This is a genomic window from Flavobacterium sp. (assembly GCF_046153165.1).
Taxonomy (GTDB): domain Bacteria; phylum Bacteroidota; class Bacteroidia; order Flavobacteriales; family Flavobacteriaceae; genus Flavobacterium.
The window spans coordinates 1-43131 of the sequence record NZ_JBJXEN010000028.1; the positions used below are offsets into that span (position 1 = coordinate 1).

Sequence of the window (43131 nt, forward strand, 5' to 3'; positions counted from 1 at the left end):
GATGATAAAATAAAAGGAATTTCAATTCTAAATAATACTTTAGCACTTGGTGTTGCACAAACTAAAGCCTTAAGGAATCAGTTAGAAGATTTTAAAAAATCAGGAAAATTTGTTATGGCTTATGGGAATGCATATTCACAAAAAGATTATTACCTGAATTCAGTTGCGAATACTGTTTACTTAAATCCTGTTGGAGAATTAGATTTTAAAGGACTTTCGACCGAAGTGATGTATTATAAAGATTTTCAAGACAAAACAGGATTGAAAATGGAAGTGATTCGTCATGGAAAATATAAAAGTGCAGTAGAGCCATTTTTGCTAAACGAAATGAGTCCTGAAAATAGAGATCAAATTACTACTTTCTTAACTTCTATTTGGAATGCTATGGCTGCTGATATTTCGAAATCTAGAAATATTCCAGTTAGACAATTAAATGTCATTGCAACAGGATTACTAGCTAGAACTCCAGAGATGGCTTTGCAAAATAAATTAATTGATAAAATAGCTTACGAAGATGTGTACCATGATGATATTAGAAAAGCGCTAAAAGCAACTTCTGATGATGATTATAATACGGTTAATATTATGGATTATGCCCAAGATGTTGCCACATCAACTTCTGATTTTGAAAGAAAAGACAAAATTGCAGTTATTTATGCTCAAGGAGAAATAGGATCAGGTGAAGGTGATATAAATACTGTTGGAGAAGGTTCTATGCGTCGCTCGTTGCAAGAAGCTAGGAAAGATGATGATATAAAAGCTATTGTGTTAAGAATAAATAGTCCAGGTGGAAGTGCTTTAACTTCCGATTTGATTTGGAGAGAAATCGAAATCACTAAAAAAGTAAAACCTGTTGTTGTATCTATGGGGAATTTGGCAGCTTCTGGAGGTTATTATATTGCATGTAATGCTAATGAAATATTTGCAGAAGCCAGTACAATAACTGGATCTATTGGCGTTTTTGGGACTTTACCAAATCTATCTGAAGTGACAAAAAAATATGGTATTAATACTGAGTTGGTAGAAACTCATGAAAATGCGTCAGGTTATAGTTTGTTTAAACCACTAGATGACAATTTTAGAAAAATCACACAAGAAGGAGTAGAGCATATTTATAATACTTTTGTAACTCGTGTTGCTACAGGAAGAAAAATGACTTTTGTACAAGTAGATGCCATCGCACAAGGTAGGGTTTGGGCTGGTTCTGATGCTTTGCGATTGGGATTGGTTGACAAGATAGGTGGCTTAGATGCAGCTTTGGCTTATGCTTCTAATTTGGTTAAAGTGAAAGAATACTCGACTGTCGATTATCCTAAATATGAGAAAAACTTTAAAGATTTGTTTGGTGGACATGGTTTCCCGTTTATGAAATCTCGTGAGAACTTAATTAAGGAAGAAATAGGTCTCGAAAATTATAAAATTATCGAGCAAATTAGAAAAATGAATTCTCAAAAAGGTATTCAGGCAATGTTGCCATTTGAGGTCAATGTTAAGTAGATATTTTCTATAAATAAAACTAAAAAAGCACAATATAAAATTGTGCTTTTTTAGTTTTATTATTGAGTTACAATTAGAAATTTTTGTTATTAATCTGTTTGCTTTTAGTTTTGAATCTCTAATTTTTTTACAATACTTTTAATGTCTTGTTCTTTGTTTTTTGGATAAATTAATAAAACATCCTCTTTATCTACTATGATATAATCATGTAATCCATCAATAACTATTATTTTTTTTGCATCGGAACGTATAATGTTATTTGATGAATTTTCAAGTAAAACTTTAGCGTTAACTACAGCATTATTATTCTCATCTTTGTCTAATTTCTCATGAAGCGAACCCCAAGTGCCTAGGTCATTCCAATCGAAAGTAGCAGGAAGAACAAAAACATTTTTTGCATTTTCCATGATGGCATAATCAATAGACACATTTTCGGCTAATGGATAATTTTCAGTTATAAATTTTTTTTCATCTTTGGTATTGTATAAATCATAACCTTTCATAAAATGTAAAAACATTTCAGGTTGATACTCTTCAAAAGCTTTTAGTATAGATTGTACACTCCACAAGAAAATTCCTGCATTCCACAAATAATTCCTGCTTTGAATAAACTTTCTCGCTGTTGCATAATTCGGTTTTTCTCTAAATTGAACTACTTTTTTTATGGGGCGACTATCTAATTTGTCGAACTCGATATATCCGTAACCTGTGTTAGGAAAAGTTGGCAAAATACCTAAAGTCATTAGGGTTTCTTCTCTTTCACACACATCAAATGATCTTTGCAAATTAGCAACAAATTGCATTTCGTCTTCAATCCAATGATCGCTTGGGGCAACAACCATAATTGCATTTGGGTTTTGCTTTTTTATTTTTAATGACGCATACAAAATACATGGTGCCGTATTTCGCATTGCCGGTTCTAGTATGATTTGCTCTTGATTTACTGAAGGTAATTGTTCTAAAACAATATCATTATAACTCTCATGAGTTAGAATTAAGATATTTTCTTTAGGAATAATTTGAGACAAACGACTGAATGTTTTTTGAATTAAAGTTTCTCCAGTTCCTAACATATCGTGAAACTGTTTTGGAAATTCTACGGTGCTTACTGGCCAAAATCGAGACCCAACACCACCAGCCATTAATATTGCGTAATAATTTTTATTCATTTTTTTAAGTTACAAAGGTTCAAAGTTATAGAACTGCTAAGGCTTTTTTACAATTTAAATCAATTTGGTAATAATTCTACTTCGGCATTTGGATTAAATAAATAGGTTCTACCAGAACTTATTTCTAAGCATTCAAATCTTTTTAATCGTAATGCTACTTTTTTAAAAATTTTACCGTTATGAATGCGAAACATACTTCCGTAGGGAATCTCAAAGATATAGTTTTTATCGTTCTCTGGGTCAAATTGTTTTAATGCTAAGGATAAAGTAGCATCTGTATCGCTACTTGCTTTTGGATTTATGAAATGTCTAGCCAACAATGGTAATAATTGACTTGGAAATATTTCGGGACGAATAAACGGAACCATCAATCGTTGAAAAGTTAGTTTCCATTCGTCTCCGTGTGGTTTTATGTTTCGACCGTATTTTTCGAAAGCAACTAAATGAGAAATTTCATGAATTAATGTCATCAGAAATCGATACTTATTCAAACTGGTATTGACAGTAATTTCATGTTTTCCAGACAATCCTTTTCTGTAATCTCCATGACGAGTTACTCGCTCGTTTACGATTTTTAGATGAACCTGATTGATTTTTATTAATTCAAAAACTGGCTCTACCGAGTGTTCTGGTATATATTTCTCTAAAACGGTTTTCATTTACGGTGTTGTTGTCGAAACTTGTAAAACTCTTCCATTATAATATTTATTACCAGTTAAAGCAAAATTATAAATATAATCAGCCATTTCTGTTGCTGAAAGTGGTGCTTGATAACCTGGAAAAGCTTCTTGTAGCATTTCGGTATTTACAGATCCTAATGCTAAAACATTAAATGAAATGCCACGTTCTTTATATTCTTCGGCCAATAATTCTGATAACGTAATCACTGCTCCTTTGCTAGAGCTATAAGCAGATAATCCTGCAAACTTCATACTTCCCTGAATTCCGCCCATAGAACTTATGGTTACCACATGACTTCCTTTTTGAAGATAAGGCAAAGAAATACGTGTTAGATTAGCTACTCCAAAGACGTTAACTTTATAAATATTTTCAAATTCTTCGGAAGTAGTTTCTCCAAATGACTTTAATAATAAAGAACCAGCATTATGAATAATAATATCCACTTTTTTCCATGATTGTGAAAGAAAATTTTCTACTTGTTCTAAATCTTTTTCGACAGCTAAATCAATAGAAATACAAGTAATGTTAGCATTCCCAATTAGTCCTTGTGGAATTTTTCTAGAAATAGCTAAGACATTATGTCCTGCTTTTGCGAATAGCAAGGCTAATTCGTAACCAATTCCTCTAGAAGTTCCTGTGATAATAATATTTTTCATGAAAAATGAATTTAAGCTAAAATAAAAAAAATCTCATCATGATTGAATCAAGATGAGATTAAATATTAAATAAATATTGACAATTATGCCAACATCGTTACTGGATTTTCAACAAATTGTTTTAATGTTTGTAAGAATTGCGCTCCTGTTGCTCCATCGACCGTTCTGTGATCGCAAGCAAGTGTTACTTTCATCGTATTTCCAACTACGATTTGACCATTTCTAACTACTGGTTTTTCGACAATAGCTCCTACGGATAAAATTGCAGAATTAGGTTGGTTTATGATTGACGTAAATTCTGTAATGCCAAACATTCCAAGATTAGAAACTGTAAATGTACTTCCTTCCATTTCAGCAGGCGTTAATTTTTTAGTTTTAGCTTTTCCTGCTAAATCTCTAACTGCCGAACCTATTTGAGTTAAACTCATTTGATCTGTAAAGTTTAAAACTGGAACTACCAATCCGTCTTCAACAGCTACGGCAACACCAATATTTACATGGTGATTGATGATCATTGCATCTGCTGTCCATTGAGAATTTACCTGTGGATGTTTCTTTAAGGCCATCGCACAAGCTTTGACAACCATATCATTAAACGATACTTTAGTGTCAGGAATAGTGTTTATTGTTGCACGAGATTTCATAGCTTCGTCCATTGCAATTTCGATAGTCAAATAGAAATGAGGTGCTGTAAATATAGATTCTGATAATCGTTTCGCAATGGTTTTACGCATTTGCGAATTCTTAATTTCTTCCGAGAATTTTTCTCCAGCAGGAACAAATGGTTTAACAACAGAAGCAGCAGAACTAATTTCTACAGGCGAAGTAGAAACTGTTTGTTGAACTGCAGCTTGAGGTGTAAATCCTTCTACATCTCCTTTTACAATTCTACCATTTTCTCCAGAACCTTTTACTTGAGATAAGTTGATTCCTTTATCTAGCGCCATTTTTTTAGCTAAAGGCGAAGCAAAAATCCTTTCATTTGAATTTGATTCTTGTTTTTGAGTTGTATTTGGTGTTGAATTAGAAACTTCGATAGCTTTTTCAGCAACTGGAGCAGTAATATTTCCGCCTTTTTTATAATTTTCAGCAATTCCTGTAATGTCCGTTCCTTCTGGTCCTATAATCGCTAAAACGCTATCAACTGGAGCTGTTTGACCTTCCTGAACACCAATGAATAATAAAGTTCCAGCATTGAAAGATTCAAATTCCATTGTTGCTTTATCAGTTTCAATTTCGGCAAGAATATCACCTTCGGCAATTTTATCTCCTACTTTTTTTAACCAAGTTGCCACAGTTCCGTCAGTCATTGTATCTGAAAGTCTTGGCATTGTAACAACTACAACTCCTTTTGGAAGACTAACTGATTTAGATTGCTCTTTTTCCGAAGCTTCGGGACTTTTTGGAGCAACAACTTCTGGGGTAACTTCTGATTTTGCAGCTACTGGACTTCCATTTAATAAAGCAGAAATATCTTCTCCTTCTTGTCCAATAATAGCTAAAAGCGAATCTACTGGAGCTGATTCTCCTTCTGGAATTCCAATATATAAAAGCGTTCCAGAATTGAATGATTCAAATTCCATAGTTGCTTTGTCGGTTTCAATTTCGGCAAGAATATCGCCTTCTGAAATTTTATCGCCTACTTTTTTTAACCAAGTTGCTACCGTTCCTTCTGTCATAGTATCGCTTAGACGAGGCATTGTGATTACTGTTGCCATAATTATAGTCTATGAGGAATAAATGGATAATTTTCTTGGTCGTAAACCACATCATATAATTGTTGCACTTCTGGAAAAGGAGATTCTTCGGCAAATGTTACACATTCTTCTACTAAATCTTTTACTTTTTCGTCTATCGCTTCAATTTCTGCTTCGGTTGCATATTTTTTCTCCATAATTACATCAAGAACTTGAGTAATTGGATCTATTTTTTTATATTCTTCTACTTCTTCCTTAGAACGATACAATTGTGCGTCAGACATCGAGTGACCTCTAAAACGGTAAGTTTTCATTTCTAAAAAAGTAGGGCCATCGCCACGACGTGCTCTATCAATAGCTTCGTGCATTGCTTCTGCTACTTTTACGGGATTCATTCCGTCTACTGGTCCGCAAGGCATTTCGTATCCTAAACCAAGTTTCCAAATATCTGTGTGATTTGCAGTTCTCTCTACCGAAGTTCCCATGGCATAACCATTATTCTCAACAATAAAAACAACTGGAAGCTTCCATAACATAGCCATATTAAAAGCTTCATGTAATGAACCTTGACGTGCTGCACCATCACCAAAATAGGTTAATGTTACACCATCACGACCGAAGTATTTATCTGCAAAAGCCATTCCAGCTCCAACAGGTATTTGTGCTCCTACGATTCCGTGACCTCCAAAAAAACCTTTTTCTTTCGAAAAAATGTGCATTGATCCTCCCATTCCTTTAGATGTCCCGGTTACTTTTCCAAGTAATTCGGCCATAACGGCTTTTGGATCGACACCCATTCCTATTGGCTGAACGTGATTACGATAAGCAGTAATCATTTTGTCTTTTCCTAGTTCCATTGCATGTAAAGCACCTGCAAGAACTGCTTCCTGACCATTATATAGGTGAAGAAATCCTCTTACTTTTTGTTGAATATAAAGTGCCGCTAGTTTGTCTTCAAATTTTCTCCAAAGTAGCATGTCTTCATACCACTTTAAATAAACTTCTTTTGTAATTTCTTTCATCTAATTTTCTTTTGCTAAAGTATTTTGTGCCTGTAAACTATTTTATGAAACGCAAAATATTGACCTCACACAAATTTGCGAAAGGCAAAAATAAGACTTTCCAGTTAAGATGTGAAATTTAAAACGTACTTTTTAAATAATTTTACAAGAAGTTTTTATCAAATGTTAATGGAAGTAAATTTTGAATTGAATTTGATTTATAAATTTCGCCTGATTCTCCCATAAAATAAATTTCGATAGGAGTGTCTTGTTTAAATTCATATTCAAAAATTGATTGACGGCAAGCACCACATGGTGGGATTGGTTTTGTTGTTATTGATGTAGTAGAACCTGCTGTAATAGCCATTTTTATAATTTTTGCATGAGGATAAATAGCTCCTGCGTGAAAAATCGCTACTCGCTCTGCGCATAATCCCGAAGGGTAGGCAGCGTTTTCTTGGTTTGAACCCAAAGCAATTTCGCCATTGTCTAACAAAATAGCTGCTCCTACATTAAATTTAGAATAAGGAGCATAAGCATTTTTTCGAACTTCAATGGCTTTTTCCATTAAGTGATTTACATCGTTAGGTAATTCTTGCATCGATTCAAAAACCGACAATCGAGTATTTATATTAATCTCTTTCATATTTATTAAGGGAAAAAAAATCCAAATTTCAATTACTGAAATTTGGATTAATTATTTATTATTTATTGATTTTAATTCTGATCATAATCATCGCCGAAATTGAATGTTAGAGAAAAACGTAGAGTATTCTCTAAAGGATTTGGTACTTTTGAAGCTGAAAATAAATAAGAAACGTCTAAGGTTACTACATTATATTTGAAGCCTGCTCCCAAAGTAAAGTATTTTCTTTTTCCTTTTTGTTCACTTTCGTGAAAATATCCTAAACGAAAAGCAAATGAATCTTGGTACCAATATTCTGCTCCAGCTGCATAAGTAAATTCTTTTAATTCCTCACTAAAACCGTCTGGGGCATCGCCAAAAGATTTAAAAATTCCAGAAGTCCAGCTAATTGCTTTATAATCTGCATTGGCTTGTGCTACGCCATTTTCTCCAGGATCTAAAGTATCTCCATCACCATTTAAATCTGTAGGAACTGGAATTTGAGGTGTTGGAACTAATAATTTTGCAAATTCTACATTTGCACTTACTTTGTTGTAATCATCTAAAATAAAATCGAAGCCTCCTCCAATACGTAGATTTGAGGGAAGAAAGTTGGCGTTTTTTTCAGCTCCAGTAGCTCCATCATAATTTAATTTAGGACCTAAATTTTGAAAATTAAAACCACCTCTCCAACGACCATTAAAATCTGAATATGCGATTTCTTCCGATTGGTAATATCCAGCAACATCGACTGCAAAACTACTAGCTGCCGAAGCGTCTAATGTTGCTGAAGCTACTTTTAAATTTGATCTAATGTAACGTCCAGCTACAGCCATAGAAAACTTTTCGCTTAACTGTAATGAATAAGATAAATCTAATGCTAATTCGTTTGGTTTAACCACATTTAATGCATTACCAGAATCATCAGTTAGCTGAATCTCACCCAAACTAAAATAACGCAAACTTGTTCCTATAGCACTTCGTTCATTAATTCTATTGAAATAATTAAGTTGTCCTAATGAAATATCATTTACAAGTGCTGTAAGATAAGGTGTGTAACTTACTGCAAAACCTTGTTTTCGTACTGAAAATGCGTATTTTGCTGGATTGTATTGTTGCGAATAAGCATCAGGAGAACTCGCTACTCCATTATCTCCCATACCTGCGGCACGAGCATCGGCAGCAATTAACAAAAATGGAACACCAGTCGTTATAGGTCTTTCAGTCTGAGCATTACTACTTAATCCTAAAAGTAATCCTGTTAGTATAAAAACAATTTTCTTCATTTTATTTTTTTGATATAATAATTAACAAATATATATTCTTTTATTAAAGAATTACTAATTTCTCTATTTTTTCGGTTTTTTTATTGGTAAGATTAGATTTTACAGTCAGTTTGTAGACATAAACTCCTTTTCCTATTTTGTCTCCAAAATCATCTCTACCGTCCCAAGTAATGTCGCGTGAGGTAAACCCTTCATTACTTACTATTTGATTTTTTGTCCAAACTATTTTTCCTGTTATGGTAAATACTTGCACTTGAACTTCAAGTTGCTCGAATGGTTTGTTGTGTGTAAACCAAAACTCGGTATGATTTACAAATGGGTTTGGATAATTTAGAACATTTGTTAAGGTTAATGTTTCGTCACCTACAACTATAAATTGCAAATCTGCGGTTACAATATTATTATAAACATCCCATGCTTTGAATGTTAAAGTATGTAAGCCAATTGCTAAATTTCTGAAAGGATATTTCAGTTTTCCTTTTGTGTAATTATTTAATTCCGTTTCGTAAAAATCATTTAAAATGTATGGTTTTGTTTCATCTCCATCTAAATAAGCAACAATGTCATGACCTATTCCACTAGCTGTATTTATACCATGTTCGTCTTCTAGAAAAGCAAGAAATAAAGGTGATTGATTTGTTGTTCCGCCAGACACGAAAGACTCGTCATTCATATAAATTCTTATTCTAGGCGGTGCAACATCGGCAACGGCATTTGTATTTAATCCGCCAATTTTTATAGAGAAATCATAACCTGTTTGATCTTCTAATGGATTATTGTTTTTTGCATAAAAACTTACTTTCCCGTTTCCTACGGGAATTTTTATGTCCCGTGGGACTACAAATCCAAATTCGAACTGACCATTTGTGACGGAAGCATTTCCTCTAAAAATAGTTTCTCCTAATGTGGTAAAATTCATTATGACTAATACACCACCCGCAACAGTACCGTCATTTCCTAAAGTTGATCTGTTTATTTCTTTGTCAAATACATTAATTGCTAATTCTCCGTTGTAATTAGTCAATGGATTGTCAAACTCATCAGTAACTTCTCCAGAAAGTGTAACATATCCTAAAGCTTGAAGTATGTCTGGGGTGCCTGTTATAGAGACTCCGTTTATTTTTGTTAATTTTATTTTTGGTTTTGGAATGGCAAGTTTTAGTGCAGGATCGCCTATATAAGAAACTACATTGTTTCCTGAATTAGAAGATGCCACTTTAGTTAATCTCACAGCTTCAGCAATAGAGGTGTAGCTATTTGAACCATATGAAAACAACTTCTTTCCTAAATCAATATTAAATTGTTCTCCTGTTGACTGTCCAATTTGTCTAGTTGTAGTTATCATCGAAATTGCTCCTCCTAAAGGATTCCAGTACGTTTGTTCGCCTGCAGTGGGTCTGAAAGGATTATCAAAACGAGTAAACTCACAAGTAACTGTAATAAATAAAGGGTATTTGTATCTGTTGCTTAAATTCATAGCGTCTTTTGTTTCAAACAATCTTTCTCCTGCTAGTCCATCTTCTCCTCCATGTCCAAGATAATTAAATACTAAAGCTCCTTGTCCGAAAGAGTTTATAAAATCTTCTTTGGCTTTAGGGTATTTTTGACCTCCTGATGTTGTTTCTTGTATGTATGAATCAGAATGAATTTTTTTAGAATTAAAAAATGGTTTCTGAGTTGTTATCGTGTTAGATAAATTATCTAAATTAGTTTGCAAAGAAGCATCGCTCGTTTGACCTACATCATCAGACAAAAAAACTAAATTATTACGCCATCTTCCGTAAGATTTTTTGTCATGATAATCTATAATTTTTGTGACCATTTGATCAGCTTGTTCTAAACTAGAAACCAACATTCTTCCTACGGCAATGTCTAAACCTAAAGGGCTGGACATACTTCCTTCATTAGCATCCATCAAACCAAAATAATCATCAGTGATAAATGAGGCTGAAAGTGAGAAGCTTTCTAATGACTGGAATATTGGAACAATATTAGTGTTATTTGAAATTCTATTTTTAAAATCATAAGAAGCATCTCCAAAAAGGCACAAATATTTCACCCTTTTACTTGGTGTCGATGCATTGTCATAAACGTATTTTACAAAATTTCTAATAGCTCCAATATCTTGTTTTCCTGAAGAAAATTCTTCATATAGTCCTTCAAGATTTACGACTTTTACATTAAGATTAGAATATGTTCTGTGAAAATTAGCTAATCTTTCGGCTTGACTATTTAAAGAATATGGCGTCACAATTATGTAATCTACATTCGTAAAAACTCCTTGATTGTTTAAAAATATTTGACCTTTAATATCTTGATTATAGACTAAATAATTTGAATCCTTCATAGGAGAATAAACATCTAAATTATCTACAGCTATAAACTTTCTTTCTTGCCCCATAAATGTTTTGAAAGAAATCTGAGCTTGTCCGTTATTTTGTTTTGAACTTACATTATATATATCGGTAATATCCCAAACTTGAACTATTGCTGAAGCATTACTTATTTTGTATTCGCATGTTCCAATAGATGAAGCTGCAGCATCAACTTTAAATCTAAATTGTTTGCCATATCCATTTAGACTTGATTTTGCTTTAAGGCTTATGTAATCCAAATAACCTATTGCGCTCGGTACTCCATTATTATTGTAGCTTAAATCGATAGAAATATTTGAGTTTGTAATTGTTAATGAAGATAATATGCTTCCTGATGTAGCTAGAGTGCTACTGTTATTTGCTGGCAGACTAATATTTCCAATATTTATGCTGTTAGCTTTTACGGTCATAGAAGTTGCTGAAACTCCAATGGCTGCAGCTTTAACCGTCAATGATACGGGACTTGTAGTAACGATGTTTGGAAAAGAAAAAGAAAAAGTTTGATCATTCACCACATTAAATTGTTCTCCATACCATCTTCTTCCTAAACGCGCTAGGTTTACTCGGTCTATTTCATGAAATTGATATTCATCATAAGTTGTGAATGTTATATCTGGAGGTTGTGGGGACTCTATCATTGGAGAAATCCTTTTTCCGTTAGATGCAGATGATGTTACGTAATAATAAGTTTTATCAGCATACAAATTAACATGAGTCTCACTATCGGTATTGTAGTTGTCAACACCTTCGGCATAAAATAAAATATAATCACTGTCGTTAAAAACGCCGTCATTTTCGCCAACAAATTGAATGGCATTTTCGGCTAAATCTGTTGGGTAAGGATCTGAGTTTGTAAGCGGAATCATTCGTCCGCCATTACCATATATTTTTATCGTACGAGGATCTACATTTACATCAAAACCTAAGTCTAGTAAGAATGCTTTTGAGATTGCATAAACACCGGATTTTTCAACATAAAATTTCCTCCATAGCCCAGTTTTTAAAACAGAATTGCTTATTGCGGAAATGTTTTTTTGAGTTATCTCATTGCTAATTTTATCAGAATAGGTAAATGATAACGATTTAACTCGTTTGTAAATATTTCCCTCTTTTATTATAGGTAAAAAAGTTAGTAATGCATAACTTATATCTCTTGCCTTTGCGTTTTGAATTGTTGCATTAAGTATTTTTGGAATTTGAAATTTATCTAAGTCGCCTAATTTTTCTTCAGAGATAGTCTCAAAAACAATATTTGATATTTTTATGCTGCTTTCATCAACCGAGAAAGGTATTTCAATTTTTTTAGAAAAAGAGATGCTTTTTTTAACTTCATTATATATAAATGACTCGGCTGAAAAATGAGGAATATTTACATTGTAATTTTCAGCAACATTATATTGACCATCAACCCAATCAAGATTAACTATGTTATTGTCTTGAGAAAATGATGTTTGAAAAACAAACAGTATAATTATGAGTACAATTTTTTTCATATTCAAAGATAACGCTATAAAGGTATTTTTATTTCAGCGAGTAAAAATAAATTTTTTAGTACAATAAAAAAATATATAATTCGTTTAACATATAAATGTCAAAAAATATTTTTTTGACTTTTTTTTAAATATTTCTAAAAAAGGTGTTGCGGTTTAATGGTTAATTGTTATATTGCGCCACAAAATAATTACCTACGAAAGTATGAAAGTAAACAAAATTGTGACTGTAAGAGTACTATTTTCATTAATAGTGCTGTTTGGATTTACTAGTTGTAGTAAAAAGTCTAGTTCGAAAAACACTTCGTCCGCTACAGGATGGAAGATTAACGACCCAAGTGGTGGTTTTCAATACAACAATAATTTTACTAAACAAGAGACTGCTCCTGGATTAGTATTAGTTGAGGGAGGAACATTTACAATGGGTAAAGTACAAGATGACGTTATGCATGATTGGAATAACACTCCAAATCAACAACACGTGCAATCTTTTTACATGGATGAAACAGAGGTTACAAACCTTATGTACATGGAATATTTAGATTGGACAAAGAGAGTTTTTCCTCCGTCTGATGAAAACTATAAAAACATATATGAAGGAGCACTTCCTGATACATTGGTATGGAGAAATAGATTAGGTTATAATGAAACTATGACTAATAACTATTTGAGACATCCTGCTTACTCTCAATACCCAGTTGTAGGAGTAAATTGGATACAAGCTAGTGAATTTGCAAAATGGAGAACTGATCGTGTAAATGAGTCAGTACTTGAAAGAGAAGGCTACATGAAAAAAGGAGCAAAAGTTGTTGATGTAGATGCAAACAACACTTTTAGTACCGAAGCATATTTAGCTACTCCATCAACATCGTTTAGTGGAAATGAAGAAATTATTTTAAAGAAAACAGGTCGTAAAGGCGGAAAGAGTGCTAAAAAATCGAAAGCAGCTTCATCAGATACTACTGCAACTGCAGCAGGAGAAGATGGTCCTAAAAACGTATATGCACAAAAAACTTCTGGTATACTTTTACCAGAATACAGACTTCCAACTGAGGCAGAATGGGAATACGCTTCTGCTGCTGATGTAGGTAATAGAGAATATAATCTTTATAGAGGTCAGAAAAAATATCCTTGGAAAGGTTCGTACACACGTTCTGGAAGTAGAGGTACTAGAGGTGACCAATTGGCAAATTTCAAACAAGGTAAAGGTGACTATGGAGGAATAGCTGGATGGTCTGATGACGGTGCGGATATTACTGCTCCTGTAAAATCATACAAACCAAATGATTTCGGTTTATACGACATGGCAGGTAACGTTGCGGAATGGGTACAAGATGTTTATAGACCAATAGTTGATGATGAAGCTAATGATTTTAACTATGTTCGTGGAAACGTTTATACTAAAAATAAAATTGGTGATGATGGTAAAGTAGAACTAATAACTTCTGAGAATATTAAATATGACACATTAAGTAATGGTAAAGTCATAGCAAGAAATAAGCCTGGCGATATTGCTCAAGTTCCTGTTGATGAAAAAGAAACTTATTTAAGACAAAATTTTGATAAGAGTGATGAGATTAACTACAGAGATGGAGATAAACAATCTACTCGTTTGTTTAAACTTAGTGGTTCTGAAGAGGGAGAAGTAAAAGGAAGTGATAAAAACAGAATGTATGATTCTCCTATTCATAAAGTATCTGCTGATAGTACAGGTAAAATGGATAGAAAATTTGACAAATCTGCAAAAAGAACAACACTTATTGGAGATGACGTAAGAGTTTACAAAGGAGGTTCTTGGAAAGATAGAGCATATTGGTTAGATCCTGCGCAAAGAAGATATTGTCAACAAGATATTGCTTCTGATTATATTGGATTTAGATGTGCAATGTCTAGAGTTGGACCTAAATCTGACTTCCCAAAAAGAGCAAGAAACTAATAACTTTCTTATATAATATTTTAAAAGCCCTATATTTTTAGGGCTTTTATATTTTTACTACTTTCGTATTATGAAAATCGAAGAAATTTACCAATGTTATTTACAGTGTACGTCTGTAAATACCGACACACGAAAAATAGAAGCCAATTCACTTTTTATAGCACTAAAAGGTGAAAATTTTGATGCCAATACATTTGCAGAAGAAGCACTTGCAAAAGGAGCTTTATTTGTAATAATAGATGATAAAAAATATTTTACGGATAAGGATAAAATGATTTTGGTTTCGGATAGCCTAAAAACTTTACAAGAATTAGCTAAGTTTCATCGTGAACAATTAGGTCTTCCTATTATTGCCTTAACTGGTAGCAACGGAAAAACGACAACGAAAGAACTTATTAATGTAGTTCTTTCTAAAAAATACAATGTTAAAGCAACTATAGGAAACTTAAATAACCACATTGGAGTTCCATTAACACTATTGTCATTTGATGAAAATACAGATATTGGAATTATAGAAATGGGTGCTAATCATCAAAAAGAAATCGAATTTTTATGTTCAATTGCATTACCAGATTATGGTTATGTTACAAATTTCGGAAAGGCTCACTTAGAAGGTTTTGGTGGTATAGAAGGTGTAATAAAAGGGAAAAGTGAGCTGTATCATTATTTAAAAGAAAACAAGAAAGTTGTTTTTGTTAATTTGGATGATGATATTCAGAAACTTAAAACTTTACAAATTGCACGATATACTTTTTCACAAATAGGAAAAAGCGACGTTAGTATAACTTCAGTTTCAGCAAATCCTATGGTAAAAATTCAATTTAATAATATTGAAATTCAATCAAATCTAATAGGATTATATAATGCAAACAATATTAATGCAGCAATCGCTATTGGAAAGTATTTTAATATTGAAGACCATTTTATTAAGGACGCAATTGAAGGATATATACCAACAAATAATCGTTCGCAATTAATCGAAAAGAATAGTAATAAAATTATTTTGGATGCTTACAATGCAAATCCAAGTAGTATGAGTGCTGCAATAATAAATTTCATTCAACTAAAAGAAAAGGGAAAAATTGCAATATTAGGTGATATGTTCGAGCTTGGAAGCGAAAGCTTAATCGAGCATAAAAAAATAATTGAATTACTTTTGGATCAATCAGAAATTGAAATCTATTTTGTTGGAAAATATTTTTATGCAAACAAAATAGAAATCAGTAATATGTACTTCTTTAGTAGTTATGAAGATTTTGTAAAAAAAATTAAGATGAATATTCCAACAAAAAAAATAATTTTAATAAAAGGTTCCCGTGGCATGTCACTAGAGAGATTTTTAGAGATTATATAGAAATAACCATTATAAATTTAACATTATTTTATGACTAACAACACAATGATTAACAAATATATACGTTGTATATTATATAAAGTTAGTTAGAAGTTAAGTTTTGTTTTTGGTGTTTAGAAAGAAGGGCGTTCAGGAAAATATTTCTTGAACGCCCTTCGGATTTTTATTTCATGAATTATAGCAAGAAATATTTAGAATCTCATTTTTTGCAGTGAAAGAAGAAGCGTTTCTTAATAAAAATTTAGTTGTACTTTTGCTTTATTAAAAAATGCAAATATGTTTGAAATTAGCTTTAAAGAAATTGTAACAGTAAGTATGGTATTGTTTGCCGTAATTGATATCATTGGAAGTATTCCTGTTATTGTCGATTTACGTAGTAAAGTAGGTCATATTCATTCTGAAAAAGCATCTATCGTTGCGATGTTTATTATGATTACGTTTCTTTTTGTAGGTGAAGAGTTGTTACATTTAATTGGGATCGATGTTAATTCGTTTGCAGTTGCAGGATCATTTGTCTTGTTTTTTCTTGCGCTAGAAATGATTTTAGGTATTAGATTGTATCGTGATGAGGAAGCTAAAACAGCTTCAATCGTTCCTATTGCTTTTCCTCTAATTGCTGGGGCAGGTACGATGACAACTTTACTGTCATTGAAATCTCAGTTTCATACTATAAATATTATTATTGCCATTTTACTAAATATTATTTTGGTTTATGCAGTTTTAAAATCCTCATCAAAAATTGAGAAAATGTTAGGAATAACAGGTTTGGGAATCATAAGAAAAGTGTTTGGAGTAGTTTTATTAGCTATTGCTGTTAAATTATTTGCTGCTAATGTTAAAGGTTTATTTGTTTAACCTAATTTTTTAGTAATTTTGACCTATAAATAATTTGAGATGAAAATATTTTCTTATATCATAATCGCGTTTGCTGTAGTTTTTATTGGGATTAATGTCTCAATGTTAAATTTTAAAAACCTGTTTGAAGGGGAAAGCTTAATTGCATTAATTGGTATTTTGGCTGTTTTATGTGCTGTAGTTATTTTGTTGATTTTCAGATTGTCTAAATCGATAGAAGAAAAGTTAAAAAAACAATCTTAATGTTTGATGTTCTTATTATTGGCGGAGGCGTTTCTAGTGTTTCCTGTGCTTTGGTTTTAGGATCTGCTCAAAAAAAAGCTTTTGCTCAGGATAAAAATATAGCAATCATCACACATCAAAAAGCATCCTCACTTCAAGATGCTATTTTTTATAACGCTTACGGTGTGAAATCCGGAAAATTGGGGTCGGAAATTCTAACAGAAAGCACAGCTCAATTACAAGAAAATTACCCTCATATTACTCAAATAGAAAATGAAAAAGTAATTTCAGTTTCTGGTGAATCAGGAAATTTTATCGTTACTACAAATAAAAATAGTTATAAAACTAGAATTATTGTAATTGGAATTGGTTCTTCAAACTTATTTTTAATAAGCGGATTAGAACAATATCTAGAGCCTCACAAAAAATCATTGGCAGAAAAAAATAGAATTCAGTTAAAGAATAATGATCAAAAAGTTGCTGAAGGAATTTATGTTGTAGGAACACTTGCTGGACACCGAAGTCAGTTTTCTATTGCTGCAGGAAGTGGTGCCGCAGTTGCTACCGATATTCTTACTTTATGGAATAATGGTATTGAAACACATATTCACGATAGTATAAGATAATATTCATTAAGTAAAGTATACGACTATTTATTTTTATCACTTTTAGGCTAATTTTGCGATTTATAATTTTCTTTCAAATGATTTACATACTTAATATAGAAACTGCTACAAGAAATTGCTCCGTTGCTTTATCTCAAAATGGTAATGTTATTGCCTGCAAAGAAATTGCTGAAGCAGGTTATTCTCATGCAGAAAAATTGCATATTTTTATTGATGAAATATTAAAAGAAAACAGACTCGTTTTCAAAGATTTATCAGCCATTGCGATTAGCCAAGGTCCGGGTTCTTATACAGGTTTGAGAATAGGAGTTTCGGCGGCAAAAGGATTGTGTTACTCGTTAGATATTCCACTAATTGCAATAGATACTTTAGAGATTTTGGCTAGAAAACTTATTGTACAAAATGGAATAATTATTCCCATGATTGATGCCCGAAGAATGGAATGTTATACAGCCATTTTTAATAACAAACACGAAAAGATAAGAGAAGTAAAGGCTGAAATTATTGGTGAAAATTCTTTTCAAGAAATAACTAAAACTATTCATTTTGTGGGTGATGGAGCTGTTAAATGCAAAGATGTTTTAATTGACGAAAAGTTTATTTACCATGACAATATAGAATTTCCGTCGGCAAATGAAATGTGTAAAATTGCTTATGATAAATACAAAAAAAACGACATCGTTGATGTCGCTTATTTTGAACCTTTTTATCTAAAAGATTTTATGATGACTGTTTCGTCAAAGTAATTAGTCTGCAACTTCGTCTGCTGCTTTTTCTGAAGTCTCTGAAGTGAAATTGTTTGCTTTTTCCTTTACAGTTTCTACTGCGTCATGAGCTATTACTTCAGCTTTATCAATTAAATCACCAGCTTTTTCTTTGATAGAATCAACAGCATTCTCGATAGCTTCTTCAGCTTGAGGAACATATTCTGTTACTTTTGCTTTTGCTTGTTCTGCAAAATCTTCTACTTTGTCCATTAGTGGTGCTGCACTTTCTTTTGCTTTTGCAATCGCATCATCAGCAAAATCTCCTGCTTGGTCAATTATTTCTTCTACTTTTTTTGAACCAAATAGGTTCTTAAAAAAACTTGCTACTCCCATTTTGTTTTAATTTTTAGTTATTCATGTAAAACTACATAAATTTGTTTAAATTATATTTTTAAATTGTTAAAAATTTCTTCAATTCTAGTATTTGGAAGCGAACACGCTTTGTTTTGACAAATATAAAATAAGTTTTCATTTTCGATAAATCTATTCTCTAAAAATGGTAGTTCTGAATTTTTTGCTGTTCCTGCGGTAATAATATGTGGCAAATATTCGGCATTAATTTTTTGTGTATTTTTTACAGATTCTAATCCACATACGGCTAATTCCTTGTTGTCTTCAGACAAGTTTATCCATAAATTTAACCAGTTCGAATATGCTGAAGCATAATCTATACTAGGAATCATGTGATGCAACATTTGGAGGGCTATTTTTTCATAATAACTGTTATTAAATAAAATGCTTAAAATGTATAAATTATTTGCCATAACTGAGTTAGAAGAAGGCATTACATTGTCTTCGGTTTCGAAATGTTGCGCAATAAGTTGCGATGAATTTCTAGAATTGAAAGCAAAAAATTGCTGTTTTTCGTCATAGAAATTATCAAAACAATAATTAGTTAATTCTTTGGCTTGATGCAAATAGGTTTCTTCTAAAGTTGCTTGGTATAAGTTAATAAACGCATCAATTGTAAATGCGTAATCTTCCAGAAATCCTTCAATAGTATTTTTGTTGTTTTTGTATGAACGATATAGAAAACCTTCTGGAGACCATTTTTTTCCTATTATAAATTGTGCGTTTTTTTTGGCAATAGTCAAATAATTTTCATTCCCTAAAGCATTATAAGCGTCAATATATCCTTTTAGCATGATGGCATTCCAGGAAGTAAGTGATTTATTGTCTAGTCTTGGTTTGGGACGTTTTTCTCTTTCGATAAAAAGTAGCTGTTCCCAGTTTTTCTTTTTATTTTGCAATTCATTTTCGGTCAAGCCAAATTGTGAAGCGATACTTTCTAACATTTGACTTTGTATTAAAACATAATTATCATGTTCCCAAAAACCAAAATCGTTTACATTATATAAATGACTGAAAATTTCAAAATCATTTTGCAATATTTCTTGTAATTGATCTTTTGTCCAAACATAAAAAGCTCCTTCTTCGAGTTTGTTATTTTGGTTTAAACTATCGGCATCGAGCGCAGAATAAAAACCGTTATCTGAATTTAAAAATTCTCTTTCAACGAAAGTTAACGTTTTTTCTATTAGTTCTTTATACAACTGGTTTTTAGTCCTTTTGTAAGCCTGAGCATATAAAGAAACAAGTTGTCCGTTGTCATACAACATTTTTTCAAAATGCGGAACATGCCAACGCATATCAACAGAATAACGTGAAAATCCGCCATCGATAGTGTCAAAAAGTCCTCCGTGAGCCATTTTCGTTAATGTTAAATCGACAAAATTAAGTAAATCTTGGGATTGAGTTTGAAAACCATATCGTTGCAAGAACAAATAATTGTTGGGCATCATAAATTTAGGAGCACGAGCGTAACCACCATATTCCCAATCGAAACTTTTAGACCATTTTTCGACTAATGGTTTGATATTATTAGTATGATTTTGTTCCTGAGAAGTATTGTGTTCTACAATGCCTAAAACCTGAATTCCTTGGTGCAATTTCTCAGCGTATTCGATGATTTTTTCGGGATTGGAAATGTACATTTCATGAAGTTGTTGGAGCGTATTTGTCCATTCTTCTTTTCGGAAATAGGTGCCACCCCAAACTGGTCGTCCGTCGGGAAGGCAAACGACATTAAGTGGCCAACCGCCACGATTGGTCATCATTTGAACAGCTTTCATATATATAGCATCAACATCTGGTCGTTCTTCTCGATCTACCTTTATCGAAATAAAGTTAGGATTCATTACTGATGCTACTTCTTCGTTTTCGAAACTTTCGTGTTCCATCACGTGACACCAGTGGCAAGCCGAATAGCCGATGCTTATAATAAGTAACTTATTTTCTTTTTTGGCTATTGCCAATGTGTTTTTATTCCAGGCTTTCCAATGAATTGGATTATTGGCGTGTTGTAACAAGTAAGGACTGGTTTCTAAATTTAGTTGATTCATACTGGTTTGTTTAGCCCCGATAGAAGTGGAAATCCTCGCCATTTTTCTTGGCGAGATTGCAACGGATAGCGGGAAATAGCTTAAAAAAAAAGCGTTTCAAATATTGAAACGCTAATTTATGATTTTAATGATGATTTATTCTAGTTCGAATGTGATTTTTAGATTTACTCTAAATTCAGCTACTTTTCCGTCTTTGACCGATGCGCTTTGCTCCTGAACATATACTGAACGAATGTGCTTTACCGATTTTGATGCTTTTTCGACTGCTTTTTTTGTCGCATCTTCCCATGAAGTTTCAGAACTTGATAACACTTCTATTACTTTTAATACTGCCATGATTATAGTTTTAGTTGTTAATACATTAAAATTACAACATTAATATTAAAAATAAAACTATTACGCGTTTAAAGCTTCAACTTTTAATTCTGGCTCGTTTAGCATGTCTTTTAGCATACTTTCAATTCCATTTTTTAGAGTAAATGTTGATGACGGACAACCGCTACAAGCTCCTTGTAAAATTACTTTTACTTGTTTTGTTTCGTCAGAATAAGAATCAAAAAGAATATTTCCGCCATCGGCAGCAACGGCTGGTCTTATGTATTCTTCGATTATATTGATGATTTTTTGTGAGGTGGTGTCGAGATTGTCAAAATTTGTAATTTGTTGTTTCTCTTCATGTTTAGTTGCTACAACTTTTGTTTCGTCGACTACAATATTACCATTTTCTATAAATTCTTTGATAAAACCACGAACTTCTGTAGTGATTTCTTGCCATTCTGCCACAGCGTATTTAGTTACTGAGATGTAGTTTTCATCGATAAATACTTCTTTAACAAAAGGGAATTTAAATAATTCTTTAGCTAATGGAGAAGATTGAGTTTCGTCAATATTTTTGCATTCGACAATGGTTTTGGTAAGTCTTTTGCTTGCTACAAATTTCATTACGGCTGGATTTGGCGTGCTTTCTGCATAAACGGTAACAGGAGATTTTTTTTGTGTTTCAGTTTGTTTTACGATTTCTCCTCCATTACTTACAAAAGCTTCCATTTGTGCAGCTACCTCATGCTTTACATCTTCCCATTCTACAATATTGTATTTTTCGATAGCAATAAAATTTCCTGAAATGTAAACTGTTTTTACAAAAGGCAAATAAAATAGTTGTTGTGCAAGTGGAGATTCGCCGGCTTCATCAATGTTTTTGTATTCAAAACTTTGATTAGGTGTTATAAAATAAGAAAATTCGAATTTTTGAATATTCGGGTTATTGGTATCTTTTATGGTTATAAGTTTCATGTGTAGATAATATTTATTTTTTATTTGAATGTGTTATATTTATGAGAAAATCTTCGTTTGTATTCAATTTGTGTGCAAAATTAAGAAACCAAATTGGTTTAAAGTAAATTACTTTTTTAATTATAGATTAATTTAACTTTTCCAAAATTGTTAATTTATATCTTTAAGAACATAAAAAAGTTACATAACTTGAAAAACTTTCACAAAAAATTATATCTTTGAGCGTTTTGAAAAACATGTCGTTTTATCTATTGTTTTTTTAAATTATTTGAGTCATTTGTACTAAAAAAATATTAAAATGAATTTTAAGAAAATTATATTAGCTATAGCTTTTATTTCAACTCAATTTGCTTTTTCGCAAGAAGGTATAGCTGTTTATTCAGACTATTTATCTGATAACTATTATTTGATTCACCCATCGATGGCGGGTGCTTCTAGTTGTAATAAAATTAGACTTACAGAACGTAAACAATGGTTTGGTAATAGTGATGCACCGTCATTATTTACATTAAGTTACAATGGTGCTCTTGGAGAAAGTGGAAAATCTGGTATTGGAGCGATACTTTTTAATGATAAAAATGGTTATCATTCTCAAAAAGGGGCAAAAATAACTTATGCACATCACATAATGTTTTCTAGAAGTACTGCGGATTTGAATCAATTGTCTTTTGGTTTAAGTGCTGGATTGGTGCAAAATCAGTTGGATGAAACAAGTTTCGATTTGACAGATTTTGATCCTATTATTGGAGGAATTCTTCAAAAATCAACTTATCTTAATGTCGATTTTGGAGCATCATATAATTTTTTAGATTTTTATGCGCATGCTACTGTAAAAAATGCACTTTTTCAAAGTAGAGGTATTTATACAGATTTTGAGTCAGATAATTTAAGAAAGTACCTTTTAAGTGCTGGTTATACTTTTGGAAACTCAAGAAAATTACTTTGGGAACCTTCTCTTTTGTTTCAACTTACTGATAGAACTAAGGAAAAAGCTTTAGATGTAAACTTGAAAGTTTATAAAGCTGTCGATTTTGGTAAGATTTGGGCTGCTTTATCATACAGAAGAAGTTTTGATGGTGCACAATATGTAAATGGTACGGAATTGAAAAATCAATATTTACAATATATCACTCCAATTGTAGGTGTGAATTATAAAAAATTCATGTTTGCTTATACTTATTCACAGGTTACGGGTAAAGTTAAGTTTGACACTGGAGGTTATCACCAAATTACTTTGGGGTATGATTTTGGGTGTAAAAAAGAGAGATACGATTGTAACTGTCCAGCAGTTAATTAATTATAAAACTTGTCCCGATTATTTCGGGACTATTTTTTTGTATAAATATGCTTATTAAACAAGTAAACGGTAAATATCCGCAAATTCCTGAAGATTGTTTTGTTGCAGAAAATGCGACTATTGTTGGTGATGTTATTTTTGGTTCGTCTTGTAGTGTTTGGTTTAATGCTGTAATTCGTGGAGATGTAAATTTTATTACTATAGGTAATAAAGTAAATATTCAAGATGGTGCAATTATACATTGCACTTATCAGAAACACCCGACTATTATTGGCAATAATGTTTCTATAGGACACAATGCAATTGTGCATGGTTGCACGATTCATGATAATGTATTAATAGGAATGGGAGCAATTGTGATGGATAATTGCGTTATAGAAAGTAATTCGATTATAGGAGCAGGTTCGGTAGTTACGCAAAATACTGTGGTAGAATCTGGAACTATTTATGCGGGAATTCCTGCCAAGAAAGTAAAAGACATTGATCAAAGTAATTTCGCTGGTGAGATTGAACGTATTTCCAATAATTATGTAATGTATTCGAGTTGGTTTAAGGAAGAGTAATTTTCTTAAAAATTTTTCTCAAAAACATTTTTTTCAAAACCCAATATTTTCTTTAGAACTTCAGCATCACTATTTGTGTAAAACATTTGTGTGCTGTTTTTTGAGGAGGTATTTAGTAGATTGTTTTTTTCTAAAATTGATTTTGTTTGTCTTGCTACAGCTTCTCCAGAATCGATTATTTTAATACTTTCGGGAATTATTTTTTTGATAGCTGGTACTAGATAGGGATAATGACTACATCCTAAAACTAAATAATCAATATTTGCTTTTATCATAGGTTCGAGATACGAGGTAAGTAGTTTTGTCATTTCTTGCGATTCGATCTCGCCATCTTCTATGAGTTCTACAAGTCCATGACCTACTTGTTCGATAATTTTTATATTGGTAAAACTTTCTACTTGTCGGTTAAATAGTTCACTGTTTAGTGTACCTTTTGTGGCTAGAATTCCTATAGTTTGTGTTTCGGTTTTATTTGCAGCTGTTTTTATAGCAGGTTCGATACCTATAATTGGGAGTTTATATTTATCTCTAATTTCTTTAATAGCATTTGTTGTAGCAGTATTACAAGCCACAACAATCATTTTACAGTTTTGAGATAATAAAAAATCGATATTCTTAAAACAGAGTTGAATGATTTCTTGTTTAGTTCGTTTTCCGTAAGGAGCATTCTTACTATCAGCTAGATAAACGGTATTCTCGTTGGGTAGTAATTGATGAATTTCTTTCCAGATAGATGTTCCGCCTATTCCTGAATCAAATAATCCTATTGGGTTGTTGTTACTCATAAAACAAATATAAAAAAAAGCTGGCTTATTTTCTTGAATAAGCCAGCTTTTTTAATCTACCAGATAACTACTCTTTCATTTTCTGGCAATCTCATTTTACTTCCTTCTTTTATATTAAAAGTTTTATAAAATTCAGGAATATTACTCAATGGTCCATTAATTCTGAATTTTGCTGGTGCATGCACATCGGTCATCATTTGTTGTGCCAATGCTTCATTTTTAATATTTACCATCCATGCATAACCATAAGCTAAGAAATAACGTTGGTCTGGTGATAATTTTGCAATTTTCTGGTTGGTTTTGTATTGATTTGTTTTCTTAAACGCTTCGTAACCCATAACAACACCACCTAAATCGGCTATGTTTTCGCCTTGAGTAGCATCGCCATTTACAAATTTAGTTGGTAAGGCTTCATATTTGTTAAATTGCGCTACAATCAGTTTCGTTTTGGCTTGAAATTTTTTCAAATCTTCAGTTGTCCACCAGTTATTTAGGTTTCCGTTTTCGTCATACTGACTTCCTTGGTCATCAAAACCATGTGTGATTTCGTGTCCAAAAGTAGAACCACCTATAATTCCGTATAAAATTGCATCGTCAGGCATACGTCCTTCAAAACCAGGAACTAAAATATTACAAGCTGGCACGCAAATTTCGTTATTACTCGGATTATAATATGCATTATAGGTTTGTGGTTGCATATTCCATTCCTTTCTGTCTACAGGTTTTCCGTATTTAGAAATCATATAATTGTAACTCCATTTATTAACTTCTATTACATTGGCACAATAAGAATTTTTATTGATAGAAACGGAGCTCATATCTTTCCATTTGTCTGGATAGCCTACTTTCATTACGATTTTAGCTAATTTGCTTAATGCTTTTTGCTTGGTTGGCTCACTCATCCAATCTAATTTTTTTATATGCTCTGCATATACATCACGAATATTGTTTCCTATTTCGAGTAATTTTTCTTTAGAACCTTTTGGTAAATATTCATCAACATATACTTGACCAATTAATTCGCCAAGTGACCCATCTGTTTGTTCTACTACGCGTTTCCATCTAGGTTTTTGTTTTGCTACACCACTTAAAACAGTTGAATAAAATTTAAAATTTTGTTTTTCAATATCACTTCCTAAATAAGTTGCAAAACTGTTTTCTAAATCCCATTTTAAGTATGTTTTCCAATCCGCAATAGAATAATTTTTTATCATATTACCCAATGCTTTGTAAAATTCTGGTTGTCCAACAATTACCGAATCTGCTTTGGCAATTCCCATTAGTGGTAATATTTTGTCCCAAGAAATATTTGTTGTGATTTTGTTCAAATCACCAATAGTCATTTTATTATAATTCTTAATTGGATCACGAAGTGCTTCTAATTTACGGGATGCTTTTGCTAAATCGGTTTCTAATTTCATAATAGTAGCAGCACTGTTTTTAGCAACAAAATCAGTATTTCCCATTAATTTTGACATCGATTCAAGGTGTTTAACATATTCGTTGCGAATAGTTACTGTTTCTTTATCTGTATTAAAATAATAATCTCTGTTGCCAAGACCTAAACCGCCTTGTGAGAAAAAAACAGCATATTTTGTACTTATTTTATCATCTTGACTAACATAAAAAGAAAATGCGGGACTTGCTCCAATTGTATGTAAATGGGCGATTGTAGACAATAATGAAGGTACGTCAGTAATAGCATCAATTTTAGCTAATTCTGTTTTTAATGGTGTAATTCCTGCTTTATTAATGGTTAAAGTATCCATTCCTGAAGAATAAAAATCACCTATTTTTTGTTTGTTACTTCCTTTATCAGCATTGGCAGCAGCCGATTTTTCACAAATTTGTTTTACCTGATTGTTTATTGTGTCCTGTATGGTTCTAAAAATTCCGTTGCTACGTTCCGAATCTGGAATAGGGTTTTGTTTAAACCAACCACCATTTGCATACATAAAAAAATCGTCTGAAGGACTTACTAAGGTATCACGATTAGTTATTAGAGCATCGGGTGTATTTGGGTCGAAGTCTTTCTCTTTTTTGCAACTTGCAGTTAGCATAATTACTCCAGAAAAAAGTAGGGTAATGGTATTAAATTTCATAGTTAAATTATTTGATAAGGCTTCAAAGATATAAGTTTATGATAAAGTATAAAAAACTTGCTATTTATTTTACAATAAATTTAAGAATCCTATGTTTAATAAGTATTAAATTGCACCAGTAAATACACTATAAAGCTATGAACAGCATAAAAATACTTTGGGTAGACGACGAAATCGATTTGTTAAAACCACATATACTATTCCTCGAAAAGAAAAATTATAAAGTAACTACTTGTAATAATGGTCGTGATGCTGTTGATATGTTTCAAGAAGAAAATTTCGATATAGTTTTTCTTGATGAAAATATGCCTGGAATGTCAGGTTTAGAAACTCTAGCAGAGATGAAAGAGAAAAAATCTTCGACACCTGTAATCATGATTACAAAAAGTGAAGAAGAATATATAATGGAAGAAGCGATTGGTTCTAAAATTGCCGATTACCTAATAAAACCAGTCAATCCTAATCAAATTTTATTAAGTTTAAAGAAAAATTTAGACCATTCTCGTTTAATTTCCGAAAAAACAACTTTAGATTATCAGAAAGAATTTCGTAAAATTTCGATGGAAATGAATATGGTAAATTCCTATGAAGAATGGGTAGAGTTTTACAAAAAATTAATTTTTTGGGAGCTTGAATTAGAAAACATTGATGATCAAAACATGTTTCAAATTCTAGAATCTCAAAAAACAGAAGCTAATAATTTATTCGGAAAATTTATCGAAAAAAATTATGAAGATTGGTTTGAACCAAAAGCTGACAAACCAGTACAATCGCATGATTTATTCAAAAAATTAGTTATTCCGGAACTTAAAAAAGCAGAAAATGTACTTTTTGTAGTCATCGATAATTTACGTTATGACCAATGGAAATCTTTTGAAAGTGTAGTCAATAACCATTACAAACTAGAAAGTGAAGTGCCGTATTTTGCTATTTTGCCAACAGCTACACAATATGCAAGAAATGCTATTTTTTCAGGGTTATTGCCATCGGAAATGGAAAAACAATTTCCGCAATACTGGAAAAATGATGTCGAGGATGGTGGAAAAAATTTATATGAAGCAGAATTTCTTACAGCACAACTGAAACGAAATGGTTTAAATATTGATCAAGAATATTTTAAAATCACCAATCTAAATAACGGAAAAAAGCTAGCGGAAAATTTCAAATCACTAAAGGATAAAAAACTAGTGACTGTTGTGTACAACTTTATCGATATGTTATCACATGCAAAAACCGATATGGATGTCGTAAAAGAATTGGCGTCCGATGATAAAGCTTATCGTTCGTTAACATTAAGCTGGTTTAAAAATTCGCCCTTATTAGAAATTATTCAGCAAGCACAAAAGCTAGGATTCAAACTTATTATTACAACCGACCACGGAACGATAAATTGCAAAAATCCGTCGAAAGTTATCGGAGATAAAAATACAAGTCTCAATTTACGTTACAAAACGGGGCGAAGTTTAACTTATGAGAGTAAGGATGTTTATGCCGTAAAAGATCCTAAAAAAATTGGGTTGCCGTCTATAAATATGACAAGTGTTTATATTTTTGCAAAAAACGATTTCTTTTTGGCTTATGTAAATAATTATAATCATTATGTGAGTTATTACAGGAATACTTACCAACACGGAGGAATTTCGCTCGAAGAAGTTATTGTGCCATTTTTAGTATTTAGCCCGAAGAAATAAAATGAAAATTGAATTTAATCTTGACGAAATTGAAGCTGTAGCCAAACAAGTTTTAGATGTTAATCCCGAAAAAGTAATCCTTTTTAATGGGGAAATGGGAGCTGGCAAAACAACATTTATAAAGGCTTTGTGTGAGCAGTTAGGAGTTAAAAACCCAACAAGTAGTCCAACTTTTTCTTTGGTTAATGAATATCAAATAGCTGATAACGAATTGGTCTATCATTTTGATGTATACCGATTAAAAAACCAAAACGAAGCACTTGATATGGGGATAGATGATTACTTATATTCAGGAAATTGGTGTTTTATCGAATGGTCAGAAAAAATTCCAGATTTAATTCCTGAAAAACATTCGGTAGTAACAATTTCTGTTTTAAATAATGGTAAAAGATTATTAGAACTTAAATAAATGCAATAAATTTTCGTAATTTGTGCCCAATAAGTTTAAAATCATGGCCATTACACCTTTTAGCAAACAAGATTTACTTCCACAAGAAGAAAAACTAGAAATAGCTAAGCACAAGAGCGAACTTTTTATAGGCATTCCTAAAGAAACTTCTTATCAAGAACGTCGTATTTGCTTGACGCCTGATGCTGTAAGTGCAATGACTTGCCATGGTCACAGAGTTTTAATAGAATCTGGGGCAGGGGAAAATTCTAGTTATTCTGATAAAGATTATAGTGATGCAGGAGCAGAAATAACTAATGATACAAAAAAAGTTTTTGGTTGTCCAATGATTCTAAAAGTAGAGCCAGCAACTTTAGCGGAAATAGAAATGATGAATGCTAAAGCTATTATTATTTCGGCTATTCAGCTAAAAACTAGAAAGAAAGAGTATTTTGAGTCATTGAAAAAAAAGAAAATAACCGCATTGGCCTTTGAATATATTAAAGACGAAGATGGTTCTTTTCCTGCTGTAAAATCATTAAGTGAAATTGCAGGAACGGCTTCGGTGCTCGTTGCGGCAGAACTACTAACCGCGAGTAAGTTTGGAAACGGACTGCTTTTTGGAAATATAACAGGAGTTCCTCCAACAGAAGTTGTTATTCTTGGCGCAGGAACTGTTGCTGAATTTGCAGCAAGAACTGCAATAGGATTGGGAGCAAGTGTTAAGGTTTTCGATAATTCAATCACAAAATTGCGTCGTTTGCAAAATAACTTGAATCAAAGAATATTTACTTCAACAATTCAAAATAAGGCATTGCTAAAAGCATTACGTCGTTGCGATGTCGCTATTGGTGCTATGCGAGGAAAATATCGCACGCCAATTATTGTTACGGAAACTATGGTAGAGCATATGAAAAAAGGTGCTGTAATTGTCGATGTGAGTATAGATACTGGTGGTTGTTTTGAAACTTCAGAAATTACAACCCATGAGAATCCTACATTTATAAAAAGTGGCGTTATTCATTATTGTGTTCCTAACATACCATCAAGATATTCTAAAACAGCATCACTTTCTATTAGTAATATAATTACACCTTATTTATTGCAAATTGCTGATGACGGAGGAATAGAAAGCGCTATTCGTTGTGATTCAGGTCTAAAAAACGGAGTTTATTTTTATCATGGAATTCTGACTAACAAAACAATAGGAGAGTGGTTCGATTTAACTTACCGTGATATAAACTTAATTGTATTTTAGATTATAAATTTCGTTAATTCTAGCTACTTTTGCTAAAAATTATTTTATATGAATTTTGCTTATAGATTAAGTTATTACCTTTTTGGATTTCTAGTTGGGTGTTTGTTTTTGTTTTTTGTTTTAAATCAAAAAAATGCTCGATGTAGTTATTTTCCTAATGATAGAGTTTTAAATAATATAAGAACAAAACCTTTTTATTATTCTGATATTGCATCAAAAAAAATTGCTGAGGATTGGTTAGATACTATTGATGTGAAAAATACTTTGCAATATGGAGACGTAGATTTTGATAGAAGTAATGTCAAAATATCAAAAGGCAAGTTATATACTATTGTAGGTAAAACTACTAAAAACCAGCCTATTGAAGTTATTATAGAAAATTATGAAGATAAAGCAGTTTTAAGGGATATTAAAAAACAATAATTTTATTCAAAAAAAGGTTGTTTATATAATAATCAAGCAGTATATTTGCAAACCTAATTAAGGGCGATTAGCTCAGCTGGTTCAGAGCACCTCGTTTACACCGAGGGGGTCGGGGGTTCGAACCCCTCATCGCCCACTACAAGGGACATGGAAGAAAAATCTTCTTTGTCCCTTTTTTTAAACTATTTTACCATTAATCAGGTATGTTGGTTTTATTACTTCATTGATTCTTGTGGTTCGAAGTCCAATTCCGTCGGATGTCAGATTTTAGAGGTAAATTGAATTAATCAAATCTCTGCATTCCGCAAATGTAGTTTTATTAGATATACATTTTACCTTAATAAATTTATCAATCCCTGCGTTAAGTAATTCCTCCATATAATGTTTAATTATTTTAAGAACTTATTTTAAATATTTTCTTGTTAATATAATCTTCTTCAAATAAGATATGATACTTTTTATTTTATTAGATTTGCAAAAAAACAACAAATAATATTGCATTTATGAAAAAACAAATTATACTTATTATTACATTATTAACTTTTGGTTTATCTTTTTCTCAAAATGTTTTTCCTACTGCTGCAGGAACAAATATAGGAATTGGGACATCTGCTCCAAGTACAAGACTACAACTTACAAGTGCTACAGCAGGAACATCAGGTTTTAGATTGACAAATTTATTAAGTACTACAGCTGTTACTACTGGGCTTCTAGGAAAAGCATTAAGTGTTAATAAGACAGGAGATGTAGTATTAGTACCTGTTTCAAATACTGACTTATATACTGCCGATGGCGCTTTAGTCTCTACTAGAACAGTTACAATGGGTGGGAATAACTTAACATTAAATCCAACAAATAATTCAAGTTTTAGTGTTAGTGGAACGACAGGAAATGTAGGTATTGGAAATGTATCACCAACAGCAAAATTAGAAGTAACAAGTGGGATAGTTGGTACATCAGGTGTAAAGTTTACAAATTTATTAAGTACAAGTGCGCCAGTTATTGGGAACGGTAAGGTACTTAGTGTGGACACTACAGGTAATGTTATTTTAGTTACGACGCCTTTTATATCAACTTTATATAACGATGATGGTTTGTTAGATGATAATAGAACTGTAGATATGAATGGAAATAATTTAACTTTCAAATCATCATCTGGTAATTCAAATTTTTTTATTGATGGGATAACTGGAAATGTAGGGATTGGAACAATTAATTCAACTGAGAAATTAGAGGTTAAAGGTGCTTTAAAAGCAAATAGAGGAATTTTTGAGAGTAACCAGATTAATGGTCAAACTTATGCATCAGATGCAATTAAGAATGATGAAAGTCTTGTCTTATCCGTAGGTAGTGTTATAGGTACTGGTGATGGATATAAAAATACAAGAATGTTTAATTTCTTTGATTTCCCAGGAACGGTTGCTGGTTCAAACAACAACTCAATCGCTTATTTTGGTATAGAAGATAGAAATGACCAAGGAAGATTTAGAATGATTGCAACAACTGGAGGGGAAACCAAAATGATAATGCTAAACAAAAGTCAACAAGATTTGATGAAAATTTATGAAGATGGTAATGACAAAGTTACCATGACTTTACCTAAAATTGATTCTTATCTAGGAATAGGAACTTCATCTTTTCTTGATGCTACAGATAGCAAAACCTATAGACTTTCGGTAAAAGGAAGAATAAGAGCTGAAGAAGTAAAAGTATACAACACATGGGCTGATTATGTTTTTAATAAAGATTATAAATTACCAACTCTAAAAGAAGTTGAAGGATATATTAAAGAAAATCGTCATTTGCCAAATGTGCCTTCAGCAAAAGAAGTAACCGAAAAAGGCCTTGAACTTGGTGAAATGGCAAGAATTCAACAAGAAAAAATAGAAGAACTTACTTTGTATTTAATTCAACAAAATAAAGAAATTCAAGAATTAAAAGAGCAAGTTATAGTCTTGATCAATAAAAAATAATTTTTTAAAACATTTCATAAAACTCTCAAAGTATTTAATTTTGAGAGTTTTATGATTTTATTTAGATATTTTTTTAAAATATTAATTAATCTAAAAAGAAGTGTGTTGTTTTATAATAAATTAAATACATGAATTCTAAAATTTTTTATTTTCTTTGTATCTAAAATTTTATTTTATGGAGGAGTTAGTTATTAAGCAGTTACAAAAAATAAAAAAAGCATCTGTCAAAGCATATTCCTTGACAGAGATTCTGATAGTATTGTGCATTATTGGTATATTATTGCTTATGGTATTGCCTAATCAGACTTCGGTTATTGGTCAAGCCAAAGCGATTGAAGCACAAGCAATGCTAAATCAAGTATATGGTTTAGAGAAAAGTTATTTTTACCGTCATTCAAAATATTCTAATGATTTAGAAGAAATAGGTTTCGAACAAGAAGCAACTGTCGACGAAGGTGGTCAGGCAGTTTATAAAATAGAAATTATCGAAGCTTCGAGCGATTCTTTTTCTGCAAGAGCAACTTCCACTTCCGACCTAGATAGCGACGGAAGTTTTAATGTATGGGAAATAGATAGCAAAAAAATGTTAACAGAAGTAACGAAAGAATAAGTTGAATTTACCTAGTATAGTTTTGTTACTTTGTTTGCTCTTTGTGTTTTTTCAAGACTGGAAATACAGACATATTCACGTAGCTTTACCCATCGCTATCTTCTCTTTGTCTTTTTATATTACACAACAACAAAGTAATATTGTGCTTAAAATAATGAGTTACAATATTATTTTTTTTCTAATCACGTTAAGTGTACTAACAATATATATGAGCATAAAAAACAAAAAAATTCTAAACCCTTTTCAAAACTATTTTGGTTTGGGTGATTTGTTGTTTTATATAGCCATTACGCCTTTGTTTTTGCTTCAAAAATATGTTTTGTTCTTTATACTGTCTATGGTTTTTGCTGTATTGATGCAATTAGGTTTAAAGAGAATTATAAAACAAGAAACAGTTCCTCTAGCGGGTTTTTCAGCATTATTGTTAATTATGGTAATTCTAAAAGATACTTTCTTGAATTTTCAAAAAATGACAATACTATAATGATGAATGAAATTATAGTACTTCCAGAAAACCAACATAGCATTTCGAGCGACTTGGCTAACCATTACAGGATATTGCCTAAAATGGTTTCTAATGATACTCTAGAATTATATATTGATAAGTCTAATAATAATCAAGATGCAAAAGATGAATTAGAACTTTTTCTAGGCAAAAATATTCTATTTAATTCGATTAATGCTGAAGAAATTGAAAAAGGACTTTCGCTTTATTACCGAAAAGAAAGACAAGAGATTTCTAATAAATCTTTAAATATTGACAAAGGTGATTTTTTAGAAAACTTATTAGTCGAAGCAAAATCGTTAAAGAGTAGTGATATTCATTTCGAAATTTATGAAGAGTCATCAAGAATCCGTTTTCGTATTGATGGTCAACTAATAGAACGTTACAAAGTAGAAAGGGAAAACTATTTAGAGCTAGTTAATAAGATAAAGATTAAAGCAAAACTAAATATTACCGAAAAGCGCCTACCGCAAGACGGAAGAATTACAACCGAAACTTTTGATATTAGAGTCTCCATATTGCCCACATTATTTGGAGAAAAAATCGTCATGCGTTTGTTAGGTCAAGATGCTTCCGATATCGATCTGAATACATTGGGTTTTCAAAAAGAAGAATTAAATCATTATCTGCAAGCAGTAAAAAAACCTAACGGAATCATTTTAATTAGTGGTCCAACTGGTTCTGGAAAAACAACTACATTGTATGCAACGCTGAGATTATTAAATGATAGTCGGAGAAATATTGTTACCGTCGAAGATCCAATCGAATATACATTAAAAGGAATAAACCAAGTACAGCTTAAAGAAGATATTGGCTTAACTTTCGCTTCAGCATTAAAATCATTTTTACGCCAAGATCCTGATGTGATTATGTTAGGGGAAATTCGTGATTCCGAAACCGCTTTAATGGCAATTCGAGCTTCACTAACGGGGCACTTAGTATTATCAACAATACATACCAATTCTGCTATAGGAACCATCTCAAGATTAATAGATATGGGAGTTCCGTCATATCTAATAGCCGAAACTTTAAATCTTTCGGTAGCACAACGATTGGTTAGGAAGCTTTGTGACAATTGCAAAAAAGAAGTCGATGCACACAGAGAAGATTTTCCTATGAATTATCATTTTCCGTTTGAAATTACTAAATATAATAAACCAGTGGGTTGTAACAAATGTTTTCACACAGGCTACAAAGGACGACGTGCCATTTACGAAGTCTTAACAATAGATAATACCATTGCAGAAGCTATAAAAAATAATACCATTACTAAAATGTTTAGTAATGATGAGAACTATAAATCCCTTTCGGATAAAGCTTTTGATATTTTAGCCGAAGGAGAAACATCACTAGAAGAAATATATTCTATATTAATTAACGTATAATAATGTTTAAAAAAATCACTTACATAATCATCAGTATTCTATTCACAAGTTTTGCTTTTGCCCAGCAAGATATTAATGAATTAGGACGAAAACTAGATGAATTCGCCATACAAAAGAAGGGAATTAATGAAGTACTGAAAATTGATGTTTCAGGATTATCTCTTCATGATTTTATTGCATCTGTAGCAGAAGAACACCAATTAAATATTGATGTTGATACCGATTTAAATCAAACAGTGGTCAATAATTTTTTTGATGTTACAGTAAAAGATGTTTTTATTCATTTGGTTCAAAAATATGATTTGGAAGTAACTTTTATGAATAATATTATTACTTTCAAAAAAAGAATAATAGTTAAGGTTATAGAAAAGAAATTAGCAAAGATTATTGATGTAGATTATAACTCACAAAATGATTTCCTATCTATTAAATTAGAAAATGATTCCTTGCCATCTGTAGCTAAAGCTATTATTGACAAATCGGGTAAGAATTTAGTACTGGCTCCAGATGTAAAAACTTTAAAAGTTTCTTCATATATCTTAAATCGCCCTTTCGATCAAGTTATCGAAATGTTATCTAAATCCAATGATTTGATTGCTACTAAAGATGAAAATGGTTTTTATTATATCGAGAAAAACAAAGATGCAAATAATCCCAATGCAATTTCAAATAGTAATTCTCCTAAAGGCAAAAAAGCCAAAGTAAGAAATGATGAACCTGGATATTATGAAGTAGATCTGAATAAAACAGGATTTCTTTCTGTAAAAGCCAACATTGCTGATGCTTCGGATTTGTTGACAGAAGCTGCCGAAAAATTACATATTAATTATTTTATGTACAACAAGCCAGAAAATGAAAAAACAACACTTTCTGCAGATAATATTACTTTTGATGAATTGTTAGACAATATCTTCAAAGGAAAAAAATACACCTATCGTAAACAAGATAATCTATATTTGATAGGAGAACAAGCTACAGAGACTTTAAGAAAAACCGAGATGATTCAACTAGAGAATCGTTCAATAGAAGCCGTTCTCTCTTCTTTGCCAAAAGTTTTTACAGAAAAATTAGAAATCAAAGAATTTATTGAACTAAACGGATTAATTGTTTCAGGTTCAAGAAATGCTCTAGAGGAATTAAAAGTTTATATCAAACAAATAGACAAAGTAGTGCCAATGGTTCAAATTGAGGTAATCATTGCACAATACAATAAGGGACACGATGTACAAACAGGAATGAAAGCTGGTTTAGACAAATTGAATAAAGTGCAAACAACAGGCACATTATTCCCAACATCAGACGTTACAGTAAATGCTTCTTCTGTGAATAGTTTGATAAATGCTTTTAATGGTTTTGGAATTTTTAAATTAGGAAAAGTAACCGAAGCATTCTATGCCAACTTAAAATTATTAGAAAACAATTCGATTGTAAAAGTTGAATCTACTCCAAAAATAGCTACAATAAGTGGTCACGAAGCCAAATTGTCTATCGGAGAAACGAGTTATTATTTTGAACAAACCAATCAGTTAATAAATAATAACAATAATAATGGAAATAACATATTAAATTCTGGTACGTGGAAATCTACCGATGCTAATTTGAGTGTTTCAATAAAACCATTCGTGTCAACCGATGAAAATGTAACCTTAACCATTTCGGTAGAAAAAAGTTCGTTTTTAGGAAGAGCTGGAGAAAATGCTCCTCCAGGAAAAGCAACACAAAAGTTTGAATCATTAGTTAGAGTCAAAAATGGGGAAATGATTTTATTAGGAGGATTAGACGAACTAAAAAGAGAGGATTCAGGTTCTGGAACACCTTTATTGTCTAGAATACCTGTTATTAAATGGTTTTTTAGTAGTAGAAAAAAAGGAAAAAATAATTCTAAATTACATATTTTTATTAAACCTACGGTAATATATTAATGATAGCTTATTTATCTAAAATAATAAAAATTAACAATCTGAATGTGGTTGGCGTCATTAAAAAAGAGAATGGCGAAAGCTTCCATGTGCTTACTATTAAGAGAAGTGGAAATAAAATAGATATTGTCTCAAAAAGAGTTTTCGAAACCTTTGAAGATTTATCTAGTAAAATAGATTTAAAATTGCCCGTACTTCTAGTTATAGATGGTAAAGGTGTTTTAAACAAAGAAATCGATTTTAACAAAGAGGCTGATGTCAATTGGCATAAAAACATTGATTTTAATACTATTTATCATACTAGCTTTAAAAGCGGTAATAATAATTTTATTAGTTTTTGTAGAAAAAATAGTATCGATGAAACTTTAGCAAAGTTTAAAAAAGCTACTTTTCAAGTAGTCGATATTTATATTGGTTCTTTTTTAGCTGCATTATTGCACAATGCTATAAATAAGGATACAATAGTCTCTGGCGATTTAATTTTAAGCTTCGAAAATGAGAAATTAGTTAGTTTTACTAAGCCCGAAGAACAAACAAAAAAAGAAAGTTACAATATTGGAATAGATACTATTTCAAGTAATGTATTACCACTTTATGGGGCATTAATCCATTTTTTTATCCAACAAAAAGAAGTTTCGAAAACAAAAAATGAAGAAATAAATGTTGAAGAAATTATTTATAAAAAAGCATTTAATATTTTTGGAGTTGTGATGCTTATTGGTTTTTTCGGATCATTACTAATAAGTTATTTTATGATTCAATATTACGGATCAAAAAATACTGAGTTGAATCTTAAAAATGTTTATTCAAATCAGTCATACCAAAAAATAGTAGATTTAGAAAAACAAAAAGAAGACAAGATAAATATACTAAAAGAGTCGGGTTTCTTATCATCAAAATTTCTGACTTATTACGGATATGAATTAATAAGGAACACACCTAATGATTTGTCATTAAATGAAGTGAATATAATTCCAGCAGGTAAAGAAATCAAGGCAAATAAAAAAATAACTTTTGATTCTAAAACCATATTAATAAAAGGAGAAACGATCAACGAAACTTCGATTAATAAATGGATAGATGGATTAAAGAAAATGAATTGGATAAACAATTTTGAGATAATTAGTTTAAAAAAAGACAAAAAAAATAAGTCTCAATTTGAAGTAAAAATTACGATAAAAGATGTTTGATCAATATTCATATAAGAAAAAATTCATGGCTTTGGTCTTGATCTTTGTGATGCTTTCTATAACAGCATACAAAAGATCTTTTAGCACATTGTTTCAAACAATTAGTGAATATAAGATATTGTCTTCAAAAATAGATGAGCTAAATAAAAAAGCGAATAATGAAAATGGTCTTATTAAAGATGTTGCTTATTTAGATAAAATAATGGGCAAAGAAGAAACAACTAAAGAAATGATACAGCAAGGAATAGTAAGTTTTGCATCAGAAAATCATAATGGTATTTCTATTCATGATGTGCAACCTATTCATGTTTTTTCAGATGAAAATTATACTACAATTACAAATCAATTAGATATAACAGGTAGCGCAAATCAGCTTTTGAAACTAGGTTATGATTTTGAGAAAAAATTTGATCTTTCTAGAATTACTAGTATGAATTTCTATACCATTAAAAACAATAATAAATCAGAAGTTTTACATCTAAAAATGATCTTTCAAAATTATGAAATAGCACAAAAAATGAATCAAGAAACAGAATAAATGTTCTCTTTGACTTATTCTATGATATTATAAAAATAAAAAAATATGAAAACAATAAATAAAATAATTCTGTTAGCTTTTGCAATAATTTCATTTTCATGTGAAGATGTTTTAGAGGATGATATTACAAACGATATTATTCAAATTGTTTCGCCTGTTGAAGGAGAAATAGTCTCAAGTAATGTAGTTAATTTTCAATGGAATACACTGAAAGGGGCAGACAAATATAGACTACAGGTTTTTAATGCGAATCAAGCTGTTGTATTAGATTCATTAGTAGAAAACAAACTTAATTTAGCATACACATTGCCAACAGGTATTTATAAATGGAGGGTAAGAGGAGAAAATTTTGCATATCAATCTACTTATTCATTACCCGCTAGTTTCTCAACAGCAGTTTCTAATGTATTAACAAATCAACAAGTTTTACTAAGTATTCCTAGCGAAAATTCCTATACTAATTCTACTAGCCTAACTTTACAATGGCTACCTATAACAACTGCAAGTAGTTATGATATAGAAGTTGTTACGTCTGGAGGTAATTTAGTATTGCCAACAACTAATGTTACAACTACATCTGTAATTTTAAATACTACAAATTTAGCTCAAGAAGCAAATTACATTTGGAAAGTTAAGGCAAAAAATAGTACTACAAATACTGAAACACCTTTTGCAACTAGGAATTTTTCAGTAGACAGAACAAATCCAAATCAACCACAAAATAACTTGCCAGCAAATAATAGTCTGACACTTCCCGTTAATCAAGCAATAACATTTAGCTGGACAACAATAGCAGATACAGGAACTATACAATCACCAATTTCTTATACAATCGAATTTTCTAACACCAATACTTTTTCATCAATTATAAGAACGGTTAACAGTACAACAACTTCATCGACACAAACATTTGCAACTATAGGAGATTATTATTGGAGAATAAAAGCTACTGATGCTGCTGGAAACAATAGTTCATTTAACACATCTTTTATGTTTAAAATAATTTAAAAATGTTAAAAAAAAGAATAAATATTGTATTGCTAATTTTAGTTTTAGGATTATGGGGAGCCATCGGTTACAAAACTGTGAATCAATATTTTTTTTCTAAAGAACAAACGATAAGCAATGTTCCATCAAATATGAGATTCAATTTTAGTCAATTTAAAAAAGATACATTTAATTTAGAAGAAATTGAAAGAGATCCATTTTTAAATAAGAGTAGTATTACGCCAGATAATAGTACAGTTGAGAAAGTTTACCTGAAACCGAAAGTTATTAATAAACCAATTGTTAAGCCTAAACTAATTATAAATTGGCCATTAGTTTCTTATTACGGATATATAAAATCTAAAGATAAAACCGAAGAGTTAATCTTAGTTAAAATTGACAATAAACTTCATAAATTAAGAAAAAATGAGTCAGTTGATGGTGTAATTATAAAAAAGGTCTTTAATGATTCTATAGAGGTTTTTTTTAATAAAGAAAGAAAGATTATTAGAGTAGAAATTAAATAATTGATTTAAGTCGTTAAATATTTTCGTTTAACACCGCTTGTCTTACTTTTTTAAATAATTCTGACGAATATACAAAATCTACAACAGCTTCATTATCGGTTCTAAAAATTTCTTCTTTTGTTCCTTGCCAAGCTTTTAAACCATTTTTTAAGAAAAGGATATTCTGCCCTATTTCCATTACCGAGTTCATATCGTGCGTATTAATCACGGTGGTAATGTTGTATTCTTCGGTGATTTCGCCAATCAAATTATCAATCAAAATAGCGGTGTTTGGGTCTAAACCAGAGTTGGGTTCGTCGCAAAATAAATATTTAGGGTTATTTACAATGGCGCGTGCAATGGCAACCCTTTTTTGCATTCCGCCCGAAATTTCAGAAGGTAGTTTTTTGTGGGCATCAATAAGATTTACTCTTTTTAATACAAAATCTACACGATCCTGAATTTCTGATTTAGAATTCTGTGTAAACATTTTTAATGGAAAACCTACATTTTCTTCGACGGTCATCGAATCGAATAAAGCACTTCCTTGAAAAACCATCCCAATTTCGGTGCGTAATTCTCTTTTTTCATCAGGAGTCAATTCAGAATAAATTCTGCCGTCAAATGATATTGTACCTACTTCTGGTGTATGAATTCCTAATAAGCTTTTTAGCAAAACTGTTTTTCCAGAACCACTTTGACCAATTATTAAATTGGTTTTTCCTGTTTCAAAAACAGTCGAAACTCCTTTTAAAACTTTACTGTCGCCAAACGATTTCTCGATATTTTTTACTTCTATCATTAGGTTAAAAGTAGTTGGGTTAAAATATAATTCATCAAAATAATCATGACCGATGTCCAAACAAACGACACCGTACTTGCTTTTCCTACTTCAAGTGCGCCACCTTTCATGTAATAGCCGTGAAATGATGGAATTGTAGCTAAGATTAAAGCAAAAATTAAGGTTTTTATAAAAGCGTACGTGATATGAAAAGGGATAAATTCTTTTTGTAGCCCATCGATAAAATCGGTACTACTGCCAAAACCACCATAAACACTGGCGATATATCCACCCAAAACACCTAAAAACATGGCAATTCCAATAAGAAATGGATACAATAACAATGCCATTAGTTTTGGAAAAACAAGATAGTTTAAGGAGTTAACTCCCATTACTTCTAGCGCATCAATTTGTTCGGTAACACGCATGGTTCCTATACTCGATGTGATAAATGAACCCATTTTTCCCGCCATAATGATGGAAATAAAGGTAGGTGCAAATTCTAAAATAATAGATTGTCTGGTCGCAAAACCAATAAGATATTTAGGAATTAACGGATTAGTTAAATTCAACGCCGTTTGTATTGCTACAACTCCACCTACGAAAAAGGAAATAAAAGCTACAATCCCTAGCGAACCAATAATTAAATCATCTATTTCCTTGAAGATAAGTGTTCTCATCACCGACCATTTGGTTGGCTTTTTGAAAATCTCTGCTATCATCAGAAAATATCTTCCGATTTGTGATAAATAACGAATTAACATCATAATATTAAATAAAGGCTAAAGTAATTAATAATTAACAATTAACAATTGATAATGTAAATTAAACAATCAACCAAACAGTTTTTCTTTCATTTTCTGCCAACGATAATTTCTAATAAATTTTGCTTGTTCGTGGGAAACTAGCAACGATTTTTTGGCTGATTTTGCTTTCCAAAAACCATTCAGATAATCTAAAAAAAGAAGCGGTTTCTTTTTCATCATCGCTAGTTTTGCCGAAGCAATTGCGGTAATAAAAAAACCGTACCCTAAACTATAAAAAGCTTCTCCTTGTTTATAACGAGCAGTTTTGTTATAGTTGGCGCCAGTTGGTTTGAGGTGTTTTACGTGTAACGATTGGTCGGTTACGACTTTCCAATTGTAAAATTTGCATAATAATTCATCAACCGTATCCCAACCCATCTCAGGTTTTAGTCCGCCAATTTGTTTGAAAGTTTCTTTTCGGTAGGCTTTAAAAGCCCCGCGAATATGGTCTTTATCGGTTAAGTTTTCTAAAATCCAATCGTTATTTTTTTCGATGTAAGCAAATCCTCCGACCATTCCAATTTTGTCATCAGACTTGAAATGATTAATTATAGTTTCGAAATAATTCTTTGGAAAAATTAAATCGGCATCGGCTTTTACAATAAAATCATAATCGTCATCTACTGTTTTTAATCCTTTGTTAAAGGCTTGTATAACTTTACTTCCTGGCAAATGTATCGCTTCAGAAGTTTTATTTACTAATGTTATTGTTGGATTATTTTCGGCGAAAGCCAACGCAATTTTTGACGTTTTATCGGTCGAATTGTCATTGACAACAACAATTTTTGAAGGCAAAATAGTTTGCTCGATAATTGACTGTAAAGTCAAACTGAGAAACAATTCTTCGTTATGTGCAGGAATTATGATGTAATATTTCATTTTATACTAAACTCGAATACAAATATCCTTATTTTTGTAGGATAATAAAAATATTGGCTTTGAATAAAAAGGTTTTTGTCATCATTGTGACGTATAATGGCTCTAAATGGATAGAAAAATGCATCAATTCTTTATTGCATTCAACTTATCCTATCGATATTGTTGTTATTGATAATTGTTCTACTGATAATTCGGTCGAACTTTTAAAACAATTTCCCCAGATTCATCTTATTCAATCTAAAGAGAATTTAGGATTTGGAAAAGCCAATAATATTGGGATTGATTATGCTTTACAAAGTGAAGCAGATTATGTTTTCTTACTTAACCAAGATACTTGGGTTTTTGATGATACTATTTCGAATTTAGTGGCTGTTGCTCAAAATAATCCTTCATTTGGAATTGTAAGTCCGATGCATTTTTCTGGTGATGAAAAAACACTCGATGAAGGTTTCGTAACTTATTATAGTAGAAAAATTGGGGAAAGTTTAGATAAAAACATTGTGATTGTTCCTTTTGTAAATGCAGCAGCTTGGCTTGTATCTAGTGCTTGTTTGAGAAAAGTGGGTGGTTTCGAGTCGCTCTTTGGACATTATGGTGAAGATAGAAATTACTG

40 protein-coding genes and 1 tRNA gene are annotated in these 43131 nt (G+C 31.4%); 24 read left to right on the top strand and 17 right to left on the bottom strand.

Features of this window, described 5'->3' with window-relative positions; genetic code table 11:
- Positions 1-1497 (top strand): signal peptide peptidase SppA (gene sppA, locus ACKVOV_RS04095; protein WP_409205498.1); only part of this gene is annotated, 1497 nt, incomplete at its 5' end.
- 104 nt (positions 1498-1601) lie between these two features.
- Here sppA and ACKVOV_RS04100 read toward each other — a convergent pair.
- From ACKVOV_RS04100 to porU, 8 genes are all read right to left on the bottom strand, one after another.
- Positions 1602-2666, bottom strand: coding sequence for a mannose-1-phosphate guanylyltransferase (locus ACKVOV_RS04100; RefSeq protein ID WP_409205499.1), 1065 nt, complete (start codon positions 2664-2666; stop codon positions 1602-1604).
- A gap of 59 nt (positions 2667-2725) precedes the next feature.
- Positions 2726-3325, bottom strand: coding sequence for a SprT-like domain-containing protein (locus tag ACKVOV_RS04105; protein WP_409205500.1), 600 nt, complete (start codon positions 3323-3325; stop codon positions 2726-2728).
- Complete coding sequence (locus ACKVOV_RS04110; protein ID WP_409205501.1) at positions 3326-4003, bottom strand: SDR family NAD(P)-dependent oxidoreductase; 678 nt, start codon at positions 4001-4003, stop codon at positions 3326-3328.
- Between the two features lie 83 nt (positions 4004-4086).
- Positions 4087-5721, bottom strand: coding sequence for a 2-oxo acid dehydrogenase subunit E2 (locus ACKVOV_RS04115; RefSeq protein WP_409205502.1), 1635 nt, complete (start codon positions 5719-5721; stop codon positions 4087-4089).
- 2 nt (positions 5722-5723) lie between these two features.
- Positions 5724-6722, bottom strand: coding sequence for a pyruvate dehydrogenase (acetyl-transferring) E1 component subunit alpha (gene pdhA / locus ACKVOV_RS04120; protein ID WP_409205503.1), 999 nt, complete (start codon positions 6720-6722; stop codon positions 5724-5726).
- Positions 6723-6864: 142 nt separating this feature from the next.
- The gene (cdd, locus tag ACKVOV_RS04125; protein WP_409205504.1) at positions 6865-7347 is read right to left on the bottom strand and encodes a cytidine deaminase; all 483 of its coding nucleotides are present in this window, start codon (positions 7345-7347) and stop codon (positions 6865-6867) included.
- A 71-nt stretch (positions 7348-7418) separates the two neighbouring features.
- Positions 7419-8612, bottom strand: coding sequence for a type IX secretion system outer membrane channel protein PorV (porV, locus tag ACKVOV_RS04130; RefSeq protein ID WP_409205505.1), 1194 nt, complete (start codon positions 8610-8612; stop codon positions 7419-7421).
- Positions 8613-8655: 43 nt separating this feature from the next.
- Positions 8656-12480: a type IX secretion system sortase PorU gene (gene porU / locus ACKVOV_RS04135; protein WP_409205506.1), complete on the bottom strand. Its 3825-nt coding sequence runs from the start codon at positions 12478-12480 to the stop codon at positions 8656-8658.
- 202 nt (positions 12481-12682) lie between these two features.
- Between porU and gldJ the strand changes: the two genes are divergently transcribed.
- The 6 genes from gldJ to tsaB all read left to right on the top strand — a co-directional run bounded on the left by gldJ (position 12683) and on the right by tsaB (position 18216).
- Positions 12683-14413: a gliding motility lipoprotein GldJ gene (gldJ, locus tag ACKVOV_RS04140; RefSeq protein ID WP_409205507.1), complete on the top strand. Its 1731-nt coding sequence runs from the start codon at positions 12683-12685 to the stop codon at positions 14411-14413.
- 70 nt (positions 14414-14483) lie between these two features.
- Positions 14484-15767, top strand: coding sequence for a UDP-N-acetylmuramoyl-tripeptide--D-alanyl-D-alanine ligase (locus ACKVOV_RS04145; RefSeq protein WP_409205508.1), 1284 nt, complete (start codon positions 14484-14486; stop codon positions 15765-15767).
- Between the two features lie 276 nt (positions 15768-16043).
- Positions 16044-16622 carry a MarC family protein gene (locus tag ACKVOV_RS04150; RefSeq protein ID WP_409205509.1) on the top strand — a complete coding sequence of 193 codons (579 nt, stop codon included), beginning with the start codon at positions 16044-16046 and terminating at the stop codon, positions 16620-16622.
- Between the two features lie 39 nt (positions 16623-16661).
- Positions 16662-16865, top strand: a complete 204-nt coding sequence (locus ACKVOV_RS04155) for a hypothetical protein (RefSeq protein ID WP_409205510.1) — start codon at positions 16662-16664, stop codon at positions 16863-16865.
- Positions 16865-17470 carry an FAD-dependent oxidoreductase gene (locus tag ACKVOV_RS04160; RefSeq protein WP_409205511.1) on the top strand — a complete coding sequence of 202 codons (606 nt, stop codon included), beginning with the start codon at positions 16865-16867 and terminating at the stop codon, positions 17468-17470. The genes ACKVOV_RS04155 and ACKVOV_RS04160 overlap by 1 nt, the downstream gene beginning before the upstream one ends.
- 77 nt (positions 17471-17547) lie before the next feature.
- On the top strand, positions 17548-18216 hold the full coding sequence (gene tsaB / locus ACKVOV_RS04165) for a tRNA (adenosine(37)-N6)-threonylcarbamoyltransferase complex dimerization subunit type 1 TsaB (RefSeq protein ID WP_409205512.1): 669 nt from the start codon (positions 17548-17550) through the stop codon (positions 18214-18216).
- Here the strand turns inward: tsaB and ACKVOV_RS04170 are convergent, their stop codons facing one another.
- From ACKVOV_RS04170 to ACKVOV_RS04185, 4 genes are all read right to left on the bottom strand, one after another.
- Entirely contained in the window at positions 18217-18570 is a 354-nt protein-coding gene (locus ACKVOV_RS04170) for a hypothetical protein (protein WP_409205513.1), read from the bottom strand.
- A gap of 50 nt (positions 18571-18620) precedes the next feature.
- Positions 18621-20639, bottom strand: coding sequence for a thioredoxin domain-containing protein (locus tag ACKVOV_RS04175; protein ID WP_409205514.1), 2019 nt, complete (start codon positions 20637-20639; stop codon positions 18621-18623).
- Between the two features lie 135 nt (positions 20640-20774).
- Positions 20775-20975 (bottom strand): dodecin family protein, encoded by a 201-nt coding sequence (locus ACKVOV_RS04180; RefSeq protein WP_409205515.1) that lies wholly within the window; start codon positions 20973-20975, stop codon positions 20775-20777.
- A gap of 60 nt (positions 20976-21035) precedes the next feature.
- The gene (locus tag ACKVOV_RS04185) at positions 21036-21932 is read right to left on the bottom strand and encodes a NifU family protein (protein ID WP_409205516.1); all 897 of its coding nucleotides are present in this window, start codon (positions 21930-21932) and stop codon (positions 21036-21038) included.
- A 298-nt stretch (positions 21933-22230) separates the two neighbouring features.
- On the opposite strand from ACKVOV_RS04185, the gene ACKVOV_RS04190 reads away from it, so the two are divergent.
- Together ACKVOV_RS04190 and ACKVOV_RS04195 are read left to right on the top strand one after the other, a co-directional pair.
- A complete protein-coding gene (locus ACKVOV_RS04190; RefSeq protein ID WP_409205517.1) occupies positions 22231-23229 on the top strand; it encodes a type IX secretion system membrane protein PorP/SprF in 999 nt (332 codons plus the stop codon).
- A gap of 47 nt (positions 23230-23276) precedes the next feature.
- A complete protein-coding gene (locus tag ACKVOV_RS04195) occupies positions 23277-23792 on the top strand; it encodes a gamma carbonic anhydrase family protein (RefSeq protein ID WP_409205518.1) in 516 nt (171 codons plus the stop codon).
- Between the two features lie 5 nt (positions 23793-23797).
- On the opposite strand, the gene murI is transcribed toward ACKVOV_RS04195, so the two are convergent.
- Together murI and ACKVOV_RS04205 are read right to left on the bottom strand one after the other, a co-directional pair.
- Positions 23798-24577: a glutamate racemase gene (murI, locus tag ACKVOV_RS04200; protein WP_409205519.1), complete on the bottom strand. Its 780-nt coding sequence runs from the start codon at positions 24575-24577 to the stop codon at positions 23798-23800.
- A 56-nt stretch (positions 24578-24633) separates the two neighbouring features.
- On the bottom strand, positions 24634-26679 hold the full coding sequence (locus ACKVOV_RS04205; protein WP_409205520.1) for a M13 family metallopeptidase: 2046 nt from the start codon (positions 26677-26679) through the stop codon (positions 24634-24636).
- Positions 26680-26816: 137 nt separating this feature from the next.
- On the opposite strand from ACKVOV_RS04205, the gene ACKVOV_RS04210 reads away from it, so the two are divergent.
- The 14 genes from ACKVOV_RS04210 (at position 26817) to ACKVOV_RS04275 (ending at position 40073) form a co-directional block, all read left to right on the top strand.
- The gene (locus tag ACKVOV_RS04210) at positions 26817-28370 is read left to right on the top strand and encodes a PglZ domain-containing protein (RefSeq protein ID WP_409205521.1); all 1554 of its coding nucleotides are present in this window, start codon (positions 26817-26819) and stop codon (positions 28368-28370) included.
- Between the two features lies 1 nt (position 28371).
- The gene (tsaE, locus tag ACKVOV_RS04215; RefSeq protein ID WP_409205522.1) at positions 28372-28779 is read left to right on the top strand and encodes a tRNA (adenosine(37)-N6)-threonylcarbamoyltransferase complex ATPase subunit type 1 TsaE; all 408 of its coding nucleotides are present in this window, start codon (positions 28372-28374) and stop codon (positions 28777-28779) included.
- 43 nt (positions 28780-28822) lie between these two features.
- Complete coding sequence (locus tag ACKVOV_RS04220) at positions 28823-30016, top strand: alanine dehydrogenase (protein WP_409205523.1); 1194 nt, start codon at positions 28823-28825, stop codon at positions 30014-30016.
- A 48-nt stretch (positions 30017-30064) separates the two neighbouring features.
- Positions 30065-30439: a DUF4258 domain-containing protein gene (locus tag ACKVOV_RS04225; protein WP_409205524.1), complete on the top strand. Its 375-nt coding sequence runs from the start codon at positions 30065-30067 to the stop codon at positions 30437-30439.
- 61 nt (positions 30440-30500) lie between these two features.
- Positions 30501-30575, top strand: a tRNA-Val gene (locus tag ACKVOV_RS04230).
- Positions 30576-30942: 367 nt separating this feature from the next.
- Positions 30943-32412, top strand: a complete 1470-nt coding sequence (locus ACKVOV_RS04235) for a hypothetical protein (RefSeq protein WP_409205525.1) — start codon at positions 30943-30945, stop codon at positions 32410-32412.
- 175 nt (positions 32413-32587) lie between these two features.
- On the top strand, positions 32588-33022 hold the full coding sequence (locus ACKVOV_RS04240) for a type IV pilin protein (RefSeq protein ID WP_409205526.1): 435 nt from the start codon (positions 32588-32590) through the stop codon (positions 33020-33022).
- A gap of 22 nt (positions 33023-33044) precedes the next feature.
- Positions 33045-33506: a prepilin peptidase gene (locus ACKVOV_RS04245; RefSeq protein ID WP_409205536.1), complete on the top strand. Its 462-nt coding sequence runs from the start codon at positions 33045-33047 to the stop codon at positions 33504-33506.
- Between the two features lie 2 nt (positions 33507-33508).
- Positions 33509-34912, top strand: a complete 1404-nt coding sequence (locus ACKVOV_RS04250; protein WP_409205537.1) for a GspE/PulE family protein — start codon at positions 33509-33511, stop codon at positions 34910-34912.
- A 2-nt stretch (positions 34913-34914) separates the two neighbouring features.
- The gene (locus tag ACKVOV_RS04255) at positions 34915-36834 is read left to right on the top strand and encodes a type II secretion system protein GspD (protein WP_409205527.1); all 1920 of its coding nucleotides are present in this window, start codon (positions 34915-34917) and stop codon (positions 36832-36834) included.
- Positions 36834-38021, top strand: a complete 1188-nt coding sequence (locus ACKVOV_RS04260; protein WP_409205528.1) for a hypothetical protein — start codon at positions 36834-36836, stop codon at positions 38019-38021. The genes ACKVOV_RS04255 and ACKVOV_RS04260 overlap by 1 nt, the downstream gene beginning before the upstream one ends.
- Complete coding sequence (locus tag ACKVOV_RS04265) at positions 38014-38559, top strand: hypothetical protein (RefSeq protein ID WP_409205529.1); 546 nt, start codon at positions 38014-38016, stop codon at positions 38557-38559. Before ACKVOV_RS04260 ends, ACKVOV_RS04265 begins: the two co-directional genes overlap by 8 nt.
- 45 nt (positions 38560-38604) lie before the next feature.
- On the top strand, positions 38605-39567 hold the full coding sequence (locus tag ACKVOV_RS04270; RefSeq protein ID WP_409205530.1) for a hypothetical protein: 963 nt from the start codon (positions 38605-38607) through the stop codon (positions 39565-39567).
- Positions 39568-39569: 2 nt separating this feature from the next.
- Positions 39570-40073: a hypothetical protein gene (locus ACKVOV_RS04275; RefSeq protein ID WP_409205531.1), complete on the top strand. Its 504-nt coding sequence runs from the start codon at positions 39570-39572 to the stop codon at positions 40071-40073.
- 13 nt (positions 40074-40086) lie between these two features.
- Here the strand turns inward: ACKVOV_RS04275 and ACKVOV_RS04280 are convergent, their stop codons facing one another.
- From ACKVOV_RS04280 to ACKVOV_RS04290, 3 genes are all read right to left on the bottom strand, one after another.
- Positions 40087-40854 (bottom strand): ABC transporter ATP-binding protein, encoded by a 768-nt coding sequence (locus ACKVOV_RS04280; RefSeq protein ID WP_409205532.1) that lies wholly within the window; start codon positions 40852-40854, stop codon positions 40087-40089.
- The gene (locus tag ACKVOV_RS04285; protein ID WP_409205533.1) at positions 40854-41600 is read right to left on the bottom strand and encodes an MlaE family ABC transporter permease; all 747 of its coding nucleotides are present in this window, start codon (positions 41598-41600) and stop codon (positions 40854-40856) included. Before ACKVOV_RS04285 ends, ACKVOV_RS04280 begins: the two co-directional genes overlap by 1 nt.
- A gap of 66 nt (positions 41601-41666) precedes the next feature.
- Complete coding sequence (locus tag ACKVOV_RS04290) at positions 41667-42518, bottom strand: glycosyltransferase (protein WP_409205534.1); 852 nt, start codon at positions 42516-42518, stop codon at positions 41667-41669.
- Between the two features lie 59 nt (positions 42519-42577).
- Here ACKVOV_RS04290 and ACKVOV_RS04295 point away from each other — a divergent pair.
- The coding region (locus ACKVOV_RS04295) for a glycosyltransferase family 2 protein (RefSeq protein ID WP_409205535.1) at positions 42578-43131 on the top strand (554 nt) is incomplete at its 3' end.

Excerpts from the sequence above, each read along its gene's own strand:
- ACKVOV_RS04220 (WP_409205523.1), top strand. The coding sequence starts at position 28,823 with ATGGCCATTACACCTTTTAGCAAACAAGATTTACTTCCACAAGAAGAA.
- ACKVOV_RS04285 (WP_409205533.1), bottom strand. The coding sequence starts at position 41,600 with ATGATGTTAATTCGTTATTTATCACAAATCGGAAGATATTTTCTGATG.
- ACKVOV_RS04275 (WP_409205531.1), top strand. The coding sequence starts at position 39,570 with ATGTTAAAAAAAAGAATAAATATTGTATTGCTAATTTTAGTTTTAGGA.
- ACKVOV_RS04205 (WP_409205520.1), bottom strand. The coding sequence starts at position 26,679 with ATGAAATTTAATACCATTACCCTACTTTTTTCTGGAGTAATTATGCTA.
- ACKVOV_RS04235 (WP_409205525.1), top strand. The coding sequence starts at position 30,943 with ATGAAAAAACAAATTATACTTATTATTACATTATTAACTTTTGGTTTA.
- ACKVOV_RS04190 (WP_409205517.1), top strand. The coding sequence starts at position 22,231 with ATGAATTTTAAGAAAATTATATTAGCTATAGCTTTTATTTCAACTCAA.
- ACKVOV_RS04155 (WP_409205510.1), top strand. The coding sequence starts at position 16,662 with ATGAAAATATTTTCTTATATCATAATCGCGTTTGCTGTAGTTTTTATT.
- ACKVOV_RS04170 (WP_409205513.1), bottom strand. The coding sequence starts at position 18,570 with ATGGGAGTAGCAAGTTTTTTTAAGAACCTATTTGGTTCAAAAAAAGTA.
- ACKVOV_RS04105 (WP_409205500.1), bottom strand. The coding sequence starts at position 3,325 with ATGAAAACCGTTTTAGAGAAATATATACCAGAACACTCGGTAGAGCCA.
- ACKVOV_RS04110 (WP_409205501.1), bottom strand. The coding sequence starts at position 4,003 with ATGAAAAATATTATTATCACAGGAACTTCTAGAGGAATTGGTTACGAA.
- ACKVOV_RS04115 (WP_409205502.1), bottom strand. The coding sequence starts at position 5,721 with ATGGCAACAGTAATCACAATGCCTCGTCTAAGCGATACTATGACAGAA.
- cdd (WP_409205504.1), bottom strand. The coding sequence starts at position 7,347 with ATGAAAGAGATTAATATAAATACTCGATTGTCGGTTTTTGAATCGATG.
- ACKVOV_RS04160 (WP_409205511.1), top strand. The coding sequence starts at position 16,865 with ATGTTTGATGTTCTTATTATTGGCGGAGGCGTTTCTAGTGTTTCCTGT.
- ACKVOV_RS04250 (WP_409205537.1), top strand. The coding sequence starts at position 33,509 with ATGAATGAAATTATAGTACTTCCAGAAAACCAACATAGCATTTCGAGC.
- ACKVOV_RS04240 (WP_409205526.1), top strand. The coding sequence starts at position 32,588 with ATGGAGGAGTTAGTTATTAAGCAGTTACAAAAAATAAAAAAAGCATCT.
- ACKVOV_RS04145 (WP_409205508.1), top strand. The coding sequence starts at position 14,484 with ATGAAAATCGAAGAAATTTACCAATGTTATTTACAGTGTACGTCTGTA.
- ACKVOV_RS04100 (WP_409205499.1), bottom strand. The coding sequence starts at position 2,666 with ATGAATAAAAATTATTACGCAATATTAATGGCTGGTGGTGTTGGGTCT.
- ACKVOV_RS04280 (WP_409205532.1), bottom strand. The coding sequence starts at position 40,854 with ATGATAGAAGTAAAAAATATCGAGAAATCGTTTGGCGACAGTAAAGTT.
- gldJ (WP_409205507.1), top strand. The coding sequence starts at position 12,683 with ATGAAAGTAAACAAAATTGTGACTGTAAGAGTACTATTTTCATTAATA.
- ACKVOV_RS04185 (WP_409205516.1), bottom strand. The coding sequence starts at position 21,932 with ATGAAACTTATAACCATAAAAGATACCAATAACCCGAATATTCAAAAA.
- ACKVOV_RS04175 (WP_409205514.1), bottom strand. The coding sequence starts at position 20,639 with ATGAATCAACTAAATTTAGAAACCAGTCCTTACTTGTTACAACACGCC.
- ACKVOV_RS04180 (WP_409205515.1), bottom strand. The coding sequence starts at position 20,975 with ATGGCAGTATTAAAAGTAATAGAAGTGTTATCAAGTTCTGAAACTTCA.
- ACKVOV_RS04255 (WP_409205527.1), top strand. The coding sequence starts at position 34,915 with ATGTTTAAAAAAATCACTTACATAATCATCAGTATTCTATTCACAAGT.
- ACKVOV_RS04210 (WP_409205521.1), top strand. The coding sequence starts at position 26,817 with ATGAACAGCATAAAAATACTTTGGGTAGACGACGAAATCGATTTGTTA.
- porU (WP_409205506.1), bottom strand. The coding sequence starts at position 12,480 with ATGAAAAAAATTGTACTCATAATTATACTGTTTGTTTTTCAAACATCA.
- ACKVOV_RS04290 (WP_409205534.1), bottom strand. The coding sequence starts at position 42,518 with ATGAAATATTACATCATAATTCCTGCACATAACGAAGAATTGTTTCTC.
- tsaB (WP_409205512.1), top strand. The coding sequence starts at position 17,548 with ATGATTTACATACTTAATATAGAAACTGCTACAAGAAATTGCTCCGTT.
- pdhA (WP_409205503.1), bottom strand. The coding sequence starts at position 6,722 with ATGAAAGAAATTACAAAAGAAGTTTATTTAAAGTGGTATGAAGACATG.
- murI (WP_409205519.1), bottom strand. The coding sequence starts at position 24,577 with ATGAGTAACAACAACCCAATAGGATTATTTGATTCAGGAATAGGCGGA.
- tsaE (WP_409205522.1), top strand. The coding sequence starts at position 28,372 with ATGAAAATTGAATTTAATCTTGACGAAATTGAAGCTGTAGCCAAACAA.
- porV (WP_409205505.1), bottom strand. The coding sequence starts at position 8,612 with ATGAAGAAAATTGTTTTTATACTAACAGGATTACTTTTAGGATTAAGT.
- ACKVOV_RS04225 (WP_409205524.1), top strand. The coding sequence starts at position 30,065 with ATGAATTTTGCTTATAGATTAAGTTATTACCTTTTTGGATTTCTAGTT.
- ACKVOV_RS04265 (WP_409205529.1), top strand. The coding sequence starts at position 38,014 with ATGTTTGATCAATATTCATATAAGAAAAAATTCATGGCTTTGGTCTTG.
- ACKVOV_RS04150 (WP_409205509.1), top strand. The coding sequence starts at position 16,044 with ATGTTTGAAATTAGCTTTAAAGAAATTGTAACAGTAAGTATGGTATTG.
- ACKVOV_RS04260 (WP_409205528.1), top strand. The coding sequence starts at position 36,834 with ATGATAGCTTATTTATCTAAAATAATAAAAATTAACAATCTGAATGTG.
- ACKVOV_RS04195 (WP_409205518.1), top strand. The coding sequence starts at position 23,277 with ATGCTTATTAAACAAGTAAACGGTAAATATCCGCAAATTCCTGAAGAT.
- ACKVOV_RS04270 (WP_409205530.1), top strand. The coding sequence starts at position 38,605 with ATGAAAACAATAAATAAAATAATTCTGTTAGCTTTTGCAATAATTTCA.